Source organism: Ekhidna sp., from assembly GCF_039960695.1.
Taxonomy (GTDB): domain Bacteria; phylum Bacteroidota; class Bacteroidia; order Cytophagales; family Cyclobacteriaceae; genus Ekhidna.
The window spans coordinates 345,669-403,339 of the sequence record NZ_JBDVKP010000018.1; the positions used below are offsets into that span (position 1 = coordinate 345,669).

The following is a 57,671-nucleotide window of genomic DNA, read 5'->3' on the forward strand; positions in this document are numbered from 1 at the left end:
CCACTTGATCATGGCTGCAGACTATTCCCAAATTGAGCTACGCATCATGGCAGCATTCTCAAAGGATGAAAGCATGATGCAGGCATTCAAAGAAGGTAGAGATATTCACGCCACCACAGCAGCTAAGGTATTTGGAGTGGATGTAGACAATGTAGAGTCAGGCATGCGGCGGAAGGCCAAAGAAGTAAACTTCGGTATCATTTACGGAATCTCAGCCTATGGTCTTTCACAAAACCTAAACATTTCCCGAGGAGAAGCACAGGAAATAATAGACTCCTACTTCAAGGAATTCCCCAATGTGAAAAAATACATGGATGAAACCATTGAAAAGGCCAAGAAAGATGAATATGTAGAGACCATTCTTGGCCGGAGACGATTCTTAAGAAACATCAATTCAAGAAACTTTACGATGCGTGGGTTTGACGAGCGAAATGCCATCAACGCTCCCATTCAGGGAAGTGCTGCAGACATTATTAAGATTGCGATGATAGATATCCATAAATGGATGCAAGAAGAAAAATTGAAGTCTAAAATGATTATGCAAGTGCATGATGAATTGGTTTTTGATATGCACAAAGACGAACAGGGCTTGTTAGTATCCAAAGTGGAGGAATTCATGAAAAATGCGCATCCACTTGAAGTTCCCATGGAGATTGGCATAGGTGTAGGTGACAACTGGCTGCAAGCGCATTAATTTTAAATCATGCAAACAAACATTCCATCTTTCTCCGACATTAAGAGAGCTCATCAGCGCATCTCCAAATACATCATTCAAACACCGGTGATGACTTCAAAGAACATCGACGAGATTTCAGGATGCAATATTTTTTTTAAATGTGAAAATTTTCAAAAGGTAGGAGCTTTTAAGATGAGAGGAGCAGCTAATGCTATCTTCAGCCATCGGCCGGAAGAGCGTGTGAATGGTTTTGCCTGTCATTCGTCAGGAAATCATGGACAAGCAGTCGCGCTAGCCGCAAAACTGGCAGGAACAAAAGCATATGTTGTCATGCCAGAGAATTCCTCAAAGGTAAAAATCGATGCAGTCAAAGGATACAATGCAGAAGTGATTCTTTGCCAACCGAATGATGCCTCAAGAACACAGACTTGTGAAGATGTGGTGAAAAGAACTGGAGCCATCCTGATTCATCCATTCAATGATTATAATATCATCGCCGGACAGGCCTCTGCTGCTAAGGAGTTGATTGAAGAAATCGATGATCTGGATTGCATCATTTCTCCAGTAGGAGGAGGAGGGCTAGCTTCAGGCACATGTCTCATCGCACACCACCTGGATCCAAATATGGAAGTATATTTGGGGGAACCAGAAGCAGTAGATGATGCATATCAGTCCTTAAAGGCTGGAAAAATTATTCCAAATACTTCTTCTGATACTATAGCAGATGGGCTGAAAACAACAATCGGAGAAAAAAACTTCGAAATTCTAAAAGAACATGTGAAAGAGGTATTCACAGTTACTGAAAAAGAAATTGTTGATGCCATGAAGCTGATTTGGGAGCGGATGAAAATCGTCATTGAACCTTCATGCGCTGTACCATTTGCCGCCATACTAAAAAACCGGAAAACATTTAAAGGAAAACGCGTGGGCGTGATTCTCACTGGAGGAAACGTCGACTTAACCAAACTACCTTTCTAGTAATGGACGGACGTAAAATCTTTGTTATTTGGAATCCCTTTGCAGGAGGAGATGCCAAAACACTTTGTGAAAAGCTTTCTGTCAGACTCAAAGAGCTAAAAATAGCGCATCATGTTTTTGATACTGTCAAAAGTATGAGTGCTACCAAAGCAGTATCTGATAGTTTAGATGAATCTTTTACTGATCTCATTATTGTTGGTGGTGACGGGACCATCAACGAATCTATCAATGGATTGAAATATGATATTCCAGTTGGAATTGTTCCAGCAGGAACTGGCGACGACTTTATCAAAAATGTATCAATTGGAAAATCAACCAGTGAAAGAATCCAGACAGCAATAGATGGTGAGATCATGCGAGTTGACTTAGGCCAGTGCAATGAGCGGAAATTTGTCAATGGAGTTGGCATTGGCTTTGACGGCCAGATTGTTGAGGATATGACCTCTAAACGTATCGGGTTTTTGAAAGGACATGCCGCCTACTACTATCACGTGCTTCGAATTCTGGGTGGATATAAAGAGCGAACATTCAGCTTTTCCTTAGATGGTAAAGCACATAAAAAAGACCTGATTCTTTTAGCCATTGGAAATGGGACCACATTTGGTGGAGGCTTTAAGCTCATGCCCAGATCAAAAGTAAATGACGGCAAATTAGACATTTGTGAGATTGGTGCATTATCGCCTTTCCGAAGATTCTTGAATATCAGCAAACTTTCAAATGGGACACATGGATCATTGAAAGAGGTTGAATTTCATCAAGTTAATGAGATCACTGTAGAGGCAAATGATACACTTTTCGCACATATTGATGGGGAGCAAATTGGAAAACCACCATTCAAAGTCAAGATTTTGCCAAATGCATTGCAGCTGAGAGTTATTTCTTCTTAAACTTCGATTTTCTTTTGAATCTTAGGTAAGCCCAGACCGTTAGCGCAATTACACCAATGCTGATAAACTGTGAGTGTGAAAGCACACCATCAATGATGTATCCACGCTCCTCATCGCCTCTAAAGATCTCAATAATTGCTCGCCCAAATGCGTAGAGGATAATGTAGATAAAAAAGAGTTGTCCCTCAAATCGGTTGTGACGTTTGAGCATTAAAAGGAAGGCCATTATGCCAAAAATTAGAAAAGCTGAATACAACTGTGTGGGATGCAAAGGGGTGTGTAGAGGCTCTGCTTGTGATATTGGGTCGGTGAAAGTAACTCCCCAAGGCAATTCTGTTGGTGTCCCATGACAGCAGCCTGCAAAGAAGCAGCCTAATCGACCTAGCCCATGAATGATACAAGCGGTTATTGCCAATCTATCCATAAGTGGCCAAAGCGGCCATTTTTCCTTTCTGAAAAACCAAACAATTAAAGGAACTGCAAAAAGAAGCGAACCGTAAAATACAAACCCCGTTCGAAAGTTTTTGCTCATGTTTTCCCATGAACTAAAGTAGTAGCCTGGATTTTCCAGGTAGAAGAAAAGCTTACCTCCGATAAAAGCCGAAACAATTACAAGGATGGCCAGATTTTGAATTTGGTCTCGCTCAATACCTAAATCTTTCTTGGCTACATGTGTCATGTAAAAGAAGCCCAATGTAGCCCCTATCATGATCATGAAACCATAGGTATGGATGGTGAAGTCGTCGATTGAAAATAATTCTGGATGCATAGTAGCTATATGTTCACAGAAAATTAGGGGAAAATACTAACACTTATAGGTCAATTTGGTGGACAAATTTGCTGGTTCAAATTAGACTCAAGATGCGACTTTTTGACTTACTCTATAAGCAATTCGATGAAAACCCACTTGTAGATGCTTTTTCCCATAAAGTATTAGGCTACTGGAAACAATACAGCACAGGCGATTCACTTAAAATCATCAATCAATTAAGTCAAGGACTTATCGAACTAGGAATAAACCCTGGAGATAAAATATCTATAGTGTCAGAGGGTAGGCCGGAATGGTGCTTTGTAGATATGGCATGTCAGCAGATTGGCGCAATCTTAGTTCCATTGTATCCGACGCTTAGCAGTCTGGAATATAAAACAATACTTGAGGAGGCAGAAGTAAAATTGATATTCGTATCAAATGGAACCACGCTTAAATCTGTTGATACTGCCGCCAGAGAGTTAGATATAGATTCTATTTATACCTTCAATAAAATTGGTGGAGCTAAAAGTTGGTTGGATGTATTGCGTGCAGGAAAAGGAAAAAATAAAGAGGCTGTAGAAAGAAGGAAGCAAACAGTCAAAGCTGAGGATGTTTGTACGATCATTTACACTTCAGGAACATCAGGTCAACCAAAAGGTGTGATGCTTACGCACACCAACATTTACAGTAATGTGGTTGAATCTTCTAAAGTCAGCACACTCGATAAAGGAAAAGATAAAGCGCTGAGTTTCCTGCCGCTCAACCACATCTACGAAAAAACAGGAATCTATATCTACATCTACAATGCGATCGGCGTGTATTTCGCTGAGAGCCTTGAAACCATAGCCGATAATCTCAAAGAAGTAAAGCCGCAAACATTCAATACAGTCCCAAGATTACTTGAGAAGGTGTATGATAAAATTTTGAAGAAGGGAAGCGAGCTCTCAACGATCAAAAAGGGAATCTTCAACAGATCGATCACTTTGGCATTGAATTTCGATCCAAACAAAAATCAAGGGGCACTGTACAATCGGCAACTATCTGTGGCAAACAAACTGGTATTTAGCAAATGGCGCGAGGCACTTGGCGGAAATATCAAACAAATTCAGTGTGGAGCCTCTGCACTTCAGCCACGATTGGCTCGCGTCTTCTGGGCGGCGGGCATTCACGTACTCGAAGGCTATGGACTCACAGAAACCTCGCCGGTTATCGCTGCTAACCGAATGGATGACTTCAGCTTTGGCTCTGTAGGTAAGGTATATGACAACCTTGAGGTGAAGCTTGGAGAAGAGAACGAAATCATGGTAAAAGGACCAAGTGTGATGAAAGGATACTATAAAAATGAAGAGCTGACAAGAGAAGTCCTTTCCGAAGACGGTTGGTTCAAAACCGGCGATGTAGGAAAATTGATGAAGGGATTTTTGTATATCACAGATCGAAAAAAGGAGTTGTTTAAAACTTCTGGCGGTCTTTACATCGCACCACAACAGGTAGAAAACAGGTTGAAAGAAGCAATACTGATTGATCAGGCCATGGTCGTAGGTGAAGGACAAAAGTTTCCGGCCGTTCTCATTGTTCCAAATATGGATGAAGTACTAGCACAACTGAGTGGAACTTATTCACTAATGGATTTTGAGGATATGCGAAAAGACCAAAAAGTAAGAGCACTGTTCCAAAAAGAATTAGATCGAGCAAATGTAGAACTTGGTAACTGGGCGAAAATCAAAGAATTCCGATTAATTAATTCCGCATGGTCACCAGAAACAGGTGAGCTTACACCAACTATGAAACTGAAGCGACGTGTAATCCTTGAAAAATATAAACCCGTTTTAGATACGATTTATACCTCTCAATCCGAGTTTGACCTTTCCAGGTTTGAAAATTTGAAGATTGAAGATATGACAATGGAAGAACTTGAACAATTTGAAGCAATGGATGCATTGTAAAAAAACCTATTCAGAAGTTCATCTAATCCTAACTTATGGCATAAGATTTGAAGATTGTTTGTGAAAAATAGCCATGAAAGTTTTTCACTTAGCTCTCATTATGGCATCCCTATCAGGATGCAAAGACGATAATTCATCAGTAGAAGATAATGTTTTACTTATAGGTCTCGAAGAAACTGTTTCAGCAGGTATTCGAGGAAATAATTGGATAGTTACCTTCCAAAGCATTGAAGAAAACTCTCTTTGTCCAGAAGATGCGGTTTGTATTTGGCAAGGAAGACTGATTGTTAGCCTTCAAATAAATAATCAGGTTGCTATCCTTGGTTTTGGTGACTTAAGCACAAATGAAGGCGAAAGTGAGGTTTCAAACTCATTGGTTATTAATGGAACCAACATCACATTAATTGAGGCGCTGGAAACAGATGAAACAATCACCACAAAGATCAAACTCCAATTTGATTAAAGTTTAGCTCTTAAAAACGGTTGTTTTATTTTCACTGCTGTCATAAACGCGGATAGCTACTACATCTGCTTCAGCAGTTTTTTCACCACTTTCAGATAAAAAGTCACATTTAAGAACAGTCTTTCTCCCTTTCACCTCTACCACTCGTGCTCTCAATTCTACAGTCGTATTGGGTGTAGGCTTTAGATACTTAACAGTCAGTGTGCCAGTAGCATAGCGATATTCAGGATCTGTAGCGAGTGACCGTCCCTCTTTTTTATAGGCATCCGCCATGGCAGTTCCCATGCAATGGCAATCAATGAGTGTAGCCATAATTCCACCATTCATTAAGTTGCTCCATCCGTGGTATTTTTCTTCCGAGCGCCATTCGCACACCGAGATATCTCCATCCCAATAACTTTTGATTTGAAGCCCTTCATGGTTACTACCGCACCCAAAACAGACATTTTCTGGCATGTGATCTTGAAAATATTTCGACTCGCTCATTTTAGTAACTTTACAAAGAGGCTTTACGCCAACTATTGAGAAAATTTTTGTTTGTTCCTGTTATTGAATGCCAAAGCAATTAAAATCTTGCGACAATTAATAGCCTTAGCATTCCAAAAATAACCGTATTTATGTATCACACCCTCGACCTGCATTTTCAAAATTATGAACATGCAATTGCCGCCTTTGTAATAGAAACCGATGATGGTCCAGTTTTGATTGAATCTGGACCGTATAGCACATTTCCAAGCCTGGAACAGGGGCTGAACAACCTCGGATATAAAGTTGGGGATGTTAAACATGTGCTTTTATCGCACATCCACTTTGATCACGCCGGAGCTGCCTGGGCATTTGCAGAAAAAGGGGCAAAGATTTATTTGCATCCATTTGGACATGATCATATGCATGATCCTTCAAAGCTGGTCGCATCTGCAACCATGATTTATGGAGATCAGATGGACGTACTATGGGGCGAAATGAAAGGCATACCAAAGAAAAACCTCAAAGTGATGGATCATGATGATGCCATTGAAATCGGAGGTCATAGCTTTCGGGCATTGCATACACCTGGACATGCCAAGCATCACATAGCCTGGCACTGGAAAGACACGATTTTTACAGGAGATGTAGCTGGTGTCAAAATCGAAGGGGGACCTGTGGTACCTCCTTGCCCACCGCCTGATATCAACCTGGAAGATTGGATTCATTCCATCGATCTCGTACTTTCTAAAAATCCTAACCGATTGGTGCTTACGCATTATGGCGAAGAAATTAATCCGAACATTCACATGAAAGAATTAAAAGAAATCCTCAGCGACTGGGGGCAATGGATAAAAACCAAATGGCAGGAAGGACTCAATAATGATGAAATCACCCCACTTTTCATGAAGTATACTGAACAGCAGCTCAGAGATCGCGGAGTTTCAGATCACGGATTGAAACAGTATGAAGCTGCCAATCCTTCCTGGATGAGTGTGGCAGGTCTGGTCAGATATTGGAAAAAGAAACAAGGGTGATCTATGCTAATTGCCAATGAGACTTTTGAAAAGCTGTCCACACTGGACAATAAAAATGAATATGAATGCTGCACATTCAAAAATTGCGATTTTTCTGATGGGAACCTCTCAGCTACCAAGTTTATCGAATCAGAATTTGTTGATTGTAACCTCAGCAATGTGAAGTTTAATGATACATCCATCCTGGATGTTGAGTTCAGCAACTGTAAGATGTTAGGGATTCAATTTGACAGGAGTAATCAGCTATTGTTTTCGGCAGTGTTTGAAAATTGTCAATTGAATGATTGTACGTTTTTTGAAATGAAACTCAGACAGGCAGCATTTATAAATTCAAGTTTGGAAGGAGCTGATTTTACTGCTGCAGACCTGAAGGATGTAAAAATTACTGGTTGTGATTTATTCAATGCCAGCTTTGATCGAGCCAATCTCGAGGGTGCAGATTTTCGAATGTCCGTTAGACTTCAGATAGATCCAGAGATTACCCGATTGGCAAAAGCCAGATTATCACTAGCTCAACTTCCTGGCTTACTTTCCAAGCACAATTTGAAAATAGAGGGATAATTATAGACTATTGAACTTTATTTAGGGTTATATTATTATTATTTTGTTATATCTTGTCAAGTAAAACAACCCTATCATGGCTAAATCAACACAATCTGCATTTAAGAGTGCTCTTAAAATGGCAGCTAATGAAAATTCTTATATGCCAAAATCAATCAGGACTAAGTATTCTATTAACACTAACTCGACCGTTGTAATCAAAAAAACAAAGGACTAAATTTAGAGGATGTATTCATCCTCAGACAAAAAACGCTTCACAGAAGTCCCTTCAAGACTAAACGAATCTGAAGAATATAGATCAGAGTTTAGGCGAGATTATGCTAGACTAATTCATTCCCCTTCATTTCGACGACTTCAAGGAAAAACACAATTATATCCAAGTGTTGAATCAGATTTTTTCAGAAACAGACTTACCCATTCTTTGGAAGTTGCTCAGATAGCAAAATCTATAGCAATAAGAATAAACCATCGCTTCAAGAATAGCAAAGGAGATCAAATTATAATAGATGAAAATATCTGTGAATTTGCAGGACTGGCTCACGACTTGGGACATCCACCTTTTGGTCACCAGGGAGAAGAAGCCCTAGATGAATCAATGATGGACTATGGTGGATTTGAGGGGAATGCGCAAACCCTACGAATCTTGACTAAGCTGGAAAAAAAGATTATACATTCCGAAAATATATTTTATGATGATTCAGGTAGAGATACTCGAATGGGTTTGAATTTAACTTATCGTTCCTTGGCATCAATTCTTAAGTATGATAATCAGATTCCGGCATGCAGGAATTTAAGAAAACCAGAAGATCGGGAACATGCAGTCAAAGGATTCTACTCAGAAGAGAACGATGTGGTTAAAGAAATAAAGAAGAATATAGTAGGGAAAAGTACTATATCCAATTTTAAAACTGTTGAGTGCCAAATAATGGATATAGCGGATGATATTGCTTACTCAACATACGACTTGGAGGACGGGTTAAAGGCTGGTTTCTATACCCCCTTCAAAATATTGTTCTCGGATTCTACTTTGATCAAAAGGGTGAGAAAAAAAGTTAATAGAACGCTTAATTTAGATTTGAGTGATAATGACATAATTGATGTCTTATTTGATATATTTTCTGATATATTTTCCGATATAAAGCTTGAAATACCTAAGAATGTGTCAAAAGAGGAATTTCGAGGATTAGCCATCAAAGTGTCCCAATTAGCTTTTGGAGGATCTAATTTCCTAGCAAGTAATGGAGCAGTAAGGACAAGCCTTACGTCCTATTTGGTTGGTGAATTTGTGAGAGGTGTTGAGTTTGAATATGACTCCAAATATCCTCCATTATCAAAAGTTTGGCTAAAGAATGATGTTCGTTTGAAGGTAGAAGTTTTGAAGACTTTTACATTTGAATCTCAGATTCTAAGTCCGAAGTTAAAAATTGCTGAATATAGAGGAAAGGAGATTGTTAAGTCGATTTTCAGTGCCCTTTCCTCTAGAAATGGGTCAACTTTAATGCCCGAGGATCATAGAACTTTATATCAACAAGCTCCGCATGAGTCGAAAAACAGAATAATATGTGACTATATAGCTGGAATGACGGATCGATATGCAATTGAGTTTTATGGTAGATTAATGTCCGAAAATCCAGAAACTATTTTTAAGCCTTACTAAATTCAGTCGCACAACCCCGGACTGGCATCACACTCCGATTGTGGAATGGGCAGAATGAAGCGATCATCCAGCGGATCTAGATTTGAATTGGTAATTCTAACAGATAGGCCATTGGCAGCCTGACGTTTCAAATCATGAAAGACCACACCCTCATACAGCAATTCCCGATTTCTTTCTACAATCAAGCTGTCATAAAACTCAAATGCAGTCAATGTATCTAACAAAGCAGGTAACCCTGCACGTATTCTTATGACATTTAAATCTGCAAGCGCTGTAGCATCTACAGGATCGCCATTAAAGTTTTGTTCCAAAATTGCTTCTGCTCTCGACAAGCGCATTTCAGCAAGTCTCACTAGCGGAATTACATCTGTATTTCTCAAGAACTTAGCAGAACTGATCGTAAATGTATTTACCGCATCGAGGTAGTATAAGCTATCCACGTCGTTAGCTGATGTAGACACAGAATCAATATTGGCTCTATGATCAGCATCACTGAACATTGGATTGTTAGCAAGAAAATTAGAATTCAATGAGCTTGGCTGGATACGAAGCGTACTGCCAAATTCATTAAATGACGAGTAAAACGCAGCCAAGCCAGTCGTATTTGTGCCAGTGTTACTTGAAGCCGTCTGCTGTACTACCAGCACATCTTCTCCGGATACAGTTCCATTATTAAATGCATCAAACGAACGACTTTCAAGAGAGAATGGTCCACCAATCACGTTGTTCAAAAATCCCTCTGCGGCTGAATAGTCATTTTGCTGCATGGCTACCTTAGCCAGGTAGGCCTGACAGGCATAATAGGAAATCCGATTGTTATTAGTACCTAATGATTGCAAGTTTGTAGAAGCCGTATTCAAGTCAGTTTCTACTTGAGTGTAGATAGCACTAACTGTCGCTTTTGTTGGCGTACCAATGTCACTCACTGATCTAATAGGCTCAGTGATCAAAGGAATGGCCGGATCATTGGCACTTCCCTGATACTGCGGTGCCCAAAGTCTTGCCATTTCAAAATACAATATTCCTCTAATAGCCATGGCTTCACCAGCTATTCGTGTGCGAGCGGAATTATCCGAAATGTTGTCAAGGTTGTCCAGAATATCATTGACAACATTGATCGTCTCGTACCCCCTTCGCCAGTTTGCTTCTACTCGGATATTGGTTTCGAGTACGCTTTTACGAACAAAATCTTCATATCCAGGAGCATTGGTCTCGTCCCAGGAAACCTCCAGATTCACTTGTCTGGTAAGAAGTGTGGCAATCAACTTAAAATCTCCTCCAAGCAGCTCACCACCATCTGATCCATCATTGATTCCAAAAAGATTATAATAGGCGCCATTCAAGGCGGACTCAATTGATTCCTGATCTGTTAGCACATCTCCACTAAGTGAATTTTCTGCATCAATATCTAGAATATCATTACAGCTTATTAGCCCAGCGAATAGGAAAAGGAAGGTGAATGATTGTCTCATTGTGTATTTTATCTTAAGTGCTTTCATGATTAAAATCCGATTTTGATGCCCGACATAAAGATTCGTGGTTGTGGCGCAGTAAAGTTGTCAATGCCACGGCTGATATTCTGACCGATGATTCCATCGAGGGGGTCAAAATAACTAACATCCGGGTCGTACCCGACATAATCAGTGAATGTGAGGAGGTTTGACGCTCCTACGTAAACACTTAGGTTTCGTAAGCCCATTCCCGCCAGCTTGTCTGAAGGGAAATTGTAGGTAATTGTAATGTTTTTGAGCCTGACATAGCTTCCGTTTTCGAGCCATCGTGTCGATGAGTTCGGTTCATCCTGGAATGGATTCAATGCAGGATAAGCTGCTTCATCTCCTGGCTCATACCATCTGGCACTTTCTCTTGAAAGTTGTCCCAGATTGAGAATGCCGCTGTTGGCCAGGAACTCTCCTGTCGCGAAGTAAAGATCAACGCCACCTACAAATTGGAACATAGCTGATAGTGTCCAGTTTTTGTATGAAACAGAGTTTGTCAGACCTCCGAAAAAATCTGGATTAGGATCGCCAACCACCTGTCGAGGTGCATCCTCCCAGTTGTCAGTAGTCCCACCATTACCGTCATCGTAGAGAGCTTCTCCCGTTGCTGGATCTACTCCCATGTATTTTCTCATATAAAAAACGCCTGCAGATTGTCCTTCCAGAAAGGCGTTTACTCCTACGATTGCTTGCTCTCCATTCAAGTCGATGATGGTATTCTTATTGAAGGAAATGTTGAAGTCTGTGGTCCAGGAAAGATCTGAAGTAGACACGTTCAGTGAGCTAATGTTTAACTCAAAGCCTTTGTTTTCCATGGTTCCGATATTGTCGAAGATGGTACCAAAACCGGATGTTTGCGAAACAGGTACAGGAAATAATAGGTCAGTGGTTGTTTTCAAGTAGTAGTCTACCGAACCGCTGATTCGATCATTCATTATCCCAAAATCTACACCAACGTTAAATTGAGAGGTGGTTTCCCATTTTAGATTTTCATTGGAAAGGTTGGCCAGCTCTACTGCGTCTTCATCGTTGTATCTGGTGCGGATGTAGTTTCTTCGATAGAGGAAGTCGTCCGTCGGCGCATTTCCAACCAGACCGTAGCTAGCTCTTAACCTCAACTGGTTTAGCGTGCTGGAGCCGAAAAAATCCGCATTGTGGATATTCCAACCAGCAGAAACAGCGGGGAAATAACCAAAACGGTTGTCCTCACTAAACTTGGAACTACCATCCATTCGTCCGGTCACCTGAAAGTCGTACAAGTTTCCAATGGAATAGCTCACACGTGCATAGGATGATAAAAAGACGCTAGCGTCACCTTGTATCGGCTCATTAAACAAGGATGCATCAGACTCGCTTAGGGATTCCAGTGTGGCAATGCTATTTACATTGGCTTGTCTGAAATCGAAGCTTGTGGTGGATTTTTGATACGAACCACCCAATATGATGGAAAGATTATTATCACCAGTTATTTCTGGATTGTAGGTGGCCCAGCCATTAAACACATAATTATTGGTAAGCTGCTCACTGAGCTGAGATCGGCCACTTGGAGCACCATCCAGCGTCTCAGGACCTTGTCGTCTTTCAGCTCTAATATCACTTCTGTCGATTCCACCATTTACATCAAGCGAAAGCTTATCGGAAAATTGATACTTAAATCCTAGACTTCCAATGATGCTATTATTGGTTGCTTGATTATCTGCGAAGTTGATTTCGGTGAGTGGATTGTATTCCAGACTTCTGACGATCAGTCCGTAGTTGTTTGCCGGATCGAAACTATCCGAAGGAGGAAGTACGATGGCCTGAAGCGGTGCACCCAAATCCTGATCTTCACTCAATCGATCGTCCTGAGTGCGAATGAAATTGAAGTTGAGATTTGCCGCTAATTTGGAAGTCAATTTACTGTCTAGTGAAACGGATCCGTTGAATCGGTCAAACTTGTTGCCGATTAAGATTCCTTCCTGCGTGGTGTACCCTACTGAAGCAAAATAACCCAGCTGCTCAGTTCCTCCTTGTATATCTACATTGGCACGGTGGGAGGGGGCATTTCTGAATACCTGATCCTGCCAGTCGGTGTTGTAGGTGAGGTCATTGTAGAAGGAAGGAATATTGAAAGTGAATGATTGGTTGGAAGAAATATCCACAAATCGCACAGTAGATAGATTTGAATCATAATAGCTTTCTAAAAAGCCTCTATTTATATCTCTAATCTGTCCATCAATGTCAATCTGCGGGTCAACTACTCCAGGGAGACCACCAACGGCAATTTCAAATCCACGAAGAATACTTTCAAAAGTCTGTAACCGATGCTCGTCAGCGGATTGGATATCCAGTTTTTTTGGTGTTTGGCTGATGGCAAATTGGTAATCTACATTTACCTGCATGCCTCCTGTGTTGCCGCTTTTGGTTGTAATAATGATCACACCATTAGCAGCCCGTGTTCCATAAATGGCTGTGGCTGCAGCATCTTTCAGAATTTCTATCGTCTCGATATTGCTGGGATTTATATTGGATTGATTGCCGGAAGTCAACGGTACACCATCTATTACATACAATGGCTGGTTGGAAGCTGAGAGTGACGAACCTCCACGAATCCTTACCGTTGTTCCCTGGCCAAGCTTACCACTGGAGTTCTGTACAAATAAACCAGCAGTTACCCCTTGATTGGCTTGCTCCAGATTAATAAGTGGTGCCGGGCTCACATCTTCCGCGGCTACACTGGATACGCTACTTGTGAGTTTGTCTTTGCTTTGTGAGCCAATTCCCATGTTCACTACATTGTCTGATACACTGCCAGACTTCATATTCACTGAAACCGAATTTTGGCCTGTGAGATAAATCTTTTGAGTTTGGAATCCCTCGGCGGTAACGACCAATGTTTCATATCCATCGGTCAATTGGATTGTGAAATTCCCATTTTGATCTGTGGTTGCTACATTGGTAGTGCCTTCGACTTTGACGGTCACTCCCGGCAGACCATTACCATTTGCATCGGTTATAGATCCTTGAAGTGTAACCTGGGCTGAAATGGAAAATACCATTAGCAACGATACCAGGCAGGTTAGTATTAGTTTCATAGGGTGGTAGTTGAGTTAGTGTCTTAAAAATAGACAGATTACTTCTTTGGGGACATAAAAAAGGGCAGTAATCGATGATTCTGCCCTTAAGTTCGATTTCAGCAAGTTGATTTTACTCGTAACGCAGCGAATCAACAGGGTTTTTAACTGCTGTGCCTAGTATCCGTGCTGAAGCAATTGACAATGCAATAACGATTAGTAATACAAATGGAATAACCATTGTAATAACGGTACTCGGTTGATAGATTTCAAAAATAGAGCCCATCAAAATGTCTAATACGAAATAGGAAATAACTGCACCGACTGAAGCGGAAACTAATATGAGCCAAAAGAACTCTGCATTCAATAACACGATAATCTGTTGAATGGAGGCACCAAGCACCTTCCTAACACCAATTTCTTTTATTCGTTTGATAATATTAAGCGACACAAGTGTATACAAGCCGATGGTAGAAAGAATGAGAGCGACTAACCCAAGAAATTGAAACACAATCATAATGTTTGCATTCACTTCTTCGGCATTGGCGACCGCATCATCATATTCTGCATCAAACGGTCTGTTTGGAGCAACTTTAAGCCATTCCGCTTCGAGCTGATCATATAACTTAACAGGATCCATATCACTTTTTATGAGCAGGTAATACCTAAGATCCTCGCTTGCTAGTCGTATTCCTGTTGGTTCAATACCGTCAAAGAATCCTTCATCGTAGAAATTATTGATAACGCCTATGACATTCAACTTTGTACTATCATCAATGGCGAGGACTTGTCCAACAGGATCGTCCCATCCAAATTCTTTGACGAGTTGCTCGTTTACCACGATGGAATTGCTTCGGTCATGATCTTGAAGCTTTGTGTCGAAAAATCTACCTTCTACCATCTCAAGTGCCATAAAGTCAAAATACTCTGGAGTAAAGTCCATCATTTCAGCTTCTATCTCCGTTTCTTGATTTTTCAGCGTTCTGCTATAGCTCCAATCTCCAATTCGATTGTACGTGCTTGCAATGGAATTAATCTCTGGCATTTGCTCCAATATGGGTCTGAAGCTTTTTATCTCACTTTGATTTTCTATACTGATCGAGAGCATTTTGTCTTTTGAAAAGCCCAGATCAAATTCGGATTGATAGTTTGAATTATTATAAAATGAAAGTGCTGAAATCAAAGCTAAAGCCGTCAACATATACTGCGCGCCTAGCAGTACTTTGGAGAATTTACTGCTGCCTCCCAAACGTAAGTTTCCTCGAAGAATTTTGACAGGCTGATATTTACTGATATATAATGAAGGGTAGGCGCCGGCTACTAGCGCAGTTGTTACTAACAGCCCACCAAGGAAAAGATAGATCTCTGGATCAGAAGTAAAGCTGAGCTTTAAATCAATAAATCTCCATAATGCACTATAAGCGGGTACCAGTATATCTGCAATAGCAAGACCTATAAGTAGTGCTCCGAAGCAGAGCACAAGGTTTTCCATCATAAACTGAAAAATGAGTTGCTTTCTTTGGCTACCCATCACTTTACGAATTCCGATCTCTTTAAGTCTGCGACTAGAAACGGCAATAGAGGTATTGGTAAAATTGAAGCATGCTATTAATAATAACTGAATGGCCATTATAGCCGGGCCAATGATAGCCGAAATTGGAGGTGCTTCATTCAACCAATTGGAGCGTATCTTTTCGGACTTTCTGGCAAGAGTGGTGAGTGGTTCCACGTAGTAGCCAGCAACCTGAAAGTTTTCTCGAGCTTTGTTTTGGATGTCTATGGAATTGTTGTTCGCAAAATCGATAAGACTCTGCGGATATTGTCCGTCAGTCATGACAAATGTTGCCGCATTGAAATATCTCCAATCATCATTTTCAAAGCCAGTTATCCTTAAGTAGTTGTCATAATGCGTAATGGCTTTAAATGTCATGGATGAATTAAGAGGGATATCTTCCAGAACTCCACCCACAATTAATGGAAACTCCTTTCCGTTTGAATCAATGAGTGTCAATATTTCGCCTCTTGGATCGCCTTCTCCAAAATAGACCTTGGACATAGCCTCTGTCAGTATGATCTTGCTCTTATCAAGCAAAACATCTTTGCTCCCGTACTTGAAAGGAAAAGTGAACATCTCAAAGTAGTCGTCTTCGCCAAATCCAATGTATTGCTCAAGTACGTTGTTCTCCTTTTTTATTACATAAGTGCTCGCCTCATATCTTGAGTAGTGAGTAATACCTGGAATCTGATCTCGGATCTGTTCGCCTAGCGCAATAGGAGTTATCCCATAAGGTACCTTTTCTCCTTGCACCGACTTATAGGAATGGACTTTATAGATGCGAGCATGGTTCTCGTGATTCGTATCGTAGTTAGATTCAAACTTCCAGTTGAGGTAAGCTACTATGCAACATGCAAGTGAAAATCCAAGCCCAATGATATTTATGAAAACATAAATCTTGTTCCTCGAGAAATTTCTTAAAGTGATTTTGAAAAAGTTACTAAACATGATCAGGTTACGTTTTGATCAGTAATGACCAACAAATGTGCCACTGGACACAACTAACACATATTCAGACGGTTACAAATTGCGATGTATTTATACCTGTTCGGAAATGAACCAATTATTCGGACACAGGGAATCATAAAAGAGGGGATAGTAATTTATGATTCTGTCCCTAAGTACGATTTATCAAGTCATTTTACTCGTCTCTCAGCGATTCTATGGGATTCTTTACAGCCGAATTTGTAATCCGTATGGAGGCAATTGCTACGGCAAGCATTAACAACCCAAGGAATGGAACGATTACCGTAAAATAGCTTGCAGCTTTGTAAACGGAAAAGATAGAAGCCATCAACGCATCTATTGCAAAATAGCTGAGTGCGGCACCCAATGCAGATGCGATAAGCAGTAGCCAGAAAAACTGATGATTCATTAGGACAACAATCTGCCCAACACTTGCTCCAAGCACTTTACGGACACCTATTTCTTTAATTCGTTTTATAACATTGAGAGAAACCAGTGTATAAAGTCCGATGGATGAAAGAAGCAAAGCCAGAATCCCGAGAAACCTAAACATGGTTTCAATATTTTTATTGACATAGTCTGTTCCTGCCAGAGCTTCATCCTGAAACTGTGAGTTGAATGGAGTATTTGGAGCTACTTCGTACCATTTTTCTTCCATCAAATCCCGGAGGTGAGTTGAACCCATGCTGCTTTTGATCACGACAAAATTCATTGCATCCTTATTCGCCAAACGAAAAGCGGCAGGCTCTACCGGATCGAAAAAACCATACATATAAAAGTCCATTACCACACCAACAACAGACAAGCGTGTGCTGTCATCAATCTGAACTATCTGACCAACAGGCTCTGTCCATCCCATTTCCTTCACCATGGATTCATTTACCAGAATTGAATTCTCACGATCAAAGTCGGCCAATTCCGCATCAAAATATCTTCATTCCAAAATATTCAAATCCATGATGTCTTTGTAACCTAGAGAAAAATTCATCATGCTAGCCTCAGCTTCCTTTTCGCCAGCCCTTAGCGTTCGGCTATATGTCCACCAACCTATGTGATGTGTGGTGCCATTGACCATGTCTAGCTCGGGCATTTGACTCACAAGATTGAAATATCGCTCATACTCCGACTGGCTTTCTACTCTAACCGCAAGTATGTTTTCTCTTCGGAAGCCTACATCCATCTCAGATTGATATTCGGCATTTTTCCCAAATGCCAATGACGATATCAGTGCGATGATAGTAAAGAGGTATTGAAATCCAAGAAGTGACTTAGAAAACCAGTTGGTTCCACCAAGTGACAGATTTCCCCGAAGAATTTTCACTGGTTGATAGCTACTTATGTATAGTGAGGGATAAGCTCCGGCTATGATAGATGTAAATATGAGTAAGCCAATTAGAAAGTAAAAGATCTCAGGGTTTGCCATGAAATCAAGCTCTAAGTTGATGAAATCCCACATAGCACTGTAAGCAGGGACAAGAAAATATGAAATACCTAATGCCACAATTAAGCCACCGAATGATAGAATGAGATTTTCTCCCATGAATTGGAAGATCAATTGTTTACGCCCGCTACCCATCACTTTACGGATGCCTATTTCTTTAAGTCGCTTGCTGGAAATGGCAATAGAAGTATTTGTGAAATTGAAACAAGCGATTAACAGCATTAATCCAGCCATGATGAGTGGAGTGATGACGGCTGGAGTTGGTGGAGGTTCACTGAGCCAATTGGACCTGATCTCCATCGAATTTTGTCCCAAATAGGTCAACTGCTCTAAATAGTAACTGCTGATTTGAAAATCGTCTCGTGCTTCATTTTGAATAGTCACATAATTCTCATTGAGGTTGTCCAATAAATTCTTAGGGTAGTTATTGCCGTCTGTCATTACAAAAGTTGCAGATACGAAACGTGTCCAATCGTTTGGCTCAAGCTCTCTAATTTTCAGGTAGTTGTCCCAGTGAGTGATGGCACTGAAATGAATAGAAGAATTCATCGGGATCTCTTCTAAAACACCGCCTACTGTCATAGAGAGAGGGGTTCCATCTTCTTTTATGATTGTGATAAGTTCTCCCGTTGGATCGGTATCACCGAAATATACCTCAGCGGTATTCGCACTTAAAATGATTTTGCTCTGGTCAAAAAAGGCCTCTTTATTTCCATATTTGAATGGAAAAGTAAACATCTCAAAAAAGTCATCTTCAGCAAAACCGATTCGTTGATTGAATACATTCAATTCTTTTTTGAGAACCAATCCATTATCCACATACCTCGAATAACGAGTGACACCTGCGATTTTTCCTTTCAATTGCTCACCTAATGGGAGAGGTGTGATACCATACGGCACATTTCGGTCTTGAACAGATTTGTTGATATGGACTTTATATATCCGTTCATGATTCTGATGGTTTTTGTCATAGTCTGCAGCAAATTCCCAATTGAGGTAGCCGACAATACAACATGCCAGCGAGAGGCCCAGGCCAATCAAATTGATGAAAACGTAAGATTTGTTTCTAAGAAAATTACGAATGGTGATCTTGAAGAAATTCTTGAACATAGTTGTAGCAGTTGGTAATCTCTACTACAATAGATTATAGATTTTCTAAAAGGTTGCTTTTAGGTAAATGTATATGCCCACCAGATGAGAATGAATTGCATAGGCAATCGAAGAGCTAGTACCCAAACCATCTTCTTTTTACGCCAACCTTTCATGAAGTGATAGATGTTAGCAGGGTAGACGGCAATCAATAAAGCGATCACTCCCCAAGCTGCAAGAGGTGTATAGGCCGGTATCAATAATAGGACACCAAGAATGATCTCAGCAACACCACTAACCCAATTGATCAACTTTGGATTTGAAAAGAACGGAGGGATGATTTTCTCATAAAAGTGAGGCATGATGAAGTGATTCACACCGGCGATGATGTAAAGAATGGCCATGATCCAGAGGCTGATGTTTTCCATAGTTCAGATTGGTCATTCTGAATTTGTTTTCAGAATCCTCTCGAAGATATGAATAGATTCTGAACCTCCATTAGAGTCCGTTCAGTTTAGAGATAGGATGACTGGCAAAACGATGCGATGGTTCAATAATTAGATATATTTGATACGTATCGGACTCAACCCAAAACCTATGTACAGATATCTCACTCTTTTCCTTCTCACTTTAATTGCCTGTTCACCCGAAACTTCCTATCCCGAGGTAGCCAAGTGGGCTGGTCAAGCCGACAATGTCACAATCATTCGTGATGATTTTGGCGTGCCACATGTTTATGGTAAAACAGATGCAGATGCAGTCTTCGGATTGCTTTACGCTCAGTGTGAAGATGATTTCAGGAGAGTGGAGCGAAACTTTACCTGGGCAATTGGTCGCTTGGCAGAAGCGGAAGGAGAGGACGCGATATATAGTGACCTGCGGGCAAAACTGTTCATGACAAAAGATGAAGCCAAAATGAACTACCAATCTGCACCGGATTGGTTAAAAAAACTTTGTGTTGCCTGGGCTGACGGGATCAATTACTACCTGCACACACATCCTGAAGTAGAACCAAAAGTGATCAAAAAATACGAGCCATGGATGACCATGTATTTCACTGAAGGTTCAATCGGAGGAGACATTGAGCGAGTATCCACAAGAAAAATCAAAGCATTTTATGAAGGTGAGAAATTAGCCGAGGAAATTAACGAGGTAGACTATTTCATGGAAGAACCGAAAGGATCCAATGGGTTTGCAGTCTCTGGTGACCTCACTGAATCCGGTGATGCGATGTTATTAATCAATCCACATACGTCATTTTATTTTCGAGGGGAGGTGCACGCTGTTAGTGAAGAAGGATTGAATGCCTACGGCGCTGTTACCTGGGGGCAGTTTTTTGTCTATCAGGGGTTCAATGAAAACACCGGATGGATGCACACTTCCACCTATACAGATGTAATCGATGAGTTCAAGCAGACCATCCTCGAGAAGGAGGATGGATTGTATTATCAGTACGGGGAAGAGGAGCGAAAAGTGGAAGTAAAAGAAGTGACCTTGAAATATAGGGTAGACGGATCGATGAAAGAAAAAACCTTTCCAATCTACCGAACACACCATGGACCAATCACCCATGAAGTAGATGGAAAGTGGACGGCCACCGCTTTGATGTGGGAGCCGGTGAAAGCACTTGAGCAATCATACATTCGGTCTAAAAAGAAAAATCTGGCGGAGTTCAATGAGATGATGGATATCCGTACCAATTCATCCAATAACACCGTTTTTGCAGATTCTGAAGGAAACATTGCTTACTACCATGGCAACTTTATTCCGATTCGGGATGAGCAATTCGATTATACACAACCAGTAGACGGAAGCAACCCTGCAACTGATTGGCAAGGGCTGCATCCGGTCGAAGAAGCGATTACCGTGATGAATCCTCTTAACGGATGGATTCAAAATTGTAACTCTACGCCATTTACATCCGCAGCACAATACAGTCCCAAGAAGGAAGATTACCCAGGTTATATGTCGCGAATTCCTGAGAACTTCCGAGCGGTGCACGCCATAGGCTTGCTTGCGGACGCCAAGGGGTTAACCATTGATAAAATGATTGACCTGGCATATGATCCGTATTTACCGGCATTCGAAAAAGTAATTCCCGGACTTATTGCTGCGTATGATCAAGCACCAGATGTCAGTATTTCAGGACCAATTGAAGTGTTGCGAAACTGGGATATGCGCACCGGCGTAGAGTCTGTCGGGATGACACTGGCACATTTCTATGGCATGAATTTATACCGATATGCAGAGGTGCCTGAAGATTTAATCGGTATGGACCGATTTAATTACTTCGGAACGGACCTGTCCGAGGCTGATCGACTTGACATTTTTATTAAAGCCATTACAGAAGTGGAAGAGCGAATGGGCAACTGGAACACACCTTGGGGAGAAGTGAATCGATTCCAACGAAAAGATGGATCAATTGACCTTCAATTTGATGATGATGCGCTAAGCATTCCGGTTGGAATGACAACAGGAAGGTGGGGAGCGCTCGCTGCCTATGGTATGAGGTCATCACAGGATACTGATAAAATCTACGGTACCCGAGGAAATAGCTTCGTGGCTGTGGTAGAGTTTGGTAACAAGGTGAAGGCTAAAACCATTCTTGCTGGAGGCCAGAGCGGAGATTCAAATTCACCACACTTTTATGATCAGGCAGAAATGTACGCCAATCAGCAATTCAAAGAGATCGCCTACTATCGTGAAGATGTGGAGGCCAGAGCAGAGGAAACTTATAAACCAGGAAAAAGATGAAAAGTATAGGAGCAATTATATTAACCTGCATTATCAATGTTTCATTTGGGCAAAATCTAATTGGAGCATGGGAATGGATTGAAACAGGCGAGGAAGGACAAAACACGAGAGGAGTAGTCACATTTACTAAAGACTATCAGGCAGCTGCTTGGTTTGACGAAGAAACAGGTGATTTTATCAAAACCAATGGAGGAACCTGGAAATTGAACGGAAACACGATGACTGAAGTGGCGGAGTTTAATTCCGAAGATCAAGATAAAGTAGGAATGGAAGTTTCATTTGATATTGAGTGGGACGGGCCAGATAAGATGCGGATTGTAGGTATGGAAACCTGGGCTTCAAGAGTAGACGCAGGAGAACCAGGGAAGCTGGCAGGTGCCTGGCTTATTACAGGAAGAATGAGAAATGGCGACGTGCAATCTGTTGATATTTTGCGTCCGCGAAAAACCATGAAAATACTTTCGGGCACCCGCTTTCAATGGATCGCGTATAACACAGAAACTAAACAGTTCATGGGAACGGGTGGAGGTACGTATACAACTACGGAAGGCAAGTACACTGAGAACATTGAGTTTTTTTCTCGGGATAACACCCGGGTGGGTGCAAGTCTTGAATTCAATTATGAACTGAAAGCAGGTGATTGGCAACACTCGGGGAACAATAGCCGAGGTGAGCCCATGTTTGAAGTCTGGAGTTTGAGGAAGTGATTAAGAATTCAATTGAATTGTGTCTGTAATCTTGATCTTACCCGTCGAAAACGCAAGTGTATTCACGCCGAAAATCACTTCCTTGCCCTCTCTTCTATAAGTCGCGAGGGTCTTTAGTGGTTCGGCTCCTTTTGCTCCTGTTTCTTGATCAATAGTAGTAAAAACGCATCTCTTACATGGATGAGTGACATGAAACTTAACGTCTCCAATTTGGATGTCATTCCAGTTATCTTCTTCATATGCTTTACTCCCTTCCACTACAATATTCGGTCGAAAGCGATTCATTGGAACTGACGCATCAAGTCTTGAATTAAGATCGTCCAAAGAAGATTGCCCAAGTATTAAATATGGATACCCATCTGCAAAGCTGACATTTTCACCATTGATCGCCCGCTCAGGGTTGATTGGCCTAGATGCCGTTTCCGGCATAAATACAAGCTTACAAGACTCAGTTGCTATTTTGGAAAACCATTCATTTATTTCCGATGGAGCTTCAAGTGCCTGCACCTGATCATTCCAGACAGTCACATTTATATGGGTATTACTCTTCAATGTTAATGGAATTTCCAGGTCAGGCAGACCACTATACGATGCTATGATACTGTCTGAAGTCAGTCTTATACCGACTTGTGAAATTTGGGTGTGTGATCGTTGCGTGATTAGGATGTTTCTATGATTAACCAACATCCATCGCCTATCGTATCGAAACCCTCTTTCCAAAACCTCAACTTCTCGAAGTGAGATGCCTTGAAATGATTTGATAGGGTAGATATAAAGACCGGATACCTTCATTCTGACCGATTTATTTTAACAGGAAGCTATCCATGATTTGGCGCGAAATTTCCGCGTAATTGTCATATTCAGACTGCTCAGCTGTGAATGTTAGGATATAAGCATTGCTTCCATTGATCCAGTAATGCTGCTTGAACATCAACTTAAACTGACCCATTGTGCCTGTATATATGATTTTCTGATAATCTTCGGTTCCTTCACTCTCCAATATGTTACCATCCTGAATCATCGTTTTTATTTGATTCTTTGACAGATTCACAAAATCGGTTAGATCCATGTTGTAGGAAGAGATATCCTGAACAACAAGGTTTACATTTTCACGAAATTGATCACCGTCAAATTTTACTGGTGAAAAAAGTGCAAATGACATTCCCATTTGGCCTGATTGATTCAGCTCCCAGGTGCCAGGATATTTGATTGAAAAAGCAGCATCGTCCAATGTCTCAAAACCATCCTGGCTGTGAGAAAGAAATGAAACGGCCACTAAGATGAGCGTAAGGTATTTTTTCATATCCTATTTTTTGGTCCAATTGTCCCTCAAGGTAATGGTTCTATTAAAAACCAAATGATCGGTAGTCGAATCTTCATCTACACGGAAATATCCAATGCGCTCAAACTGCATTTGGTCACCTACTTTTGCATCCTTCAGTGAAGGCTCAAGTACAGCATCCGAGTTGATTGTCAGAGAATCAGGATTGAGGTGATTCTTAAAATCATCAGCTATTGCATTTAGATTCTCTGTTTTAAATAATCGGTCATATTCTCGTATTTCTGCCTTCACCGCATGTGGTACTGAAACCCAGCCAAGTGTTCCTTTCACTTTCTTTCCGCTAGTATCTTGGCCACTTCTTGTTTGTGGATCATACTCAGCATAAAGTTCTTCGATAGTACCATCATCTGCTTTTTTGTAACCGGTACATTTGATGATATATCCAAACTTCAGCCGAACCTCACGATCCGGACCAAGGCGATACCACTTCTTGGGGCTTGGTGGGTCTTCCATAAAGTCCGCTTGATCGACAAAAACCTCTTTGGTAAATGGCATTTCACGTGTACCTGCCGATTCATCTCCCGGATTGTTGACTGCAGTCATCATTTCTGTTTTGTCTTCCGGCCAGTTGGTGATTATCACTTTCAGGGGATTCATTATGCCAAATACCCGGTTGGCAGTAGCATTTAAGTCTTCTCTCACAGCATGCTCAAGCAAAGCAATGTCTGTAATCCCGTTTCTTCTGGCGACTCCTATAGTGTCTGCAAATTTTCGAATAGAAGCCGGAGTAAACCCTCTTCTTCTAATGCCTGAAATGGTAGGCATACGCGGATCGTCCCATCCATTGACATGATCCAACTCTACTAGCTCGCGTAGGCTTCTCTTGCTTACTATAGTATATCCAAGATTCAGCCTTGCAAACTCTGTTTGCTTGGAAGGGTAGATTTCTAATTCATTAATTAACCACTCATACAATGGGCGGTGTACTTCGAACTCCAACGTGCATAGTGAGTGAGTCACATTCTCAATGGAGTCAGATTGTCCATGAGCGAAATCATATGTTGGGTAGATGCACCATTGATAACCTGTGCGATGATGGGGCACCTGTTTGATGCGATATAAGATTGGATCACGCATGTGCATGTTAGGCGAGGTAAGGTCAATTTTAGCTCTCAACACTTTCTCTCCATTCGCAAATTCGCCTGATCTCATCCTGGCAAATAGGTCAAGGTTTTCTTCAACAGATCGATCCCTGAAAGGGCTTGGCTTGCCTGGTTGTGTTGGGGTTCCTTTTAGCTTGTTGAATTCTTCTTGAGACAGATCATCGACATAGGCTGAGCCTTTTTTAATCAGCGTATTAGCCATTTCATAGAGCTGCTCAAAATAGTCAGAAGCATAGTGTTCACGATCTTCCCAGTCAAAACCAAGCCATTTGATGTTGGACTTGATGGACTCGACATATTCAGTTTCTTCCTTTTCAGGGTTGGTATCGTCAAAGCGGAGGTTACACTTACCATTGTACTTTTCAGCTAATCCGAAATTTAAACAAATGGATTTGGCATGGCCGATGTGAAGGTAGCCGTTGGGCTCTGGAGGGAATCGAGTAACAATGGAGTCATGTTTCCCTTCCTTCAGATCCTTTTCGATCATCTGCTCAATGAAATTCAATGATTTTTTTGCCTCATCCATAGTATAAAATTAGGGTGCAAAAGTAGGGGAATGATTAGTTAAAATCTATCCTTGACCCAGATCGAAAAATCGTGTAAAAAAGTGAAGCAAGTTTTTAGTGTATATATCGTCTAAAGGGAATAGATCTTTTACCAGCAAAAACAATTTCAATGCTAAGATTTTTCAAAAAGTCCAATGTATCATCTCTACAAAGAGAATATGATAAACTCATGCATGAAGCATATGTGCTTTCAAAATCCAACCCAAGCGAAAGCATGGAAAAACAAAAAATGGCACTGGAAATCCAGCGCCAGATTGTGTCAAAAGGAGTTTAAAATGCCTAGTCATCTCTTAATCCTACTACTGGGTTTGCCATAGCTGGGGTCATTACAGAAAGCGTGATAATTAGTACGGCGACAAGAGTGATGAACATGCCGGATAGCAGACTCGTAGTTGGAGAAATGGCAACATAGTACTTATAAACCATGCTAAGTACCATCTCTGAAATTAAGTATCCCAGCGCACCACCGACTATCACGGCAATGGACAGCATATAGAAAAACGGTTTGTTGATCTTCAGCAAGAGTTGCTTCAATGTAGAACCCAACACCTTTCTAATGCTGATTTCTTTGATTTGTTTAGCAACATTGAGCTTGGACAATGAGAATATTCCAGCGACACTTAGAAAACCACCCAGGATAGCCATAGCAAGAAAAATAACTCGGAGATTTTCGGTATCTCTGACTGCCGAGCCATAGGCCAAATTTTTTTGCCAGCTTCCTCCAAAAGGCCCGTCAATCTCCTCGCTCCAAATTGCTTTGAATTTGCTTTCAATTTCAGTTTTATCACCACTCCCCACTTTTGCAATTAAGAAGCGATATTCGGTAGCCTCCGAAAACAGATACGCTGCAGGTGTGTCCTCAGCATTCTGATAGACATCCTGAATGAGATTGGCACTGACACCTACAATTGTTTTGCGTTGGTCTCCAATCTTTATAACCTGATTCAATGGATTCTTATTCTCAAAGTATTGTTTCACAAATTCCTGATTGACAATAATCGCGTTTTGCTGATCTAGCTCACTGCCGGTGATGAATGATCTGCCAAGAGTTATCGGCACCTCCATCAGTTCTAAGTACCCAGACCCTACAGTATAAGTCATTAATTCATATGAAGCCGTATCAATTTGTAAAAGCTTTCTTTGGCTCGAACTACCGAATCGTTGAATATGACTAACCGCTCCAACGGTTTTCACATCCGGAATCTGATCTACTTTTTGTTTAACAGCAGCGTATTTTTCTTGATCAGAAAACTCGAGCGTATATATACTTTCATTTGCGTATCCTAAATCGAGCGTATCTAGAAACTTAGAGTTTTTTGAAAAAGTAACGGCTGCAGACAATACTGCTATAGAAAAACTGTATTGCGCAATTGTTAAGGTTTTATTGATCCAACCAACTCCTCGTAGCTTCGCCGATTTACGCATAATATCCACCGGCTGAAATTTCCACGCATAAAGCGCCGGCATTATTCCGGCAACAAGGGTAGTAAAGATGAGAAACAGGAATACAAAAAGGATTACACCCGTCAAGTCGATGTCTTTGATCAAAAAAGATTCACCAAACAGCCCCATGATGGAACTCGAGGTTAAATTGATCATGGACAAGCCAATGATAAAAGCGAGCGCGCAAACAATTCCCATCTCCATAAGAAATTGCACCATGATCTGCCTGTTTTCGGACCCTAAGGTTTTTCTAATGCCTATTTCCTTTAGGCGATTGGCTATCATTGCTATGGAAGAGTTGGCAAGGTTGAAGCATGCGATTAGAAACACCATGGCGGCAAGAGAAGTGAAAATGATGTGAATAGTATATTCTAAGCGGGCATTGGTATTTGTTCGATACATATCACCGTCATTATGAATAGCGCTACGAAACGGAATGAATTTAAAGCCCTTCATTTTAAGCTCCTTATGTCCTTCGTTTTGTTGAGGTAGATATGCAGAGGTTTTATCAATAATGGTCGGTATAGATGCGGTTGTGGCCTTCACAAAATGAGTAACATAGAAGCGATTAGCCCAATCATTTTTATTGGTATCGAATGCTCTGGTGAAATCATCCATACTGATCATCATGGATGTAGTAAAGCTGGTGTTAAGCGGGATACGCTCGAAGACCCCTCCAACGGTTACCTCAATTTTTCTTTTTGAGGAAACATAGACTGTGAGTTTTTTGCCTAAAGCAACCTCCTCACCAAAGAATTTCTTGGCAGTCGGTTTCGTGAGATAAACTAGTGGCTTATCCCCGAAATCAGCATAGGATCCGTACCAAAGTGGTATTTCGAACATCTTGAAGAAGTCCGAAGAGACAACTCCAACATCCTGTTGGAAATAGTCAGCGCCTTTTTTAACTGTATAATATTCATCAAAAAAACTGCTTACTCCTTGTACCTGACTTATTTCATTTCTTAGCACATCGTCTAGGGCAAGCGGGGTAATCTCATTTTGGCGTTCACTCCCATTCTCGTATGTAATGGAATGCGCCCGATAGATATCATCGGTATTGTCTAAATAAGAATCAAATTCAAAATTGTAAGCATAGATGGAATAGACGAAAATGCACATGCTGAGAGCGAGTCCTAGTCCAACAACATTGATCATCACCGACCATTTATTCTTCCAGGAATGCCGCATGGCGAGTTTGAAATAGGATTTAAATAATGGGTACATAGTATTAGTCTTTTGAGTTTTTCTTTTTGCGTAGCTGCGATAGCACCTGAGCACATTCCACCAGAAGAATAATCGTGCCTTCCAAAGTGAGGAACCGTTATGGATTCGGAGGGAAAAGAATTCCTCTAAATCCCCTTCGAGTTCTTCTTGTTTATCCGATTTACAATACCATCGGAAGAACTTCAAAGCAAATTCTGGTGGTCGATGTTGTCCTTTTTTCGTCATTAGCCTTTAGTCCAGTTAAGTGCTTTTGCCGGGATCTGATATCGCAATCGTTCACGAAGTGAAGACAACTCATCCAAAGCAGTCTGTGCATAAGGAGTGAGGTAGAATAGCCTTTTTCGTTTCCCGCCTCGCTCTGAGGTAGCTTCACTTAATTTGGATTCCAAGAACCCTTTTTCTTCCAGTCGATAAAGTACCGTATGAATGGCACTTACATTGATCTTTTTGCCGGTTTGCTTTTCGTATTCCAATACGATGTTTACCGAGTAAGCTTGATCATATAGAACGCCAACGAGTAAAAGAACCAATTCTTCGAAGTTGCCAAGTTTAATATCTCGCATATTTTACACTATTGTCAGTATTATACTGATGTGAAGGTGATAAAGTTTCACTATTGTCAGTAATATCAGATTACAAGGCTTAATACTAAAATGTAGAACAAATAATAATTAGTTACGTATATTTGTTCTACAATTTAGTAATATGAAAGAAAGTAAGCTTGGAGACTTTGAAGAAACAATTCTGCTTTTAGTTGGCATACTTGGTGAAGATGCCTATGCTTTTAAAATAGCGGAAGAGTTTGAATCACAAACCAAACGTCCAGTCTCTATTGGCGCAGTACATTCCACACTGAGCCGTATCGAGGATAAAGGATTTCTGACCTCTGCAATGGGAGCTGCCTCTGCAGAGCGAGGCGGAAGAAGAAAAAGAATTTATACAATCACTGCAGCAGGTCAGCGAGCGCTGGAGATTTCTCGTGAGCTGAAAATGAATTTATGGAACCAGTTTCCAGCCTTTGCAGATGGTAAACTCAATTTTGGAATCGGGTGAAAGTGCCAATGCCACCGAAACCAGCAGAGAAATTTTTACTCCTATTCCTGAAGAGCGAATTGGTGGAGGAAGTACTTGGAGATCTTGATGAAAAATTCTATCGGACTATAGAAAAAAAATCAGAGAGAAGAGCAAAGCTCAACTACTGGTATCAGGTTTTTAATTACCTCCGCCCATTTGCATTCAAATTTTTTAAGTCAAACTCAATTATTCCGACTATGATCAGCCACAATTTCAAAATCAGTTATCGTATCCTACTGAAAAACAAACTATTTTCAGCCATCAATATTGGTGGGCTTGCCATGGGAATGATTGTAACCATTCTCATCGGACTTTGGATTAATGATGAATTATCATTCAATACGTACCATAAAAATTACGATCAAATTGTACAGGTTCTAAGAAAAAATACTGAGCTAGATGGTAGCATCAGTGTGAATAGCTCGTTGGTAGGTCAGGTTGGTGTATTCATGAAGGAAACCTATCCGGCAGTCTTTGATCAAGTTGGTATGACCTTTTTCCGATCCCGTGCACAACTGCTCTCGGTAGGTAAACAGTCTTTTGATAAGATTGGCTATTTCTTTCAGCCAGACGGGCCTGAAATGCTTTCACTCGAAATGATGTCAGGGGATATTCACGGTATTGATGATCGCAGTAGTATTCTTTTATCCCAATCTTTGGCTAAGACATTCTTTGGAGATAATAATCCGATTGGTGAAGTGGTGAATTTGAACCTCCAAACAGACCTGAAAGTTGCTGGCGTTTACAAAGACATTCCTAATAATTCAGAGTTTGCAAATGCCACATTTATGGCTTCCATGGATCTTATATACAATGAGCAAAATCCATATGCATGGGATAATTACAACATCCGAGTATATGCGACACTCAAAGACGGGGTTGATTTGAATGAAGCTTCAAATTTGATCAAAAACATTATGACACCCCATCGGGATTCAGAGGACGGGCCAATGGAACTCTTCCTTTTACCAATGAAAGACTGGCATCTAAATGCGGAGTTTGAAGACGGTATTCAGGTGACAAGCAAGCGTATGCTGTTTGTAAGACTTTATGCGACTATAGGTGTATTTGTGTTGCTTCTCGCATTCATCAATTTTATGAACTTAAATACTGCACGATTTCAGAATCGTGGCAAAGAAGTGGGCATTCGCAAAACTGTAGGTTCGTTGCGTTCTCAGCTAATTACACAGTTCCTTGCGGAGTCTACTTTATATGCATTAGCCTCATTTATCCTTTCTATTGTAATTGTTTGGTTGATTCTTCCGTGGTTTAATGGTATCTCCGATAAGACGTTGGGTATTCCCTGGAGCAACTTTACCTTTTGGTTGACCGGAATTCTATTTACACTTCTCTCAGCCATTTTAGCTGGAAGCTATCCAGCATTATTTCTTTCCTCATTTAAGCCACTAAATGCATTGAGTGGCACCTTAAAGCAAGGAATTGCAAGTGTTCGCCTTCGTCAGGGTCTGGTAATCTTTCAGTTTACCATATCGATCTTGTTGATGATAGGAACGATAACAGTTTTCAATCAAATTCAGCATGCAAAATCTCGACCTGTTGGTTACAATCAAGAGGATTTAATTACCGTACGAGGACGGTCTGATGAGTTTTATGAAAAATACGACGTATTGCGAGCAGAACTAAAGCGAACAGGAATGGTGGAAGAAATGGCTGCTGCCAATTATCCATTGATGAATACACTTGGGAATAATGGTGGATTCTCACTAAGAGAGACAGGGGAGCGTATCGCATTTTCATTTAATACCATTTTCGTGTCTCCTGAATATGGAGCAACCACTCAATGGGAATTGATCGAAGGGCGTGATTTTTCTCGCGATAGGGATGAAGTCGCTAATGTTATTATTAGTGAATCAGCAGTGAAAAGAATGGGACTTTCAAATCCAATAGGTAGTGTACTTCAATCGAAGTGGGAGTTTAAAGGGAGAAAGGAATTTACAGTAATTGGAGTGGTTAAAGACATGATCAAAGGATCACCTTATGAGGAACCCTATCCGCTCATGGTATTTCCAACTACCTGGGCAATGTCCTTTTTGTTTATTCGGTTAAATCCTGAAATGGGATATGTGGAAGCACTACAAAAAATTCAGGAGACTTTTGAAGCCACGCTTCCGGGACATCCATTCAATTATGAATTTGTGGATAACGAATACTCAACAAAGTTTAGATCGGAGGAGAAAATTGGAAGTCTTGCAACATTTTTCAGTTTTCTGGCGATACTTATTAGCTGTTTAGGCTTGTTTGGCTTATCCGCATTTGTTGTAGAACAGCGAACAAAAGAAATAGGCATTAGAAAAGTACTTGGAGCTTCAGTTCCTACGCTTTGGAAGTTGCTGTCTAAGGATTTTACCGTTCTGGTAATTATTTCGTCAGCATTAGCTATTCCGGCAGCCTCATTTTTTCTCAACATCTGGTTGGAAAGCTACGAATACCGTATTGAAATCACTTGGTGGATGTATGCATTAGCAGCTGCTAGCGGATTTTTCATCGCATTGCTTACTGTGAGCTATCATTCAATACGAGCGTCAATAGGGAATCCAATAGAGGCATTGAGGTCTGAATGAGGTTACAACACCAACTCCCAATATCCCACATCGATCCAGCGATCAAATTTGTGACCTACTTCTTTGAATTCTCCGATTTTTTTAAACCCTAGTTTCTCATGAAGTACTCGGCTGGCTTCATTAGGCAAAGACATGCCACCAATAATGGCGTGATATCCCAGTGTTCTTAGTTGGTTCATTAACTGGGAATATAGTAGCATTCCATAGCCCTTTCCACCTTGATCTTTTTGAAGATAAATGGAGGTTTCCGTGGTTTTAGCGTAAGCTACTCTTGCTTTCCACTGGGTAGCGTAAGCATAGCCCACGATCTTATTTTCAATTTCAAGAACCAACCAGGGGAGTTTAAATTCCTGCTGCACTTTGTGAATTCTTTCAACCATTTCATCAACGGCTACCGGAGAAACTTCAAAGGTTGCGTGCGAATTTGCAACGTAATGATTGTAAATGTGGATGATCGATTGAGCATCTTCTGGAATAGCTGGGCGGATCATAGGATTAATTTTCGATATCAAGTTAATGATGAATTTCTGCAAAACATCCTCAACATGATCTAAAGCAAGCATTCCTTGAAACGACGCCTTAACGTCACATCAAATAGTTAACCATTTGTGCTCAGGGAGCATAATATTCTCCTTTATCGGCCTGGTATTGTTACCTGCTGTGCTAATCGTGGAGATTGTACTGCTATCAAAGGCCGATCAGCTAACAAGATCTGAGCAGTTATAATTAATTGTGTTTGCATTAAGCATCTTCAATTCTAAACTTTAATTAAACTCAATAGTTTAGTGAGAAGTGAGAATCATAATTAAAACCAGAGTAAATGCATCTATTGAGAAAGTAAAGGACGGATTTACTAAAGATCTGTTTCTTAAAGTGAATCCACCATTTCCACCTGTTAGGCTGGTTCAATTCGATGGATGTGAGGCAGGAGATAAAGTTGTTTTAGAACTGAATTTTATACTCTTTAAGCAGTATTGGGCAAGCGATATTATAGAGGACTATACATCAGATATCCAATGGTACTTCATCGATATTGGAAAGAAGCTTCCTTTCTTTCTAAAATCCTGGAGGCATGTTCATGAGGTAAAATCTGTTAAATCCGGATCTCTCATTCGAGATGACATCACATTTAGTACAGGCCTTATTCTTACAGATCTAATTATGTATCCGCTGCTTTTGTTGCAGTTCCTATACAGAAAACCCATTTATAAAAGAATTTTTAAGTAGTAAACGGATAATTTTTATTACTTATAAGTTCGGCCATTTAGAAACTTACTAATGAATGTACCTCGAACCAAAAAGTGATAGGTAGCATAGCATATGACTGTCGTACCCGTCATTACAATAATAAACTTCAACCCAGTGGGAATACTCCAGTTCACTATTAGAGCTGGTACTATAAGGGTAAAGGGTAAATGAATGAGATAAACCCAATACGATGAATCAGATAAGTATCTCCTGAATTTGGAAGGACCATTGAAATACCTGAGGAAAAGCCCTATAATACCAAAAATAAAGAACCACCCGATGATTGTATTTAATGCTCCATATATCACATCATCAATCTGGTCGGAATAGATAAATTTGATTGTGTAGGTGATGAAAGCAATGATCACAAAAGCCCAATCGTAGTTCATGAATAAGTTAATCTTGTCTTTTGCTTTGTAAAGCACCCATCCAAAGAAGTAGAATACGCAGTAGAAAACCATGACTTTCACATCAGGCACAAAGACTAATGGAGTTGGCGCCCAGTAATCCCACATCCAGACTAAAAGGAAAAAAAGTATCACGCTCAGGATCAAGATAAATCCTAATTGTCTTTGGAAAAGCCTGTTGAATGAATTGAGAATAAATGACTTGACCTTTTTAGTGCTTTTTAGAAATGAGGCAATTAGGACAGCAACCGATGTGATTATGATCAGATAATAAAGAAACCAAAGGTGATAGGTAATATTGGGCAACCATCGGAACAATACATTAGGAAAATTGTCGAGCCCGAATGATTTAATCATGAAATCATATGAATGATAAATGATTGGATGTAAAATCAATAGAAATACGATAAAAGGTAATAAAATTCGCTTGAAACGTTGGGATATCATAGCGGCTGGTGAGCGATCATAATAAAGCATCGCAGCGAAAAATCCACTTAGTAGAAAAAATATTGGCATCCTAAAAATATGAATGACGGAAGTCAGGTAGGTAAAAAAATAGCTGGTTGAATGAGGATCTTTAGGCCAAAGAAGATCAACACCAACAGAGTATGTCTCTGCAGAATGTAGCACAATTCCTAAAAGCATCATAATGGCTCGCAATGCATCGAGTGAATGAATCCTTTCTGTAGTCATTGTTAAATTTTTCTTAATGACAGCAGGAATATATAAAAGTTTCGAGTGCTAGCAATCACTAGAGATTCTTAGGTAATCAAAAGGTGAACATGAGCATTTTTTGATGATTTTCATCGAAGGAAATGATTGATTTAAAGATGTGCTATTGCACTGAATTGGACTTAAAGTAATCTTCGCTCAATTCAATTTTTCAAAACCATTCACTAGCTACAATTATGATTAAGCTCTTTAAGCAAAACAAAGTAAGTTCCCTTCAGAAAAAGTATGATAAACTAATGAAAGAAGCTTATGATGTGTCAAGGTCAAATCCAGAATTAAGTCATCAAAAGCAACTGGAGGCTCAAGCAATACAGAGAGAGATCATTACAAGATCTAATTAACCAGAGCAAATATTACCATTGCTTTCATGTCTCGTTTGGATTAAATAGAATTTTAAATACTTGTTACCGACGATGAGGTTGTTTTCTTCGAAAAGACTCTTGATTTTTTCGAATTACAACACATCTTTAAGCTCGTGAAAATTCTTTATATCCACCAACATTTTAAAACACCTGAAGAAGGAGGGTCCATAAGATCCTTTTATCTGGCGAAAGGACTGGTGGATGCAGGACATGAAGTGACGATGATCACTACGCATAATTCGTCGCATGCAATCAAAAAGATAGAGGGCATTGAAGTTCACTATTTACCCGTTTCTTATGACAATAGCTTTGGGTTTATTCAAAGAATATTAGCTTTTTGGAAATTTGTAAAATTGGCGAAAAAGGAGGCTAAAAATCTAGCCAAACATGATCTTGCTTATGTAATGACTACCCCATTAACGACGGGCTTCATTGCCACCCATCTAAAAAAGGAACTTGATCTACCGTATTATTTTGAAGTAGGAGATCTGTGGCCAGAGGCACCAGTACAATTAGGTGTCATAAAGAATAGGTGGATGAAGAAATGGTTATATTCCCTGGAGAAGAGGTTTTATTTCGAAGCAGAAAAAGTCATTGCTCTGTCACCAGCCATTCGCAATTATATAGAAAAGGTAAGCCCAAATACACGTGTCTATGTGATTCCTAACATGGCCGATTGTAGTTTTTTTGAAGCGAATCATTCAGTTGGTGATTTTAGTGAAACCAATCAATTTCAAATAACTTATTGTGGTGCTATTGGCAAAGCCAATCACTTGGAGTATTTCCTGGAGGCAGCCAGGCAGTCAAAAAATGCAAGTCTACCAGTCCAGTTTAACATTATTGGATATGGGTCAGAATTAAAGCGCTTGCGATCTTCTTTTAAGCGGGTAAAAAATGTCTCATTCTATCCGCATTCGAGTAAGCAATGTGTAAAGAATCTGCTCAATAAAAGTGACGCAGTTTATGTTTCCTTTAAAGATGTAAAGGTGCTAGGCACTGGAAGCCCCAACAAACTATTTGACTCATTAGCTGCAGGAAAACTAACAATCATAAACTTTGACGGATGGATCAAAAGCCTCGTAACGAGGAACAAGTGTGGATTCTATCATAATCCATATTCATCAAATGAGTTTGTCCGAAAACTTAAAGTTTTTCTTGACTCACCTGAGCTACTAGCAAAGTATCAACGAAATGGCCGAAAGCTTGCTGAACTTTATTACGACAAGGACATTCAGATTACCAAGCTTCTGAAAATCCTGAACAACGAATACAAGTTTGAAGTCACCGATTCTGAAGTTTATATCCTAACTGCCTGATGGTTTGTAACCTGATTGATTAAACACCTTATTAAGGTCTCTTTCTGCCATTATTTCGGTTACCGAAGCTCCAGTGTTTTGAGCATAGGCATTTACTATCTGCCATCCCAACCACCTACCTATTCTACCAGGACACTTATCGCCTATTTCATAAACATTCGGTCTTTCCCCAAGGAACTTTTGCTTAATGGTATGATTGGTTTCATACAACCACTCGTTTTGTACAAAGTTGGCCCATATAATCTTATCATTTTCAAAAACATCCCTCCATTCACTTTCAGAATATCCAATGAGTATTCGCTCAGGTGTGCAGGGTAATATTTTGCTAAGAAGATAGTAAGACTTTCCATAGTCTATCATCTCTGCTAGCATCTGATCACCTTTTCCCGTAGTGATATATTGGCTAGAAACAAATTGTAAAATACTAGCAGCCAAGTGTTCTATCGTGTATCGGTCAAGGATATAGTTTGGGATCTGTTGTGGTTTATAACTGGCGTCATCCCCAATGAAAAAATCCATGCCTATCATGATGTGCTCATTGGAAATGAATAAGTCATTATACAATCCAGTCACAGCAGTCTGAATTCTTGGTGTAGGAGTTTGTGGATAAAAAACTTTAAGTCTACCCAAACCATCTTCCAGCGTTCGCACTACTTCATCGAAGTTTTTAAAAGCATCTATGGATTCTTGGTAAAGGGTATCAATGGAAGGATTTTGAATCAATCCAAACATGCGATTTGCAAGAATAGAATCTGCAGGATATTGATCTGAGTGGAGAAAGAATTTTGCAAAATCCGCATGGCTTGAAAGAAGAGTTTCGACTTCTTTTGCTGATTTGCATTTGAAGAGTTCCTGTTCTAATCGATCTACTTCGAGTATCACTGTTTCTGGCGCAACCGAATCACGACAAGGCTCATTGGTACAGGCCGCTAAGAAAACAACACAAATCATTAGGTGGACTACTCGCATACTATCTATTTTTGAGGGCAAATTTAGAAGTAACAACGACTTATGAAGAAGTTTCTTTTCGTACTCCTCATCTTTTTATCAGTAGGTTCGATGGCACAAGTAAAGTTGGGATTGAAGCTAGCACCGGTCATTACATCCAATAGAGCAAAAAATGATGCTCAAACAGTCGAGAATGATGGGTCGAAGATGAAATTCTCTATCGGCTTAGTTGCTGATAAAACACTTTCAGATACCTATTATCTGAGTACAGGGCTAATTTATCTCCCTAAACGTGCTTCTTTCAGAAACGCAGACGGAACTGTTGAAGAGGAATATAAACTTCAGTACCTTCAAATCCCCGCAACTCTCAAGCTATTTACCAATGAGCTAGCACCTGATATGAAAGCGTATCTTCAAATAGGCACAGCACTGGAGATTAAAGTTTTTGATGAGGCTGAAGATCCAACTTTTGTTAATGTTGAAAAATTCACACCGATCGATGTTCCTGTAATTTTAGGTGCAGGAATCGAATACCGAGCGGGTATCAACACAACCATTTTTGGTGGTTTCTCCTACCAACGTGGCTTAATTAATACGGTGAATGAGGCATCAGCAGCATTTGAAGATTTGCAACTTCGAAATACTATTTTCTCCATCGATTTTGGGGTTAAGTTTTAGAGAGTCCAGTATTCGGAACAAAATAAGCTTCCTTCAACCACGGATATCTTAAAATTTACTTCTGAAAAAATCAAAAAATTCTTGATTTCGTCGGGTTAGTGTGACTTTATTTCTACCTTATAGTAGTATAAAACCCACCACGCTTATGAAATCGCTACTGACTCTATGCTGTGCAATACTGTTAATCTTTGAAGTAAACGCACAAAATATTTGGATTGCAGATAACCGTCCTACTGCACCTTCAGGCTCTCATATTTTTGCAGATGTTGCAAGTGCAATTACTGCAGCAAGTCCAGGAGATATCATCCACATCATACCCAGTCAAACCTTCTATCCGGACTTCACAATTACAAAGGATAGCTTAACCTTCTTTGGCATTGGATTCAACCCCGATAAGGATCAACCCAACAAAACGTGGGTAGCTAATGTAATCATTGCAACCGGAGTTTTTGGAACACGAATTTCTGGTTTGAATGTAAACGATGACTTGACCATTGGGAATGGTGATGGCTCCACAGGTAATATCTTTATTGAAAATGGTGATATAGATCGAATCACGACCACAACGGCAGGTAGCCCCGGCAAGTCTCTAAGTAATGTAGTTATTCGCAATTGTGTGATAGGATTTAGAGAAACTTCATTATCACAAGTGATAAACCTTACTCAAGAAACTAATCCTACCTCAATCGTTATTACTAATAACGTTATAATGGGATCGTCAACCACAAGTTCTGGAGGATACGGTTCAATAAATGTGGCAGATGCCATCATTAAAAACAACCTATTCTTGGGTGATGGAAGTAGTGATTTTGCTTTTAACAGTGTAACCACAACTACCATCACCAATAACATCTTTTATGGAAGGGCTCCAATTTCGGATGCAGTGACCGGCACATTAAATAATTCAACATTCACCAACAACATGTCCTTTAGTACCGGCAATGATACCTTCCCTATTGGGTCTAATGGAAATACAGGTTCAGGAAACTTTGAAGCTACTGACCCACAATTTGTTGGCGTTTCTGTAGTGGATGATTGGGACTTTGCCAATGACCCAAGCTTAAGCGGGGGATCGGCAATTAATGGAGGGAATGATGGAACGGACATTGGGCTAACTGGCGGCACGATACCCTTCAGTATTACAGGCACACCACTACCTACGATTAGAGTTTTAAGATTACCGGAAATTATAAAACAGGGTGATAATGTAGACGCGACGATAGAAGCAGACGGAAACTAAAATTAAATACTCGAATGAGTCTGCTTAGGAAACTTGCGAAAGCTATAATATACTTTATTGCCATCCTTGGTTGCTACACCTCGGTTGCCCAACCGGATACACTTGAGATTTTCGAACTTGAATATTTTTTTGATGTTGACCCAGGATTCGGTAACGGAACAACTATAACTATTGGAGTACCAGATACGACAGTAAGTCTTGTCGAAACACTTACAGCTTCTGGATTAGCTACTGGCTTTCACACACTTGGTATGAGGGCACGAAATGTTGCAGCAAACCCCAAGTATAATGTGCTGGATACTGGTGTATTACAAATTGCTCCCTACGATTTTATCGACCCGTCCTTAAGATCCACAGGACAATGGGGAATCACCGAGACTCGATTGGTCTTTGTAGATGTTTCGGATGGAGCAGCTGTTGTGAATGTGGATCAAATAGAATACTTCTTTGATACAGATCCCGGCATAGGATCGGCAACACTTATAAACTCATTTGCAGCTAGCTCATCAGTTTCTATCGTAGAGACACTCACCGCGAACGGACTGCCTACCGGATTTCACTTATTAGGTATGCGTGCACGTGCAGAGGGTGGAAGCTGGGGGATTACGGAAACCCGCTTAGTCTTTGTAGACCAATCTGACGGAGGAGCAATTGTAAATGTGGATTCATTGGAATACTTCTTCGATATAGATCCGGGCGTTGGAAATGCCACAGTCATTGATGGATTCGCAGCCAGTAGCTCTGTTTCTTTGGTAGAAACACTAAATGCCTCTGGTCTTAGCTTAGGGTTTCATCTCTTGGGATTCAGGGGTAAGGCCGAAGGTGGTGCATGGGGGTTGACAGAGACTAGAGTCATGTTTGTGGATCCATCCGCTTCAGGCGGGTTGGTCAATATTGATCAAATAGAATACTTCTTTGATACGGATCCAGGCGTTGGAAACGCTACATTAACTGCACCGTTCACTGCGTCAAATCAGATTTCTATCGTTAATTCTTTAAATGCAAGTGGTCTTGCAGAGGGTTTTCACTCATTAGGAATGAGGGGACGTGCTGAAGGTGGGAGCTGGGGAATGACAGAAATTCGTATGTTGTATGTAGATCAGTCTGGAATTATTCAAGACGTGACAGAACTTGAATATTTTATAGATACAGATCCCGGTATAGGTAGTGCCACACTTATTACCATTACTACCCCTGCCCCAAGTATTGTACAAGACGAAACTTTAATCACTAATTCATTAGCACTTGGGAGTCACACAGTAAACGTCAGAGCTCGAAATCAGAATGGCACCTGGGGCTTAATTGAATCGCGGCCACTTGATGTTGTAGATATTGGGCCTCCATTAATCTCAAGTCTACAAGCACTTCCAACAAACAGCAGTCCACTAGATATTACAATCAGCTTTGAAGAGGCAGTAAATTCTTTTGATGAGTCAGACATACAAGTGTCGGCTGGCGGATCAATTCAAGCGAGTTCATTTACTACGGTCAATGATTCCACCTATACTTTGATTTTAGATTTACTCGCCGAAGGCCAAATTGCCATTGATATAGCTGATAGTGCAGCATTTACTCAGGATGATAATAGCGCAACACCGGAAGCTAACACGTTTGTCATAAAATATGATTTAACGGCGCCAGTTGTTACAGTTGATGCATTAACAACGTCAGATAATAGTCCGGCATTAACAGGAACAGTAGATGACGACACAACATCAGTTTCTATTACCGTAGATGGAACCATGTATAATGCCTCAACAATTACTGGAGGCATCTGGACACTCAATGCCGGCATTATTGATCCATTGGCAGATGGTATTTATGATGTGATGGTATCTGCAACTGATTCAGCTGGTAATGTTGGTGTAGATGCTTCTGTAGATGAATTACAAATCAGCGGGAGTGCATTTCAGGCTTTACCAGCAACTGCCATTACCTCAACATCATTTGATGCAAATTGGAGTGTTGGCGTGGATGTACAAAACTATGAATTGGAAGTATCTGAAATGAATGATTTTTCAACATTGCTTACTGGTTATGATCCATTGGTATTAACCGGAAACACTGTTGCGGTCAATGGTTTGGATTTCTCAACGGAATATTTCTATCGAGTGAGAGTAAGGGATAATTCCAATCAACTATCAACCAATTCAAACACGATATCGCTGAAAACCACTATTGATGCTGTTACCCTCACGGATTCAACCGCATTGGTTCAAATATTTAATGCTTTAGATGGTTCCAATTGGAGCCCGGCTGTGAACTGGGAAACAGACCGGCTCAGAGATTGGGATGGCATCACCTTGAATGGCGCGAAGATTCGAGTGTCTCAAGTAGATTTCAGTGGAAGGGGAGCACAGGGCGCAATGCCAAATCCCTTTACAGGGGGTGCTGTTGGAGGACTAAGTGTGCTCAATACGATGAATCTGAGCAACAATCAAATTGATGGACTCATGGATTTTGGAGCGACTATAATTTCCATATTAGATGTATCGAGTAACTCATTGGAGTTTGATGACCTAGAACCTCTCCTTGGGATTGCTACACTTTCATATGATAATCAAGCTCCAATCTTCTTTGTCGAATACAATGCTGGAGATACCATAGAGAGACCCCATTTATCAAGTCCAATTCTTTCTATCGCTACTGGAGGGACTGCCAATACTTACAGTTTTTCCAGAAATGGAAGCTCTTTAAGTCAAAGTGGAGACTTCAATATTTCAGGTGCGACACTTGAAATTGTTCAAATTGACTTTGACAATATGGGAGTTTTTACCGGTTCAGTTACTAATTCATTACTTCCAGATTTGACCCTCGCAGTTGAATCTCAGGAGGTTTTGGCGGTAGCCGATCTCTCAATGCTAATAACTGACGCAAATGATGATCCAGTGACCACCTCCATTTCTGGCTATTTGCTCGAAGCAATCAGAAGGCAGCAAGGCTATGATACACTTGAGCGCGCTGATGATGTGAGCAGCACCTTTATTTTCCCAAATGTTGTATTAGGCAATTATCTATGTGGCATTAATCCATCAGATCAAGCAAGCTATATTCCAACCTATTTTGGAGATGACTTTGAATGGATACGAGCGGATACGGTCTTCTTTAGAGAGGCAGCAAATGTTCAGGTGAGACTGACAGAGGTACCTGGGCCACTCACGGGGGATGGCACACTCGATGTTCTAATTGAGGAGGACTTTCCGGGTGAAGGCAGTAGAGTAGATGCCAGAAGACGAGCTTCAAAAAGGAGATGTGGACTTAGACGAAAGAGATCAGGTGGAAGAACTGGTCAAGACGATGATTTTGAACTAATTGCCTATGGAGAGACCGATGAAAATGGTGAATTCCAGTTTGGATTCTTACCACAAGGAATATATCGTTTCTTTGTTGAGTATCCCGGAATTCCCCTAGATGAATCGGCTGTTGTTGAGTTTGAAGTGGGCGAAGCTGGTGTAAGCGATACCGATTTCAAACTTGAAGCATTTGCAACAGAAGATGGGATTGAAATCAATATTCAGCGTGTGCTAGGACTGATATTTAGCTATTTCAAAGATTTACATGTGTATCCGAATCCGGCAAGTGATATAGTAAAAGTAAGATACCGTCATTTGAAAGCTGAAAACGTCAAGGGACAACTCGTGGATATTACAGGAAACATTTTATCATCTTTCGATTTACAAAATGGGTTTGACGGATATCATGAAATAGATATCTCTGAATTCTCAGAAGGAATTTATCTTCTTCATATCTATGATTCCAATGATCGCGATGGAACTGTTGTCTCTTACCGAATTGTAGTAAATGACTAGTAGTCTAGCATTTTTTGAACGGTATCTTTCAATCTTGAATTGGCAAGGAAATTTCGCTCCAAATCTGTAGTAAATGGAACAGGGGTATCCAGGCTTGCTTCGCGCATGACTGGTGCATCTAGACTTTCAAAACAATGTTCCGAAATCCAAGCAGCTATTTCGCCACCAATACCTCCCGTCATACAATCTTCATGTAAAACAACTACACGTCCAGTCTTTTCAGCGGCCGATCTGACTGTTTCTTTGTCCCATGGGAGCAAGGTTCTCAAATCAATGATCTCAATTGAGGCATCCATTTCATCTGCAACTTGATTTGCCCAATGAACACCCATTCCATAGGTAATGATAGTCATGTCTGATCCAGAACGATTAATGACGGCTTTACCTACTTCAGTAGTATAATATTCATTTGGCACATTTCCACTCAGTGATCGGTAAAGCGCTTTATGCTCAAAATATAGATAAGGATTAGGATCTTCAATGGCTGCAGCAAGTAAGCCTTTCGCATCATGTGGATTGGAAGGATATACGATCTTCAATCCAGGTGTATGGAAGAACCATGCTTCAGTGGATTGTGAATGGAACGGCCCAGCACCTACACCTGCGCCAGTAGGCATCCTTACCACCACGTCTGCTTTTTGTCCCCATCGGTAGTGAATTTTGGCCAGGTTGTTCACGATTTGATTGAATCCTTCTGTAACGAAATCTGCGAATTGCATCTCTACTACGGCCTTCATCCCTGCGATACTTAAACCAAGTCCTGTACCTACAATGGCAGCTTCGCACAGTGGAGTATTACGGATTCGGTCTTTACCAAACCGTTCCATGAAGCCTTCAGTGATTTTGAAAACGCCTCCATAGTCAGCAATGTCTTGCCCCATAACCACCAGCTCATCATGCTTTTCAAGAGATTGTCTCAATCCATCTGAGATGGCGTCTACCAATCGTTTTTCTGATTCTTTTCCTTTCGGTGCTATTACTTTCTGTTCGTATGGGAAGTAAACATCTGCAAGTTCTGCATTGGTATCTGCTGTAATTGTTTCTTCTGCGAAGGCTTCTTTTACTGCATCGGCTATTTCTTTTTGAATCGACTTACGGATTTCAGCAATTTCATTATTGCTGCATACCTTTTCTTTAATAAGATAGCTTTCGAATGCCTTTACCGGATCCTTTTTCGCCCATTTTTCCATGAGTTCTTTAGGGACGTACTTAGTACCGGAAGCTTCTTCATGACCTCTCATTCGGAACGTTTTCGCCTCGAAAATAATTGGTCGCGGGTTTTTACGGATGTCCTCAATCAGAGGCTCTAACTCATTCAACACTTCTAGGATTGAATTTCCTTCAACACTGTAAGCTTCCATTCCATAGGCAGGGCCTTTCACCACAAAAGAATCAAAATTAAATTGTTCGCGGCTTGGCGTAGAAAGGCCATATCCATTGTTCTCTATTACGAAGACAACAGGGAGTTTCCATACAGATGCCACATTTACAGCTTCGTGAAAATCCCCTTCGCTCGTACCTCCATCTCCGGAAAAAACAAGGCTTACTTTTTCTTCTTTTTTGAGAAGGTGGGAAAGGGCAATTCCATCGGCAATTCCCAGCTGTGGCCCGAGGTGAGATATCATACCGACGATGTTGTAATCCTGAGTGCCGAAATGAAAGCTTCTGTCTCGTCCTTTTGTGAAACCACTTAGCTTTCCTTGAAATTGAGAGAATAATCTCTGGAATGGAATGCCTCGCGTTGTAAATACACCTAAGTTTCTATGCATTGGAAGGATGTACTCTTCCTTTTCGAGTGCTAAGGCTGCTCCTACTGAAATTGCTTCTTGTCCGATACCAGAAAACCATTTACTGATCTTACCCTGACGAAGCAGAATGAGCATCTTTTCTTCAATAAGTCGGGGTGTAACCAAAGCTTCGTGGATGGCTAGAAGCTCTTCGTTGGTCCTATCTTTTCGGTCAAATTTCATAAGTCGCGTGATATGAAGTGCGAAATAAGTGCATCAAGCCCAAACAGTCAGCCCTTCTGTGCAGTTTTTGCAAATTTCTATTTCAGAACGTGATGTGAGTAACGATTTTCTGAAATTTTGGTAAGGCTTAGAATGCCATATTTTCTCGAAACTTTTTGTAGCAACATTGCCCATACTGTGAGTGGCATCTTTATCAAAACAACACGGGATTACTTGTCCGTCCCACGTTATGACGCACGATTGCCACATCTTCCAGCACTTGTTTTCAAGCTTGTTTTTAATACTGTAGGTACCGCCTTCGGTTAATTTGTATCTGGAATACTTATCAATAGTTGGGATGAGATCGCTTCCGTTTTTGTAGTCGTAAATCTGTGCGGTCTTAAATGCTACTTTATCAACTCCGTATTCTTTAGCTAATCGCTTAATTTTTGGAATCTCGTGCTCATTCGGTTTTACTACCAAAAACTGCCACACTATTTTTGGACTTTTTGATTTCAGGGCTTTGCGCCATTTCAAAATATTTTTGGTTCCTTCAAGGACTTTGGTCAAATCACCTTCCTTTCGGTATGATTCGTACGTTTCTTGTGAGGCGCCATCAATAGAGATAATAAGCCGATCCAATCCGGATTCCACAGTTTTCTGAGCGTTGATATCATCTAAGAAATGTGCATTAGTAGAAGTGGTGGTATAGACTTTATGATTTGAAGCAATCTTCACCATATCCAGAAATTGTGGATTGAGGTAAGGCTCACCCTGAAAGTAGAAGGTGAGATAAAGCAAATGGTCGCTCACATCTGACATTATTTTATGGAAGAGTTCGGTGTCTAGCTTCCCCGTCGGTCTGGTAAATGACCGTAATCCACTGGGGCACTCTGGACATCTCAGGTTGCAGGCAGTTGTTGGTTCTATCGCCATGCTAATTGGTAGCCCTGAAATAGCAGATTCTCGCGAATTGACTGAACGTTGGTAGCTTCTCCAGATTTTCCACGCATTGGATATCCTTTTTGGCGTTAGTTTTGAAGCGAGCGAGATGCTATCGTGAAGATTGATCAACATTAGAAACAAAGTAAACACTTGAATCATGAGATTCGTATTCCTTAGCCTTCTATTTTTAGTTACCACTTTTTCCCATGCACAAATAGAACTGTCTGATCGCGCAGAAATTGCCGTGATTACCATTGGGCCTTATCAAGGAGAGGTATGGTCTGCGTTTGGTCATAGCGGCATCAGAATCGTAGATCCGAGTACTGGAGTTGATTGGTTTTACAACTACGGATTATACGATTTCGATCAGGAAAACTTCTTCTTGAATTTTGCTCAGGGTTTACTTAAGTATAAAGTGGGAGTCATGAAATATGATCGTGTATTTCGCTATTACAAAAGTCAAAACAGGTACGTAAAAGAGCAGTATTTGAATCTCACCGCTGGGGAAAAGCAGCAATTTTTCGATTTCCTTCAACGCAATGTACAACCTGAGAATGCAGAGTATCTCTACAACTATGTTTTTGATAATTGCGCAACAAAAATCAGAGATGTACCAGTGCAGTTGTTTCCAAACAGAATTGCATTCGATTTTAGTTATAAAGAAGAGGGAAAAACTATTCGCGACTTAATGGATGATTATCTGGATTACCAACCGTGGGGGGATTTTGCCATCGATCTGGGTCTTGGCCTTCAAATAGATAGGGAAGCTACTGCATATGAGTATATGTTTTTACCAGATTATATTCATGCGGCATTTGCTGGAGCTACTATAGATCGGGATAGTCTGAAGGTTCCTTTAGTTGAAAGAGCGGAAACTACTTTTATGCCTGAGGAAGAAGACATCACAAATAGTCTTCTCACCCCTTTCAATACGTTTGTTTTGGTCTTCTTTATTGTGGGTTTAATTACTCACCGTAATATGAAGTATGGAAAACGTACTAAGTGGATAGATACACTTTTATTTTCTATTGTTGGCTTTGCGGGATGGTGGGTTGTTTTCTTATGGTTTGGAACAGAGCACCTATCGCAACGAAATTTGAATATCCTTTGGGCCATCCCATTTCACTTTCCGCTAGTTTTCTTTACCACCAAAGAGCGTTTCAGAAAATTCTTCAGTGTCTATTTCAAAGCAACAGCGTATTGGTATTGTGGCGTGCTTTTGATTTGGGCTATTTTACCTCAGCCGATTCATCAATCACTTGTTCCCTTGGTTTTAACCATGGTGCTGAGGAGCTTTTTTATCAGCTACGACCTAAGGAAAAAGGCCGTATAACTATTATTATAGTTATACGTTAGGAGTGATCATGCGAGTATCCTATCTTATTTTTTTTCTGATTTTCAGCGGCCAGTATTTACAGGCTCAAATAATTAGGGGGAATGTGTCGGATAGAGATACTAAAGAACCCATTCCCTTTGCCAATGTATTTTTCTCGGGCACGTTGATTGGAACTACTACCGATTTGGAGGGTAATTTTTCATTTACAATAGCAGCTGAAGGAAAATATGAATTGATTGTTTCCTATATAGGGTACCATGAGTATTCAAGGCAAATTCTCAGTACGGATGAGCTCCCCTTTTTTCAAATAGTACTGAACCCTGAGGTGATTGAGCTTAAGGACATTCAAGTGAATGCCGATACAGCGGGATGGAAAAATAATTATCCTGTATTTAGGCAGTTGTTTTTGGGAGAGACTCAAAATGCAGCTAAAGTTGAGATCGGAAACCCAAGAGATATTTTCCTTTTTTTTGATAAAATAGAAAATGGTTTGTACGCACATGCCAGAAAAGAGATTTTGATAGAGAATTATGCTTTGGGCTACCGACTGGGTTATGTGATGCAAGAATTCAGAATGGAATATAGAAGTAGGCGCTTCTATTCTTTTGGAGTGCCAAGATTTATGGAGATGATGCCCAAAAGGAAAGGTCAGATGCTGAGGTGGGAAAAGGCCAGAGCCAAATCATATCGTGGCTCATTTAGTCACTTTCTTAGATCTTTTAAGGAAAACACGTTTGTGGAAGAAGGATTCATAGTACAGGAGCTATACAGAGTACCCAACAGAAAAAGGCCACCAGAAAGCCTTATTAAAGAAAAAATATCAGCCTATGATGTAAGCGCCAATAAATCCACACAAGTTATCATAAGCGGCTCTTCTGATTCTGACAGCCTCAGATACTGGATGAGTATGAGAAGGCTGCCTACTGTTGTAGATAGTCTTGGAAAAGTATTAGAGGACAATGGTTTGATTAAGGGTGAGTCCATGACTTATGAAGGTTACCTAAAAATTATTTATACAAAGGAACCTGAAGAGCCCGGCTATTCTAGGTATAGGCGAGGAGGAGGGTCAGACAACAAACAGACCTCAATCGTTTATTTCACAGATTTCCTTAGAATCTATGAGAATGGATACTACGATGTAGAAAAAGTGTTCTTTGAAGGCTACATGGGGTGGTCTTCAAAAATTGCAGAAATGTTGCCCCTGGAATATATTCCTAAAACCGATTAGGCTTAGTTTGCCACGTTTACGCCATTCCAAAATGCCACATATCCTTTGATATTTTTGGCTAGCTCACTTGTTTCAGGGTAGTACCAGGCCGCATCTTTATTTTCTTCACCATTTACTTCTATGGAGTAATAACTGGCAGTGCCTTTCCATGGGCATACAGTGTGCGTGTTTGTCTCTTTGAAGAATTCTTTCTTGATCGATGATGGAGGAAAGTAGTGATTGCCTTCCACCACAACTGTATCGTCACTTTCGGCGATAACTTCGCCATTCCAAATTGCTTTCATAATTGTTCTTTAAGTGATACTAAGGTAAAAAACAACCTATTGGTTTTGTATGAGGTCAGGTAAATAGATATAGAATGTCGTGCCTTTACCTTTTTGTGAAAAAACTTCAATGGATCCTCCCATATGGTCAAGGGCGTCTTTGACAAGATATAGTCCTAAACCAGTTCCAGTAGAGGTTTTAGTTGCGCGATAAAACATGTCGAAAATTTTTGGGAGATGCTTTTCATCTATTCCAGCGCCATTATCAGAGATCTTTAACTCTACTCCTTTTTCAGTGGTCTGAATTTTTATGTTGATTTCAGTATTATGATCCCGATTGTGGTATTTGATGGCATTTCCGATAATATTAGTGAGCACTGTATGTAGGCGGGCGCTATCGGTATGAATGGTTACCAATTCAGAATCAATTGCCAGTTTTGGTTGTACATCATTTGGATCAAGCAAAAAGTTATACTCTTTATAAATCTCTTCTACTAAATCAATTTTGGTAATTATCAAATCCGCTTTTTGAGCCTTTCTTAATGTGATTATGTCACGTATTACATTGTCCGCTTGTTGTACTCTTTCTTCAATGGCGCTTAAAAATTCAGCTACTTTTTTTTCGTCATCTGCATGTCGGATGGCCTCAACAATTCCTGAAATCGTTGTAAGTGGTGATCGCAGGTCATGTGAGGAGCGATAGAGGAATGTATCCAATTCAGTGTTTGCTTTTTTGAGACTGAGTTGTTCAATTTCTAGCACACTAATGATCATTCCAAGCCCCATCAAAGATTGAAGGAATAGGTCAAAAGCCCCCATAAAAAAAGGCAATTTTGCTCCATAGTTAATGCCATTGATTTCACATAATGTGACAATAAAATAGTTTAATTGAAGAAGGCCATAAGCGATAAATGAGAATATGATAAATCGGATGCCGATTCCGGCTTTGCTAATTTTCAAAAGCATGAGTGCGCAGGCTATAAATATTCCTCCTGCTAAAAGCGATTTAATTCCTATGCGATAAAAAATGCGAAGATCTCCCGCACTTGGATCTTGATAATATATCATCACTAAAACCGCACACACAGGGATAGAGGCTAACATGTATATCCGCATGTAATTCTGACTAACCTTGCTTGTACGACTTATTTCTCGTGTGCCAGCATACAGCCAAGCCATCTGGAGAAAACTCGAATACACGCTTAAAAATGAGATAAATAGTCTGAAAGGATGTTCTAATGGAAGGTAAAAAGCATTGGTCAAAGCAGTAGAAGATGCAAGCATTGTAATAAAAAGAGCGAGCCAGCTTAAAGACCAAAATTTAAAAAAGTTGTTCTGATACTGTTTGTAAAACTTTCGCAAAATCAACATAATTACCAGAGCTAAAAGAGCTTGGATAACATATTGAAAAATAACAATTAAGACTGGCTGTGATAGCATGTTAATGCTTTTCAAATGGGGTGTTTAGTTGCCTTCAAATTCAGTAAATGTGCCATCAGGTACTTCGCGCAGCACCTGAATATTCGATAACTCATATTTACCTCTATTTTTAGCAAGAAGGATTTCACCATACTTCTGATAGTCCGCCCATGGAGTAACAATGCTGGGTTCTAAAGAGGATGAATCCGGATAATACGCCCACTGTGTGACAAGCTTAGAGTCTGTATCTATCCATACGTCATAGACATTTTGAGGTGTTGATCCTACATTTTCAAACGAAAGGCTTATAACATCTGCATTGGCTCCAGTCATTGTGGTATCTTCTCTTAAATACTTCAAAGTAACACCCGAATCTTTGAGTTTAAATGGCATCACTAACCAATAGGAGTCATTGACCCAAAGCCCATATCCTCTCTCTAAATAGTAATCCAGAGAATCGGTCATTTGAGTTCCATTTTTCATCACCTTTCCTTCTTTGGTATTGACATTCATAAGTATGGTAAGATCTTTATCTGGTACAGAGATGCGAACGTCCCCAGTCAATTTATCCCATGTGTGATTTCTGCGGCCAAAGAAATTCCAACTTATATATCTGGTATTATCCCAGGCTTTTCTTCCACCCATTGCCAACATGGCCTTGTCGGCGAGTAGAGTGGCTAGCAAATCTGAGCCTTCCTGATTGAAGCCTTCTGCAGGAGGGTTGTTGTATTCAATAAATTCTCCGCCTACGGAAGTGCTATCAGAACTTCCAGAAGAGGACGATCCTGTGGAACATGAGGCTATAATTACTAGAAGCGCAATTGCGCAAAGCGAATTTTTCATGGTGGAATTCTTAAAAGTGATAAATATAGGAATAAAAAAAGGAGACTATTAAAGCCTCCCTTAGTTTAGGTTGGTTGTGTGTGTTTTTCTTAAGTATTAATCTTTTCCATCTTTAAACTGCTCAAATCTATCGCCTTCCTCCGTTCTTGGGAACACGTTGTTATCTGTATAGGTATCAGCAGTCATTTGGTCTGGATCAATTACAATTTTAGCCACTTGTTTCTCTTTGATAAAAACTTTGGTCACTTCTTTTTCATTGATCTTCCAAATTTCAGCTGGAATTTTCTGCAGTTCCACTGACCCATCTACATAGGTCCATTGGATTAAAATTGGAGTAACCAACCCACCTTTGTTCTTCAATGTCAATTCATAGAAGTTTTTCCCTTTGGCTGCTTGTTTGACTTTATTTTGATCCATGGATTGTCGATATTCTCCAAATCCGCCTGTCCATTCCTTGAATACAAATGGCTGGGGATCACTTCCAAAATCTTTCTCGCCATCAGTATTTCCATCTATTCCTTGGCCGGCACCTTTGATGTTCCTGGCTTCAAGACCATTTTCCTCAGTCTGCATCTGGAACCATCTTACATTATCGAGTGATACGTCTACATAGTCTGTGCCATAGAACCAACCTCTCCAAAACCAATCCAGATCTACTGCTGAAGCATCTTCCATGGTTCGGAATAAGTCCGCTGGAGTTGGGTGCTTGAAAGCCCATCTTTGTGCATATGTTTTGAATGCTTTGTCAAATAGTTCAGGACCCATTATGGTAGTTCGTAGTAGGTTCAATGCAGTGGCAGGCTTTGCGTATGCATTATTACCAAACTGTCTAATTTGTTCTGAGTTGGTCATAATTGGCCGTACCAAACCTCTTTCTCCACTCATGTACGGAACAATGTTAGCAGCAGGACCTCTCCTTGATGGATATTCATAATCTAAATAATTATCATCAAATTCTTGTTCGGTCAAATATTGAACGAATGTGTTTAATCCTTCATCCATCCATGTCCACTGACGCTCATCTGAGTTGATGATCATGGGGAAGAAGTTGTGTCCTACTTCATGAATGATGACAGAGATCATTCCATGTTTCAACCGGTCAGAGTAAGTACCATCATCATTGGGTCTTCCATAGTTGAAGCAAATCATTGGATATTCCATTCCAATGGAAGCTGTGTGTACAGAAATTGCAACAGGGTAGGTGTATTCTATTGTGAATTTGGAGTAAGTCTCAAGCGTTTGTTTTACAGCGAGTGTGGAAAACTCTTCCCACAGTGGATTACCTTCTTTTGGATAGTAAGACATTGCCAAAGGCTCATTGCCATCGCTAAGTTTCACGGCCATGGCATCCCAAATGAATTTTCTGGAAGCACAGAAAGCATAATCTCTTACATTTTGTGCTTTGAACTTCCATGTTTTGGTTTTGGTTGATTTGGTCTTTTCGTTTTCTTCAGCTTCAGCTTGCGTTACAATTATCACCGGCTTTTCATATGACTTCTTTGCTTCCTCGTATCGATTCAATTGATCTTTTGAGAGTACATCTTTCGCATTTAGCAAGGCGCCTGTTGCACCTACAACAAAGTCAGATGGGACAGTCAGGTCTACTTCGTAATCACCGAAGGTTAAGGCAAATTCTCCGTTTCCAAGGAATTGCTTGTTTTGCCATCCTTCATTATCAATATATACGGCCATTCTTGGGAAGAATTGAGCAATTGTATACAGGTAGTTGTCTTCTTCTTCGAAATACTCAAGTCCCGATCGACCACCATCGGTCATTCGGTTGTTGATGTTGTACATCCAATCGATGCTGAAAGACATATTTTCGCCGGACTTTAACGGCTGTGCCAGATCAATGCGCATCATAGTTTTATTGATCATGTAAGTCATGTCACTACCGCCACTTTTTACTGACTTGATTTTAAAGCCTCCGTCATAACCTGAATCTCCTACAAGATTGAATACGGAGAATGCACTTAAGGTATCTCTCATACTACTTCTTCCGATTAACGGAGAATCAGAATCTTGAGCGCGCATATTTTGATCAAGCTGAACCCATAGATATTCCAGGTTGTCGGGGGAGTTGTTATAATACGTAATTGTCTCACTTCCCGTAATAGTCTGATTGTTGTCATCGAGTACAATTTTCATTTTGTAATCGGCTTTTTGTTGCCAATACTGATGACCAGGTGCTCCAGAAGCTGTACGATACACATTGGGGGTTGGCAGCATAGTACCCAGCTGCTCAAACTTCTGTTCCCACTCGGTGTCTTTTTGTTTTTGATCCTGTGCCATTGCAACAGATCCGATCAAAAACGCCACGATAAGTAGAATGCTATTCTTCATAGTTATGCTTAATTAATAATATTTTAGTTTAAATAATTTGTGTCTAGCATGAGCATTAAGGCAATACCGCCCACCGCTGATGAAACTATCATTTTCCAATCTTTTCTGCTGACACCTCCTAACCCGACGAAAAAGAAACTAATCACCATAAATAATCCTACTATTATTATTTGACCTACCTCTAATCCTACATTAAAGGCAAATAACTGTAGGATGATTGTCTTATCTGTACCTAGCAGCGCACGGAGGTAATTGGAAAATCCAAGGCCGTGAATTAATCCGAAAAAGCCTGCATAGAGGTAGTTTCTCCAAATCTTACCTTCTGCAATTCTATCTTCTTTGGTAAACAAGTTGGAAATTGCAGTGATAAGAATAGTGACTGGAATAAGGAATTCAATCAGGTCGGCATTGATCTTGATAATTCGCATGGTGGCCAATGCCAATGTGATGGAATGACCGATGGTAAATGCCGTAATCAGAATCAATACTTTTTTCCAATCAGTGGATTGGTAAAGGGCACAAAGAACAATCACAAAAAGGATGTGATCATAGCCATTAATATCTAAAATATGATCAAATCCAAGCCCGTAATACAATCTAAACTCACTCATGGGGTAGCGAATATAAGACATGCAATTGAACCTTAGTTTTCGCTAAACAATGATTTGATAAACGGTATTGACCTAAGGCATGCCATTTGCGTAGATTTGACTCATGATTACAGCGGCACTCATTTTTTTTCAGTCGTTGATACACCCATTTCATGTGAGTGTATCAGACATTAAGTACAAAGAAGACAAAAAAGCAATCCAAATCAGTACAAGAATTTTTCTGGACGATCTTGAATTGGCTCTTCAGGAGTATACTGGTGACAAAAAACTAGATATTACCCAAGAAGAAAGATGGGATTTTGTAAAGCAAAACCTAAAACCGTATGTCCTGGAAAGATTGAAGCTGTGGGATGAAAAAGATCGTGAGTATGAGCTAAACTGGATCGGCGCCGAGAAGGAAGACGATGTGATGTGGTGTTACATAGAAATAGAAAAAGTGAAAAAGCTGGAACGAATAAAGGTGTGGAACAGCATTTTGCATGAAGTATGGGGTGATCAGGAAAATCTGGTCCACTTCAGAGCATTTGAAAAGGTTAAAAGCGCGAGGCTGTATAAAGGAGAAGATACGGAGATTTTTGAATGGAGCAGCTAGTTGCCTTTGTTGCCATCTTCCAGTCCGAAAAGTACAATCATATTAAAAATTAACCGTATTCCATTGCTTACCATCGTGCGTCAATAAGCTCAGGTGATGAACTTCAAACTCAAAGCCTACCTCACGATTTTCAAACACTTTTTTAGCTTCATAAAACTGGGGTTTTTTCAAGTCGCGAAAGCCAATAGTGACGTGTGGGTGAAACGGTCGATTCTTATAATTGGCGTTATCAAGTTTCAGTTCTTTTCTACAAGTATCTACTACCATCTTTTGAAGTGATTCAAGCTTTTCGTTTTTAATTACATCCACAAACACCACCCGAGGTTCAAAAAAATCAAAGTTTTTCAACTTTATGGCGAATGGCTCCATTTGTTCATTCATCGTCGCCATCGTTCGCTTTAAATGATCCATTTTTTTCTCTTTCCACTTGAATGGCATGTGTAGGGTAATGTGAGGTGGAGATTTTAAGGCATGCTTGCTGCTATACTTTTCAGCCATCTCCATTTTCAATCGGGTGATCTCTTCCTTAAAGGGCGATGGAGGAACAAGAGCAATAAAGAAAAGTGATTCACTCATCTCGTAGCACTATTTTCATGTAATGCCAATAAGAAGTAAAATTGGAAAGGTCGTTGTGATGGCCTCCCTCAATCGTAAAAAATTCAGTGTCTTTTCCTGAAAGACTATTGAAAAGCTGCTTGCCTGAAGAATAGTCGACCACCTCGTCATCGGTTCCATGAAAAATATAAATAGGCACCTCACATGTATTCAGGTATAGGTAGTTTCTAAAATTGTACCTCAAGAGGTATTCGGCAGGATAGATTGGCATCATATCCTTGGCCACATCTTGCAGACTATAAAATGGAGTTTCCAGAATGAGCTTGGATGGATTGTTTTTACCTGCCAGGTAACTAGCAAAAGCCGAACCAAGAGATCTGCCAAATAAGATTGTCTTCTCTTCAGATTCTAGCTGACTGGCATATTTATAAACAGCGTCCGCGTCCGATAGCAGCACTTTTTGACTTCTATTCCCACCACTCTTTCCATACCCACGATAGTCCACTATAAACACTTCATATCCGAGCTCTACAAATGGATAAACCACCTCCCCCCATCTTGCTAAGTTTCCTGCATTCCCATGAAAGTAGATGATCAAGCCTTTCGATTGCGGTTGATTAAAGTGTAATGCATTGAGATCAGTTCCGTCTGCCATTGTGATAAAATGCTCATCAAATGATGCATCAAATGAATAGGTATAATCAGAAGGTAGATCCTCTGGAAGAAAGATCAATCGCTCTTGAAGTAGGTAAATCAGTAATCCCACTACCAGATATAATCCCAGTAAAGTGAGTAGTAAAATTTTAAGGACATTTAGCATTTGCTGAGATTCAATTTTTTTCCACTTTCCGCTTAAAAGAAATGCTTGTTTCATTGGGGTTGATTGGGGTCAATTCTTCAGTCTTTACAATCTCCTCCAACATTCTGTGATATTCCTCATGGGTGTAGAGATCATTATGCCCACCTCCAATTACAGAATAGAGACGAGTCACTTTAGGGTTAATGTTGGATAGTGCAAGGCTAGCGTTGTAAGGGATCAACTTATCTTTTGTACCGTGTATGATTTTAATAGGACAGTTCACGTACTTGATCCATTTGTAGGTACGCAATGGATATTTTAAGATGAGTGAGGCAGGCATGAATGGAATATACCTCTTTGCAATTTTTGCCATACTATAGTATGGGGATTCCAGAACAAGCATGCGCGGGCTATTATTGCTGGCCAACTTTGTGGCAAATCCAGAACCCATGGATCTGCCGTAGATAGTGATGTACTTTTCGTCCACTCTACTTTTTAATATATCGTAGACTTTTTGCATGTCATTCTTGATATCTTTCTCAGACCTTCTTAGTCCTTTGCTTTTCCCAAAACCACGATAGTCTACCATCACTACATCAAATCCCAGGCGGGTAAAATCTACTGCAAATTTGCCCCAACCTTTGATGGAACGTGAATTACCCTTAAGGTAAAGCACAACTCCCTTAGGTTTCGATATGCTAAAGTGGACACCATTGATTCTCACATCATCGCCAACGTACAAGTTATGTTCTACACTTTTTTGGTTTGGATATTTAAATTGAAAGTCTGGAGGGAGCTTCTCAGGTTTGAACAAAAACCTTTCTTGTAAGAAATACGCCGCCACATTGGTGATAATGTAGATTGATAAAATCACTATGATGATTGTCCAAACCAATGCCTTAAATTATGCTCGTTTAGGAGTTTACCCATTAAATATAACGAAATGAAATGTCCATAACGGGAGTCCCGTACCAATCTAGAATGATCCAAGGAGTAAACACGAATTCAACCTCGAAATAGATTAGACATTCAATATCACATTGAAAATAAACTTATACATATGAAATACTGGAAGATAGCGACACTTATTTTGATTCTGGCAAGTTGCCAAACTACAAATACGCCAAGCTCCACCTCAGCACCATCTTTGGAGGATTCTATGTCCGCTTTTACCTCCAGCATGGAGAAGAAGGCTGGTTATTTCAACTTCTACTATGATGATGAAGCAGGGCGCATGTTTCTTGAAGTCGACAAAGTAGGTCAGGAGTTTTTGTATGTCCATTCGTTAGCCGCTGGAATTGGCTCCAACGACATTGGTCTTGACAGAGGTCAGCTTGGGGGAGAAAGAGTAGTAAAGTTTGAAAAGTACGGAAACAAACTAATGCTGATTCAACCAAACTACGACTACCGGGCGATCAGCGACAATCAGGATGAGGTCAAGTCTGTTGCGGAAGCTTTTGCCAGCTCTGTGATTGGAGGATTCGAAATCAAATCCAAAAACAATTCTTCCTACCTGATTGACATAACTGACTTCCTTCTAAGAGACTCTCATGATGTAAGCGGCAGATTAAGAGGTTCTAATCAAGGCAACTTCTCAGTAGATAAATCAAGGTCAGCTATTTATATGGATGCAACTTTCAACTTCCCAAAAAATACGGAATTTGAATCGATTCTAACTTTTAGTGGTGATGCACGTGGTTGGTGGCTCAGGTCTGTGACACCAACACCGGATGCGGTAACAGTTCGTACCCACCATAGCTTCATAGAGCTGCCTGATGACAATTATACACCCCGCGTATTCGACCCTCGATCTGGCTTCTTCAACATCTCTTACCAGGACTATGCGACACCAATTGAAGACCCACTTGTGAAGCGATTCATCGTGCGACATAGGTTAGAAAAGAAAGATCCAAATGCAGAAGTAAGTGAAGCAGTAGAGCCTATCGTCTACTATGTGGATAGAGGTGCTCCAGAGCCTGTGCGTTCAGCTTTGATTGAAGGTGCCAGCTGGTGGAATCAAGCGTTTGAAGCTGCGGGATATAAAGATGCGTTTCAAGTAAAAGTGATGCCTGAAGGCGCCCATCCATTGGATGTACGATACAATGTGATTCAATGGGTACACCGATCAACACGAGGCTGGAGTTATGGTGGAGGAATTACGGATCCACGAACAGGAGAAATGATTAAAGGACATGTAAGTCTTGGCTCACTACGTGTACGTCAGGATTT

At 40.4% G+C, this 57,671-nt stretch carries 49 protein-coding genes (2 of these 49 cut by a window edge); 23 read left to right on the top strand and 26 right to left on the bottom strand.

The features are described 5' to 3' along the window. The 3 genes in view from polA to ABJG98_RS11620 are tightly spaced (at most 9 nt apart) and all read left to right on the top strand, a layout consistent with a single transcriptional unit that may run on beyond the window. A protein-coding gene (gene polA / locus ABJG98_RS11610; RefSeq protein ID WP_348279686.1) for a DNA polymerase I crosses the window boundary here: on the top strand, window positions 1-694 show its end. 2,066 nt of this gene lie to the left of the window's left edge; the window shows 694 of its 2,760 coding nt (coding positions 2,067-2,760); the start codon falls outside the window, past its left edge; it ends in the stop codon at window positions 692-694. A gap of 9 nt (window positions 695-703) precedes the next feature. Continuing rightward, window positions 704-1,654, top strand: coding sequence for a threonine/serine dehydratase (locus ABJG98_RS11615; protein ID WP_348279687.1), 951 nt, complete (start codon window positions 704-706; stop codon window positions 1,652-1,654). A 2-nt stretch (window positions 1,655-1,656) separates the two neighbouring features. Next, window positions 1,657-2,541 carry a diacylglycerol kinase family protein gene (locus ABJG98_RS11620; protein ID WP_348279688.1) on the top strand — a complete coding sequence of 295 codons (885 nt, stop codon included), beginning with the start codon at window positions 1,657-1,659 and terminating at the stop codon, window positions 2,539-2,541. On the opposite strand, the gene lgt is transcribed toward ABJG98_RS11620, so the two are convergent. Then, window positions 2,528-3,310: a prolipoprotein diacylglyceryl transferase gene (gene lgt, locus ABJG98_RS11625; protein ID WP_348279689.1), complete on the bottom strand. Its 783-nt coding sequence runs from the start codon at window positions 3,308-3,310 to the stop codon at window positions 2,528-2,530. The two genes, ABJG98_RS11620 and lgt, sit on opposite strands and share 14 nt — an antisense overlap. A 92-nt stretch (window positions 3,311-3,402) precedes the next feature. Between lgt and ABJG98_RS11630 the strand changes: the two genes are divergently transcribed. Further along, entirely contained in the window at window positions 3,403-5,238 is a 1,836-nt protein-coding gene (locus ABJG98_RS11630) for a long-chain fatty acid--CoA ligase (RefSeq protein ID WP_348279690.1), read from the top strand. A gap of 73 nt (window positions 5,239-5,311) precedes the next feature. Then, on the top strand, window positions 5,312-5,701 hold the full coding sequence (locus tag ABJG98_RS11635) for a hypothetical protein (protein ID WP_348279691.1): 390 nt from the start codon (window positions 5,312-5,314) through the stop codon (window positions 5,699-5,701). Between the two features lie 3 nt (window positions 5,702-5,704). Here the strand turns inward: ABJG98_RS11635 and ABJG98_RS11640 are convergent, their stop codons facing one another. Continuing rightward, window positions 5,705-6,187: a PaaI family thioesterase gene (locus tag ABJG98_RS11640; RefSeq protein WP_348279692.1), complete on the bottom strand. Its 483-nt coding sequence runs from the start codon at window positions 6,185-6,187 to the stop codon at window positions 5,705-5,707. A gap of 131 nt (window positions 6,188-6,318) precedes the next feature. Between ABJG98_RS11640 and ABJG98_RS11645 the strand changes: the two genes are divergently transcribed. From ABJG98_RS11645 to dgt, 3 genes are all read left to right on the top strand, one after another. Then, window positions 6,319-7,203 carry an MBL fold metallo-hydrolase gene (locus ABJG98_RS11645; protein ID WP_348279693.1) on the top strand — a complete coding sequence of 295 codons (885 nt, stop codon included), beginning with the start codon at window positions 6,319-6,321 and terminating at the stop codon, window positions 7,201-7,203. 3 nt (window positions 7,204-7,206) lie between these two features. Continuing rightward, complete coding sequence (locus tag ABJG98_RS11650; protein WP_348279694.1) at window positions 7,207-7,764, top strand: pentapeptide repeat-containing protein; 558 nt, start codon at window positions 7,207-7,209, stop codon at window positions 7,762-7,764. Window positions 7,765-7,990: 226 nt separating this feature from the next. Continuing rightward, entirely contained in the window at window positions 7,991-9,421 is a 1,431-nt protein-coding gene (dgt, locus tag ABJG98_RS11655) for a dGTP triphosphohydrolase (RefSeq protein ID WP_348279695.1), read from the top strand. 2 nt (window positions 9,422-9,423) lie between these two features. Here the strand turns inward: dgt and ABJG98_RS11660 are convergent, their stop codons facing one another. From ABJG98_RS11660 to ABJG98_RS11685, 6 genes are all read right to left on the bottom strand, one after another. After that, the gene (locus tag ABJG98_RS11660; protein ID WP_348279696.1) at window positions 9,424-10,920 is read right to left on the bottom strand and encodes a RagB/SusD family nutrient uptake outer membrane protein; all 1,497 of its coding nucleotides are present in this window, start codon (window positions 10,918-10,920) and stop codon (window positions 9,424-9,426) included. A gap of 2 nt (window positions 10,921-10,922) precedes the next feature. Then, window positions 10,923-13,994 (bottom strand): SusC/RagA family TonB-linked outer membrane protein, encoded by a 3,072-nt coding sequence (locus ABJG98_RS11665; protein ID WP_348279697.1) that lies wholly within the window; start codon window positions 13,992-13,994, stop codon window positions 10,923-10,925. Window positions 13,995-14,106: 112 nt separating this feature from the next. Next, a complete protein-coding gene (locus ABJG98_RS11670) occupies window positions 14,107-16,476 on the bottom strand; it encodes an FtsX-like permease family protein (protein ID WP_348279698.1) in 2,370 nt (789 codons plus the stop codon). A 193-nt stretch (window positions 16,477-16,669) separates the two neighbouring features. Further along, complete coding sequence (locus ABJG98_RS11675) at window positions 16,670-17,410, bottom strand: FtsX-like permease family protein (RefSeq protein ID WP_348279699.1); 741 nt, start codon at window positions 17,408-17,410, stop codon at window positions 16,670-16,672. A gap of 18 nt (window positions 17,411-17,428) precedes the next feature. Further along, window positions 17,429-19,045: an FtsX-like permease family protein gene (locus ABJG98_RS11680; protein ID WP_348279700.1), complete on the bottom strand. Its 1,617-nt coding sequence runs from the start codon at window positions 19,043-19,045 to the stop codon at window positions 17,429-17,431. 59 nt (window positions 19,046-19,104) lie between these two features. Continuing rightward, a complete protein-coding gene (locus ABJG98_RS11685) occupies window positions 19,105-19,452 on the bottom strand; it encodes a MauE/DoxX family redox-associated membrane protein (RefSeq protein ID WP_348279701.1) in 348 nt (115 codons plus the stop codon). A gap of 169 nt (window positions 19,453-19,621) precedes the next feature. On the opposite strand from ABJG98_RS11685, the gene ABJG98_RS11690 reads away from it, so the two are divergent. Together ABJG98_RS11690 and ABJG98_RS11695 are read left to right on the top strand one after the other, a co-directional pair. Next, on the top strand, window positions 19,622-21,778 hold the full coding sequence (locus ABJG98_RS11690) for an acylase (protein ID WP_348279702.1): 2,157 nt from the start codon (window positions 19,622-19,624) through the stop codon (window positions 21,776-21,778). Continuing rightward, window positions 21,775-22,485, top strand: coding sequence for a membrane or secreted protein (locus ABJG98_RS11695; RefSeq protein ID WP_348279703.1), 711 nt, complete (start codon window positions 21,775-21,777; stop codon window positions 22,483-22,485). The genes ABJG98_RS11690 and ABJG98_RS11695 overlap by 4 nt, the downstream gene beginning before the upstream one ends. Here the strand turns inward: ABJG98_RS11695 and ABJG98_RS11700 are convergent, their stop codons facing one another. Genes ABJG98_RS11700 through ABJG98_RS11710 form a run of 3 tightly spaced genes read right to left on the bottom strand, consistent with a single transcriptional unit; the run spans window position 22,486 to window position 25,456 of the window. Further along, on the bottom strand, window positions 22,486-23,277 hold the full coding sequence (locus tag ABJG98_RS11700; RefSeq protein WP_348279704.1) for an MOSC N-terminal beta barrel domain-containing protein: 792 nt from the start codon (window positions 23,275-23,277) through the stop codon (window positions 22,486-22,488). Between the two features lie 10 nt (window positions 23,278-23,287). Continuing rightward, window positions 23,288-23,788, bottom strand: a complete 501-nt coding sequence (locus ABJG98_RS11705) for a hypothetical protein (protein WP_348279705.1) — start codon at window positions 23,786-23,788, stop codon at window positions 23,288-23,290. A 3-nt stretch (window positions 23,789-23,791) separates the two neighbouring features. Beyond that, entirely contained in the window at window positions 23,792-25,456 is a 1,665-nt protein-coding gene (locus tag ABJG98_RS11710) for a glutamine--tRNA ligase/YqeY domain fusion protein (protein WP_348279706.1), read from the bottom strand. A gap of 149 nt (window positions 25,457-25,605) precedes the next feature. Here ABJG98_RS11710 and ABJG98_RS11715 point away from each other — a divergent pair, with 149 nt between their 5' ends. Next, window positions 25,606-25,770 (top strand): Lacal_2735 family protein, encoded by a 165-nt coding sequence (locus ABJG98_RS11715; protein WP_348279707.1) that lies wholly within the window; start codon window positions 25,606-25,608, stop codon window positions 25,768-25,770. A 5-nt stretch (window positions 25,771-25,775) separates the two neighbouring features. Here ABJG98_RS11715 and ABJG98_RS11720 read toward each other — a convergent pair whose 3' ends face one another. Then, window positions 25,776-28,388, bottom strand: a complete 2,613-nt coding sequence (locus tag ABJG98_RS11720; RefSeq protein ID WP_348279708.1) for an FtsX-like permease family protein — start codon at window positions 28,386-28,388, stop codon at window positions 25,776-25,778. After that, window positions 28,388-28,726 (bottom strand): PadR family transcriptional regulator, encoded by a 339-nt coding sequence (locus ABJG98_RS11725; RefSeq protein WP_348279709.1) that lies wholly within the window; start codon window positions 28,724-28,726, stop codon window positions 28,388-28,390. The genes ABJG98_RS11720 and ABJG98_RS11725 overlap by 1 nt, the downstream gene beginning before the upstream one ends. 142 nt (window positions 28,727-28,868) lie before the next feature. Here ABJG98_RS11725 and ABJG98_RS11730 point away from each other — a divergent pair, with 142 nt between their 5' ends. Together ABJG98_RS11730 and ABJG98_RS11735 are read left to right on the top strand one after the other, a co-directional pair. Then, window positions 28,869-29,216 carry a helix-turn-helix transcriptional regulator gene (locus tag ABJG98_RS11730; protein WP_348279710.1) on the top strand — a complete coding sequence of 116 codons (348 nt, stop codon included), beginning with the start codon at window positions 28,869-28,871 and terminating at the stop codon, window positions 29,214-29,216. A gap of 8 nt (window positions 29,217-29,224) precedes the next feature. Then, window positions 29,225-31,819, top strand: coding sequence for an ABC transporter permease (locus ABJG98_RS11735; protein WP_348279711.1), 2,595 nt, complete (start codon window positions 29,225-29,227; stop codon window positions 31,817-31,819). A 2-nt stretch (window positions 31,820-31,821) separates the two neighbouring features. Here ABJG98_RS11735 and ABJG98_RS11740 read toward each other — a convergent pair whose 3' ends face one another. Beyond that, entirely contained in the window at window positions 31,822-32,382 is a 561-nt protein-coding gene (locus tag ABJG98_RS11740) for an N-acetyltransferase family protein (protein WP_348279712.1), read from the bottom strand. Window positions 32,383-32,611: 229 nt separating this feature from the next. On the opposite strand from ABJG98_RS11740, the gene ABJG98_RS11745 reads away from it, so the two are divergent. Continuing rightward, a complete protein-coding gene (locus ABJG98_RS11745; protein WP_348279713.1) occupies window positions 32,612-33,046 on the top strand; it encodes a hypothetical protein in 435 nt (144 codons plus the stop codon). A 17-nt stretch (window positions 33,047-33,063) separates the two neighbouring features. Here ABJG98_RS11745 and ABJG98_RS11750 read toward each other — a convergent pair whose 3' ends face one another. Then, entirely contained in the window at window positions 33,064-34,167 is a 1,104-nt protein-coding gene (locus tag ABJG98_RS11750) for an acyltransferase family protein (protein WP_348279714.1), read from the bottom strand. 215 nt (window positions 34,168-34,382) lie between these two features. Here ABJG98_RS11750 and ABJG98_RS11755 point away from each other — a divergent pair, with 215 nt between their 5' ends. Together ABJG98_RS11755 and ABJG98_RS11760 are read left to right on the top strand one after the other, a co-directional pair. Continuing rightward, window positions 34,383-34,547 carry a Lacal_2735 family protein gene (locus tag ABJG98_RS11755; RefSeq protein WP_348279715.1) on the top strand — a complete coding sequence of 55 codons (165 nt, stop codon included), beginning with the start codon at window positions 34,383-34,385 and terminating at the stop codon, window positions 34,545-34,547. A gap of 134 nt (window positions 34,548-34,681) precedes the next feature. After that, window positions 34,682-35,884, top strand: a complete 1,203-nt coding sequence (locus ABJG98_RS11760) for a glycosyltransferase family 4 protein (RefSeq protein ID WP_348279716.1) — start codon at window positions 34,682-34,684, stop codon at window positions 35,882-35,884. Here the strand turns inward: ABJG98_RS11760 and ABJG98_RS11765 are convergent. Then, on the bottom strand, window positions 35,873-36,853 hold the full coding sequence (locus tag ABJG98_RS11765; RefSeq protein ID WP_348279717.1) for a gliding motility lipoprotein GldB: 981 nt from the start codon (window positions 36,851-36,853) through the stop codon (window positions 35,873-35,875). The genes ABJG98_RS11760 and ABJG98_RS11765 overlap by 12 nt on opposite strands. A gap of 42 nt (window positions 36,854-36,895) precedes the next feature. Here ABJG98_RS11765 and ABJG98_RS11770 point away from each other — a divergent pair, with 42 nt between their 5' ends. The 3 genes from ABJG98_RS11770 to ABJG98_RS11780 all read left to right on the top strand — a co-directional run bounded on the left by ABJG98_RS11770 (window position 36,896) and on the right by ABJG98_RS11780 (window position 42,559). Beyond that, window positions 36,896-37,510 (top strand): porin family protein, encoded by a 615-nt coding sequence (locus tag ABJG98_RS11770; protein ID WP_348279718.1) that lies wholly within the window; start codon window positions 36,896-36,898, stop codon window positions 37,508-37,510. A gap of 145 nt (window positions 37,511-37,655) precedes the next feature. Next, the gene (locus ABJG98_RS11775) at window positions 37,656-38,750 is read left to right on the top strand and encodes a hypothetical protein (RefSeq protein WP_348279719.1); all 1,095 of its coding nucleotides are present in this window, start codon (window positions 37,656-37,658) and stop codon (window positions 38,748-38,750) included. 14 nt (window positions 38,751-38,764) lie between these two features. Further along, window positions 38,765-42,559, top strand: a complete 3,795-nt coding sequence (locus ABJG98_RS11780) for a T9SS type A sorting domain-containing protein (protein WP_348279720.1) — start codon at window positions 38,765-38,767, stop codon at window positions 42,557-42,559. On the opposite strand, the gene ABJG98_RS11785 is transcribed toward ABJG98_RS11780, so the two are convergent. Together ABJG98_RS11785 and ABJG98_RS11790 are read right to left on the bottom strand one after the other, a co-directional pair. Further along, window positions 42,556-44,529, bottom strand: a complete 1,974-nt coding sequence (locus ABJG98_RS11785) for a dehydrogenase E1 component subunit alpha/beta (protein ID WP_348279721.1) — start codon at window positions 44,527-44,529, stop codon at window positions 42,556-42,558. The genes ABJG98_RS11780 and ABJG98_RS11785 overlap by 4 nt on opposite strands. Before the next feature lie 33 nt (window positions 44,530-44,562). Beyond that, window positions 44,563-45,585, bottom strand: a complete 1,023-nt coding sequence (locus tag ABJG98_RS11790; protein ID WP_348280094.1) for an SPASM domain-containing protein — start codon at window positions 45,583-45,585, stop codon at window positions 44,563-44,565. 25 nt (window positions 45,586-45,610) lie between these two features. On the opposite strand from ABJG98_RS11790, the gene ABJG98_RS11795 reads away from it, so the two are divergent. After that, complete coding sequence (locus tag ABJG98_RS11795; protein ID WP_348279722.1) at window positions 45,611-46,786, top strand: DUF4105 domain-containing protein; 1,176 nt, start codon at window positions 45,611-45,613, stop codon at window positions 46,784-46,786. A 31-nt stretch (window positions 46,787-46,817) separates the two neighbouring features. After that, a complete protein-coding gene (locus tag ABJG98_RS11800; RefSeq protein ID WP_348279723.1) occupies window positions 46,818-48,017 on the top strand; it encodes a carboxypeptidase-like regulatory domain-containing protein in 1,200 nt (399 codons plus the stop codon). A gap of 2 nt (window positions 48,018-48,019) precedes the next feature. Here the strand turns inward: ABJG98_RS11800 and ABJG98_RS11805 are convergent, their stop codons facing one another. The 5 genes from ABJG98_RS11805 to ABJG98_RS11825 all read right to left on the bottom strand — a co-directional run bounded on the left by ABJG98_RS11805 (window position 48,020) and on the right by ABJG98_RS11825 (window position 53,496). Then, complete coding sequence (locus tag ABJG98_RS11805) at window positions 48,020-48,301, bottom strand: DUF427 domain-containing protein (protein WP_348279724.1); 282 nt, start codon at window positions 48,299-48,301, stop codon at window positions 48,020-48,022. Window positions 48,302-48,337: 36 nt separating this feature from the next. Continuing rightward, the gene (locus ABJG98_RS11810) at window positions 48,338-49,459 is read right to left on the bottom strand and encodes a HAMP domain-containing sensor histidine kinase (RefSeq protein WP_348279725.1); all 1,122 of its coding nucleotides are present in this window, start codon (window positions 49,457-49,459) and stop codon (window positions 48,338-48,340) included. Window positions 49,460-49,744: 285 nt separating this feature from the next. Continuing rightward, window positions 49,745-50,542 carry a hypothetical protein gene (locus ABJG98_RS11815; RefSeq protein ID WP_348279726.1) on the bottom strand — a complete coding sequence of 266 codons (798 nt, stop codon included), beginning with the start codon at window positions 50,540-50,542 and terminating at the stop codon, window positions 49,745-49,747. A gap of 96 nt (window positions 50,543-50,638) precedes the next feature. Further along, window positions 50,639-52,885, bottom strand: coding sequence for a M1 family metallopeptidase (locus ABJG98_RS11820; RefSeq protein WP_348279727.1), 2,247 nt, complete (start codon window positions 52,883-52,885; stop codon window positions 50,639-50,641). A gap of 23 nt (window positions 52,886-52,908) precedes the next feature. Then, a complete protein-coding gene (locus ABJG98_RS11825; RefSeq protein WP_348280095.1) occupies window positions 52,909-53,496 on the bottom strand; it encodes a HupE/UreJ family protein in 588 nt (195 codons plus the stop codon). 103 nt (window positions 53,497-53,599) lie between these two features. On the opposite strand from ABJG98_RS11825, the gene ABJG98_RS11830 reads away from it, so the two are divergent. After that, window positions 53,600-54,088 (top strand): DUF6702 family protein, encoded by a 489-nt coding sequence (locus ABJG98_RS11830; protein ID WP_348279728.1) that lies wholly within the window; start codon window positions 53,600-53,602, stop codon window positions 54,086-54,088. Between the two features lie 42 nt (window positions 54,089-54,130). Here the strand turns inward: ABJG98_RS11830 and ABJG98_RS11835 are convergent, their stop codons facing one another. The 3 genes from ABJG98_RS11835 to ABJG98_RS11845 are packed head-to-tail and all read right to left on the bottom strand — an operon-like array spanning window position 54,131 to window position 56,316. Continuing rightward, entirely contained in the window at window positions 54,131-54,664 is a 534-nt protein-coding gene (locus tag ABJG98_RS11835) for a 2'-5' RNA ligase family protein (protein WP_348279729.1), read from the bottom strand. After that, entirely contained in the window at window positions 54,657-55,517 is an 861-nt protein-coding gene (locus ABJG98_RS11840) for an alpha/beta fold hydrolase (protein ID WP_348279730.1), read from the bottom strand. The genes ABJG98_RS11835 and ABJG98_RS11840 overlap by 8 nt, the downstream gene beginning before the upstream one ends. Next, complete coding sequence (locus tag ABJG98_RS11845; RefSeq protein WP_348279731.1) at window positions 55,474-56,316, bottom strand: alpha/beta fold hydrolase; 843 nt, start codon at window positions 56,314-56,316, stop codon at window positions 55,474-55,476. The genes ABJG98_RS11840 and ABJG98_RS11845 overlap by 44 nt, the downstream gene beginning before the upstream one ends. Window positions 56,317-56,502: 186 nt before the next feature. On the opposite strand from ABJG98_RS11845, the gene ABJG98_RS11850 reads away from it, so the two are divergent. Next, window positions 56,503-57,671, top strand: the 5' portion of a protein-coding gene (locus ABJG98_RS11850) for a zinc-dependent metalloprotease (protein ID WP_348279732.1). The gene runs 1,282 nt beyond the window's last position; only the first 1,169 of its 2,451 coding nucleotides appear in the window; the start codon lies at window positions 56,503-56,505; its stop codon lies beyond the right edge, outside the window.

Bases quoted from the DNA above. Each gene is read 5' to 3' on its own strand.
- ABJG98_RS11840 (WP_348279730.1), bottom strand. From the start codon at position 55,517: ATGAAACAAGCATTTCTTTTAAGCGGAAAGTGGAAAAAAATTGAATCT.
- ABJG98_RS11775 (WP_348279719.1), top strand. From the start codon at position 37,656: ATGAAATCGCTACTGACTCTATGCTGTGCAATACTGTTAATCTTTGAA.
- ABJG98_RS11795 (WP_348279722.1), top strand. From the start codon at position 45,611: ATGAGATTCGTATTCCTTAGCCTTCTATTTTTAGTTACCACTTTTTCC.
- ABJG98_RS11700 (WP_348279704.1), bottom strand. From the start codon at position 23,277: ATGAAGGTATCCGGTCTTTATATCTACCCTATCAAATCATTTCAAGGC.
- lgt (WP_348279689.1), bottom strand. From the start codon at position 3,310: ATGCATCCAGAATTATTTTCAATCGACGACTTCACCATCCATACCTAT.
- ABJG98_RS11825 (WP_348280095.1), bottom strand. From the start codon at position 53,496: ATGAGTGAGTTTAGATTGTATTACGGGCTTGGATTTGATCATATTTTA.
- ABJG98_RS11785 (WP_348279721.1), bottom strand. From the start codon at position 44,529: ATGAAATTTGACCGAAAAGATAGGACCAACGAAGAGCTTCTAGCCATC.
- ABJG98_RS11640 (WP_348279692.1), bottom strand. From the start codon at position 6,187: ATGAGCGAGTCGAAATATTTTCAAGATCACATGCCAGAAAATGTCTGT.
- ABJG98_RS11630 (WP_348279690.1), top strand. From the start codon at position 3,403: ATGCGACTTTTTGACTTACTCTATAAGCAATTCGATGAAAACCCACTT.
- ABJG98_RS11705 (WP_348279705.1), bottom strand. From the start codon at position 23,788: ATGAAAAAATACCTTACGCTCATCTTAGTGGCCGTTTCATTTCTTTCT.
- ABJG98_RS11695 (WP_348279703.1), top strand. From the start codon at position 21,775: ATGAAAAGTATAGGAGCAATTATATTAACCTGCATTATCAATGTTTCA.
- ABJG98_RS11720 (WP_348279708.1), bottom strand. From the start codon at position 28,388: ATGACGAAAAAAGGACAACATCGACCACCAGAATTTGCTTTGAAGTTC.
- ABJG98_RS11670 (WP_348279698.1), bottom strand. From the start codon at position 16,476: ATGTTTAGTAACTTTTTCAAAATCACTTTAAGAAATTTCTCGAGGAAC.
- ABJG98_RS11680 (WP_348279700.1), bottom strand. From the start codon at position 19,045: ATGTTCAAGAATTTCTTCAAGATCACCATTCGTAATTTTCTTAGAAAC.
- ABJG98_RS11660 (WP_348279696.1), bottom strand. From the start codon at position 10,920: ATGAAAGCACTTAAGATAAAATACACAATGAGACAATCATTCACCTTC.
- ABJG98_RS11725 (WP_348279709.1), bottom strand. From the start codon at position 28,726: ATGCGAGATATTAAACTTGGCAACTTCGAAGAATTGGTTCTTTTACTC.
- ABJG98_RS11615 (WP_348279687.1), top strand. From the start codon at position 704: ATGCAAACAAACATTCCATCTTTCTCCGACATTAAGAGAGCTCATCAG.
- ABJG98_RS11735 (WP_348279711.1), top strand. From the start codon at position 29,225: ATGCCACCGAAACCAGCAGAGAAATTTTTACTCCTATTCCTGAAGAGC.
- dgt (WP_348279695.1), top strand. From the start codon at position 7,991: ATGTATTCATCCTCAGACAAAAAACGCTTCACAGAAGTCCCTTCAAGA.
- ABJG98_RS11685 (WP_348279701.1), bottom strand. From the start codon at position 19,452: ATGGAAAACATCAGCCTCTGGATCATGGCCATTCTTTACATCATCGCC.
- ABJG98_RS11665 (WP_348279697.1), bottom strand. From the start codon at position 13,994: ATGAAACTAATACTAACCTGCCTGGTATCGTTGCTAATGGTATTTTCC.
- ABJG98_RS11620 (WP_348279688.1), top strand. From the start codon at position 1,657: ATGGACGGACGTAAAATCTTTGTTATTTGGAATCCCTTTGCAGGAGGA.
- ABJG98_RS11650 (WP_348279694.1), top strand. From the start codon at position 7,207: ATGCTAATTGCCAATGAGACTTTTGAAAAGCTGTCCACACTGGACAAT.
- ABJG98_RS11755 (WP_348279715.1), top strand. From the start codon at position 34,383: ATGATTAAGCTCTTTAAGCAAAACAAAGTAAGTTCCCTTCAGAAAAAG.
- ABJG98_RS11765 (WP_348279717.1), bottom strand. From the start codon at position 36,853: ATGCGAGTAGTCCACCTAATGATTTGTGTTGTTTTCTTAGCGGCCTGT.
- ABJG98_RS11715 (WP_348279707.1), top strand. From the start codon at position 25,606: ATGCTAAGATTTTTCAAAAAGTCCAATGTATCATCTCTACAAAGAGAA.
- ABJG98_RS11800 (WP_348279723.1), top strand. From the start codon at position 46,818: ATGCGAGTATCCTATCTTATTTTTTTTCTGATTTTCAGCGGCCAGTAT.
- ABJG98_RS11790 (WP_348280094.1), bottom strand. From the start codon at position 45,585: ATGTTGATCAATCTTCACGATAGCATCTCGCTCGCTTCAAAACTAACG.
- ABJG98_RS11710 (WP_348279706.1), bottom strand. From the start codon at position 25,456: ATGGATGAGGCAAAAAAATCATTGAATTTCATTGAGCAGATGATCGAA.
- ABJG98_RS11835 (WP_348279729.1), bottom strand. From the start codon at position 54,664: ATGAGTGAATCACTTTTCTTTATTGCTCTTGTTCCTCCATCGCCCTTT.
- ABJG98_RS11810 (WP_348279725.1), bottom strand. From the start codon at position 49,459: ATGGCTTGGCTGTATGCTGGCACACGAGAAATAAGTCGTACAAGCAAG.
- ABJG98_RS11645 (WP_348279693.1), top strand. From the start codon at position 6,319: ATGTATCACACCCTCGACCTGCATTTTCAAAATTATGAACATGCAATT.
- ABJG98_RS11805 (WP_348279724.1), bottom strand. From the start codon at position 48,301: ATGAAAGCAATTTGGAATGGCGAAGTTATCGCCGAAAGTGACGATACA.
- ABJG98_RS11750 (WP_348279714.1), bottom strand. From the start codon at position 34,167: ATGACTACAGAAAGGATTCATTCACTCGATGCATTGCGAGCCATTATG.
- ABJG98_RS11820 (WP_348279727.1), bottom strand. From the start codon at position 52,885: ATGAAGAATAGCATTCTACTTATCGTGGCGTTTTTGATCGGATCTGTT.
- ABJG98_RS11830 (WP_348279728.1), top strand. From the start codon at position 53,600: ATGATTACAGCGGCACTCATTTTTTTTCAGTCGTTGATACACCCATTT.
- ABJG98_RS11690 (WP_348279702.1), top strand. From the start codon at position 19,622: ATGTACAGATATCTCACTCTTTTCCTTCTCACTTTAATTGCCTGTTCA.
- ABJG98_RS11815 (WP_348279726.1), bottom strand. From the start codon at position 50,542: ATGAAAAATTCGCTTTGCGCAATTGCGCTTCTAGTAATTATAGCCTCA.
- ABJG98_RS11770 (WP_348279718.1), top strand. From the start codon at position 36,896: ATGAAGAAGTTTCTTTTCGTACTCCTCATCTTTTTATCAGTAGGTTCG.
- ABJG98_RS11780 (WP_348279720.1), top strand. From the start codon at position 38,765: ATGAGTCTGCTTAGGAAACTTGCGAAAGCTATAATATACTTTATTGCC.
- ABJG98_RS11635 (WP_348279691.1), top strand. From the start codon at position 5,312: ATGAAAGTTTTTCACTTAGCTCTCATTATGGCATCCCTATCAGGATGC.
- ABJG98_RS11740 (WP_348279712.1), bottom strand. From the start codon at position 32,382: ATGCTTGCTTTAGATCATGTTGAGGATGTTTTGCAGAAATTCATCATT.
- ABJG98_RS11730 (WP_348279710.1), top strand. From the start codon at position 28,869: ATGAAAGAAAGTAAGCTTGGAGACTTTGAAGAAACAATTCTGCTTTTA.